Here is a 57402-nt window from a genome sequence, read left to right on the forward strand (position 1 = left end):
CGGGCCCCTTCCCCACGCATGCCGCGCAGCCACCAGTAGAACGACAGCGCCGCGACCAGGCCGGCCGCGTCGGCCGCGTCACCGGCCGCGGTGGCACGGCGCAGCGCGGCGTGGAGGTTGTCCCGTTCGGCGTCGAGCCGCCGCAACCAGTGCAGCTGCTCCGGACGCCGTAGGTTGTCGCTGGCGGTCCAGGCGAACTCCAGGAAGTACGCGGTGTGCGCGCGACGCAGGTCGTCGGCCTCACCCGCTTCGGCGAGACGCTCGGCGCAGAAGGCACGGACCGTCTCCAACATCCGGTACCGACCACCGGTCATCTCCACGAAGGACTTGTCGACGAGGCTCGTCAGCGCCTCCACGAAGTCCACGTTCGGCAGGTCGCAGACCCGCTCGGCGGCTTCCAGCGTCGTACCGCCGGCGAAGACGGTCAGCCGTCGGGCCAGTCTGCGTTCGGCGTCGCCGAGCAGGTCCCAACTCCACTCCACCACGGCCCGGAGGGTGCGGTGTCGCGGCGACGCGGCCCGGCTGCCCATCGACAGCAGCCGGAATCGATCGTCGAGGCGGGCGGCCACCTCGGTGACGGGCAACGCGCGCAGCCGTGCGGCGGCCAGCTCGATCGCCAACGGCAGACCGTCGAGGGTGCGGCAGATCCGCAGCACCGTGCCGAGGTTGGCCGGCGTGACGGCGAAGTCGGGCGCGACGTCCTCGGCCCGCTGGGCAAAGAGACGGACGGCGGCGTAGTCGTGGACATCCGGCTCCTGCGTGCCGGCCGGCGGCAGGGTGAGCCCGGACAGGGGGCACAACGCCTCGCCGGCCAACCCGAGCGGCTCACGGCTCGTGGCCAGGACACGCAGCCCCGGGCACGCGCCCAGCAACCGGGCGGCCAGCCGGGCGGCATCGGCGACGACGTGTTCGCAGTTGTCGAGGACCACCAGCAGCCGGCGCTCGGCGAGCGCCTCGACCAGCCGATCGGTAGGTTGCCGACCCGGCTCGGCCGGGGCGCGCAGGCCCGCGTCGCGGAGGCCGAGCGCGCTCAACACCGCCTGCGGTACGTCCGAACCGTCGGTCAACCCGGCCAGCTCGACGAAGCGGACCTCCCCGTCCAGACGGCCGGCCGCCTCGATCGCCAACCGGGTCTTGCCCGCTCCCCCGGGACCGATGAGGGTGACCAACCTGCGCTCGCCGAGCAGAGCGCCGACGCGGGTGAGTTCCTCGTCCCGCCCGACGAACGTGGTGAGCTGGCTCGGCAACGCCCGTCGGGTCGACCCGCTCTCCTCACCCCGCAGCACCGCGAGGTGAATCGCGGCCAGCTCCGCCGACGGGTCAGTGCCGAGTTGCTCGGCCAACGTGCTCCGGGCGTCCTCGAACTCGGCCAGCGCCTCCGCCGGTCGGCCCAGTGCGGACAGCGCACGCATGAGCAGCCCTCGGGACCGCTCCCGCAGCGGATGCGCGACGACGAACTCCCGCAGCTCCGCGACCAGCGCGGCCGACGCACCCAACGCCAGGTCCGCGTCGACCCGGTCCTCGATCGCGGCCAGCCGCAGCTCGTTCAGCCGGGCCGCCTGCGCGGGTGCGCCCGGCACATCGGCCAGGGCGGGGCCACGCCACAGCTCCAGCGCCGTACGCAACACGGCCGCCGCTCGGGCCCAGTCACCCACCGCGAGCGCGCGCCGCCCGGCCTCGGCCAGTCCCTCGAACTGGTACGCGTCGACATCCTCGCGATCCACGGCGAGGCGGTAGCCGGCCGGGTGGAACTCGACCGGGTTCTGCTCGGCGGGCAGAACCTGACGTAGCCGTGACACCTGGGACTGGAGCGCGTTGGCAGCACCTCGGGGCGGGTGTTCGCCGTACAGTCCGTCGATCAGCCGGTCGGCGGAGACGACGTGTCCCGCGTCGAGCAGAAGGAGCGCCAGCAGCGCGCGCAGGCGAGGGCCGCCCACGGGAATCTCGCGCCCGTCGGCCGCCAGCACCTGGGTCGGCCCCAGGACGCGGAAACGCATGCCATGGATTGTCACTCAGAGGCTGGACGATCAGCCTGGTCGCGTCGCGCGGGAGTCAGGTTCGTCCGGGACGCGAGCGTCGTCAGCCGGCTGGCCGGGCCACGTGTCGACGCTCCCACCCTGGGCCGGCGAAACGGCCCCGACGGTTGGCGGGCCGGACGGTGACACCGGGTGGGCCGCGCCGGGGGCGGCGGCCGCTATTTCCTGATCGCTCGGGCCGGCCGGCAAGGCGTGCTCGGCAGGGGCGGGCAGCGACCCGGCGGATCGGGCGGCACCCGGTGACGCGGGCACGGGTCGGGGCACCGATCCGATCTGACCGGGCGGCGTCAGCGTCCCGCCGGGGAGCGGCGGGGCGCACTGGCGCGTCAGCCAGTCCAACCCGCGTCGACGGGCGACGACCGTCAGCCGGTCGCCCGCGAAGATCACCTGGCGGGGGTCGAGGTCCTTCCACCAGATCGTCTTCGCCGCGCCGGCCGGGGTCCGGGCGATCAGCCGGACCTGCCCGTCCCGGTTGACGGTGTCCAGCGGCCGGCCGTCCAGCTCGGAACCGGCGGCCACCGGCACCTCGGCGACCGGCAGCGCGTGCCGGTCGACCGGGATGGTCGTGATGACCGCGCGTTCGGTGAGCGCGCCGATGAAGGCCGGGGCGGCCAGGTAGGAGACCGATCGGGACACTCCGAGCGCGAAGGTCTCCTCCACCCGCTCGGCGAAGTCACCGTCGAAGAGCCGCAGCACCACCCGCAGGTCGTCGCGGAGGTCGCGGGCGGCCAGCGCCGCCTCCAGGTTGGCGACGTCGTCGGTGGACGCCACCACCAGCGCCTGACAGGCCGCCACCGACGCGGCGGCCAGGGTCTCGGGCAGCGCGGCATCGCCGACGACCAGTGGCACCTCCAACTGGCGGGCCAGGGCCGCGCCACGTGGCGCCGGGTCCTTGTCGATCGCCACGACCTCGACGTCGTACTCCCGCAGTTGGGCCATCACCCGCGTGCCGACGTTGCCGAGGCCGATCACCACGACGTGCCCGGCGCGGACCGGTTGCAGCAGACCGGTGTGCAGGGCGAGGCGGGCGTTGACGATGCCGTCCACCACCACGGCGGTGATCAACGGGATCAGCGCCAGACCGGCCAGGTTGAGCACCACCTGCATGATCTGCGCGCCGGGCGGTTTGGCAGTGTCCGGGTCGGCGCCGCTGAGGGTGGTGACCAGGGTCAGGTACAGCGCCTCCAGTGGAGAGACGCCCTCGGTGCGGGAGATCAGCGCGCCCAGCACCGCGATCACGGCGAGCACCAGCATCACCGCGATGCCGATCTTGCGGGTCGCGAAGCCGCGTACCGCCCCCAGCAGCATCGTGACCGGCCGGCGTCGCCGACGGGCCCGGACCAGCCGCCGCGCGGCGACCTCGGTACCCGGCGGCTGACCGGTCACCTCGGCGAGCACCAGGTCCGCGCCGGCCTGCTCGGCCGGCAGCAACTCCATCCCCTGCCGCCCGTCGGGGTGGGCCAGCGCGCACACCACGTCCTGCGTCCGGACGTCGGCACGCCGCGCCACCCGCAACGTCTTGTCCCGGTGTTGGAAGGAGCTGGGGTCGACCTCGCCGAGCGCGGCGGCCACGAACGCCGGGGCGGCCATCTCGGCGTCGGAGAGCACCTCGACGGGCGCCCTGATCAGCTTGCGGACGCCGTCGGCGAGGGTGCCGTTGAACATTCGCAGCACCTGCCGGACGCGCTGGTCGACGGCCTGCGCGCAGAGCGCGGCGTGCAGGTTGCCCACGTCGTCCTGGTGCAGCAGGGCCAACCCGGTCGCCCCGGCCAGACCGGCGGCCTCGAAGGTCGCCACGTCCAGGCGTTCCGAGCGGATCACGCGGACGCCGCGCAGGCTCGCCACGTCGGGACCGGTGCTGCGGTAGCGCTCCGGCACCACGACGGTGACCCGTGCGCCGCCCACGGGCAGGTCGGATTCGAGCAGCGCGCGGGCCACGTAGTAGGCCAGGGCGTCCCGGCCACAGATCACGTAGTGCGGACGCGGGTCACCGGCGGAGCGGAGCCGCCAGTTCCACTCGACCGCCCGTCGCGCCCGGTCCCGCCACGGCTCCGCCATGCCCGGATCGTAACCAGCACGATCACCCTGGGCGACCCCACCCGGTTCGTCCCGGGCAGGCATGTCGACCCGGGCCGTGGGTAGAGCACCTGCCATGCAGACCTTCCTCCCGTACCCGGACTTTCTGGCCAGCGCCCGCGCGCTGGACCAGAAGCGGCTGGGCAAGCAGCGGGTGGAGGCCATCCAGGTGTTGCGCGGGCTCACCTGGCCGGGGTACGGGTGGCGCAACCACCCGGCCGTGAAGATGTGGGCCGGGTACGAGGAGGCGCTGACCCGGTACGGGCTGGACATGTGCGCCGTCTGGACCGAGCCGGGTCGGGCCGACACCTGCGCCACCACGCTGACCGTCGACCTCGCCGCCGCCTGCGGGGCAGGTGTCGTACGGACCCAGGACGAGCTGGCGCGTGCCGGTGACCTGCCGCCCTGGCTCGGCCGCGACGACCTGCACCTGAGCCACCGTTCCTCCCTGCTGCGCAAGGACCCGACGCACTACGCCCCGATCTTCGGCACCGAGACGCCCGACGACCTGGAGTACGTCTGGCCCGCGTCCGACCGGGCGCCGCGCTGCCTGCCGTAGGAGACTGGCGGCAGACGAGGAGGTGCCCGTGGCGCTGTCGCGTGTGGTGGGTCGGCTCATCGGCGTACGCCAGCATGAGGTGGACCCCGGCGGTGGTGGTGCCGCCCGCGTGCCGCGACCGGTCGCGGCGGTCGTGGTCGGCGCGGGCATCGCCGGCATGTCGGCGGCCGTGGTGCTCGCCGAACGCGGGGTGGACGTGACCGTGCTGGAGGCGGCGTCGACCATCGGTGGACGGCTGGGCGCCTGGCCGGAGGCCCTGCCCGACGGGGAGCAGCAGAACGAGCACGGCTTCCACGCGTTCTTCCGGCAGTACTACAACTGGCGGTCGATCCTCCGGCGCGTCGAGCCCGGCCTGGGCTTCCTCAAACCGATCCCGGGCTATCCGATCCTGAGCGCGCAGTGGCCGACCGAGGAGTTCGGCCGGCTGCCCCCCGCGCCTCCGGCGAACCTGCTCGCGCTGCTGCTGCGCAGTCCCAGCCTGCGCCTGGCGGACCTGCGGTCGATGGACCGGGACGCGGCGTTGCCGCTGCTCACCTACGATCCGGTCCGCACCTACGCCGAACTGGACGACACCACGGCCGACGAGTTGCTGGCGTCGCTGCGGCTGCCGGACCGGGCGCGCGCGATGCTGTTCGAGGTCTTCTCCCACTCCTTCTTCAACCACGAGGCGGAGATGTCGGCGGCCGAGATGGTCGCCCAGTTCCACTTCTACCTGCTGGGCAATCCGGAGGGGCTGGCCTTCGACTGCCCGGACGAGGACTACGCGACGGCGATCTGGCAGCCGCTGACCCGGCACGTGGAGAAGCACGGCGGTCGGGTGCTGACCCGCTCCGGCGCGACGGGGGTGCACCGCGACGGCGACGGCTGGCGGGTGACGACCACCGACGGCGGCGACCACCGGGCCGCGCACGTGGTGCTGGCCGTCGATCCGCCCGCGCTCGCCACGCTGGTGGCGGGCTCCCCCGATCTGGTCGCCGGCGCACCGGAGTTGGCGGAACGCATGGCCCGCTTCGGCCGGCCCGGCCCGCCGTACGCGGTGGCGCGGTACTGGTGCGACGGCGACGTCGCCGCCGACCGGGCGGTGTTCAGCGGTGTGTCCCGGCAGCCCACTCTGGACTCGGTGACGCTGTACCACCGGTTGGAGAACGAGTCGCGGCGCTGGGCGCACCGCACCGGTGGTTCGGTCGTCGAGTTGCACGCGTACGCCTGTGAGCCCGGCGTGCCGGCCGAGGAGTTGGCCGAGCGGATGCGCCGCGAGTTGGTGACGCTCTGGCCGGAGGCGGCCGACCTGCGGGTGCGGGAACTGCGCGCCCGGGTGGAGGCGCAGGCCCCGGCGTTCACCCCGGGCAGCCACGCCCGGCGTCCGGGGGTCCGCACCGAGGCCGCCGGCGTCTACCTGGCCGGCGACGGGATCGCGACGGACTTCCCGAGCGCGCTGATGGAACGCTCGGCGGCCACCGGGATCATCGCGGCGAACCACATCCTGCGGGCGCAGGGCGCCGCGACCGAGCCGGTGCGCTCGGTCCGCCCGCGCGGCCTGCTGGCCGGGCGAGCAGCCCCAAACCGATCAAAAGCGACATAAGCGACGGTACGCTGCCGTACGCTCGATTGATCATCCGTCGATCGACCGGGCGGGAGGGCAGCGGCGATGTCACCACTGCACCGCGCCGGCGCAGCGGACGGACGGCCGGCCGAGGAGGCCGTCCGCGACGACGCGTACCCACTCATCCGTGACGAGCGCGCCTGTGTCGTCACCGCCCTGCGGCTGGGCTGGTGGATGGCGGACGCCTACCACCACGGGCAACACGCCGAACCGGGACCGACCACGCCGGTCCACCCACCGGCCAAGCTCTCCAACCTGACCGAGATGTCACTGCCCCGCCGGATGCGGATGTACCTCGACGGCGTAGACGTCGCGCTGGCCCAGATCTCGGCGCTCACCCGGCACACCGGCTCGCTGCCCGACACGTCCGCCGCCCGCGCGCGACTGCCCGACCTGGACCGCCTGCCCGACCTGGACCGCCTTCCCGACCTGGACCGCCTTCCCGACCTGGACCGCCTTCCCGGTCGGGAACGGTCGGACCCGGTCGACACCGAGCCGCTGCTGCTCGCCCTCGACGACCTCAACGTGGACGTGCTGCGCTGGGCGATGGCCACCAATCTCCGGGTCGGACTGGCCTACCGGCTGGGCCGGTCCCTGGCCGACACGGTCCGGCCCGGCGACGCCGCCCAACTTCTGCGCCGCTTCGACGGCCGACAGATCCAGATCACCCGGTGGTTGGACGAGTTGGCCAGCGTGCTGCCGCCGTACTCGGCCGCGGTGGTTCGCCGCTCGCTGGCCGCCTGGGCGGTGGCCGTGGAGCGGGCCGGCCGGGGTGACCCGACCGAACCGGAGGCCGCCGAGCTGAGCAGCGAGCTGCGCAACCAGGGCGACCTGTGGCGCGGCGTCCTCACCGGCGGCCTGCACCCCCGTGACCTGCTCGACGAGGAGGACTACGCGGTGGTCGCCCGAAACCTGATCATCCGGGACCGCCGGCTGGTCGCCCAGGCCGCCCGGGGCATCTTCTGGCCCGTGCTGGTGCCGATGCTGGTGGTGCTCTTCGCGCTGGTCGGCGTGAGCGCGGCAGCGGCGGCCGGTTCACCGACCACGCGGGCCGCCGTGGCCCTGCTCGGTCTGGGCGCCGGGTTGGCCGCGATCTGGCGCTCCGTCTCGGGACCCGCGCTGGCGGTCGCCGGCGAGGTCAACCGGCCGCTGCTGGACAGCGAACTCACCGCGCGGATGGCGTTGCGGTTGGACAAGCCGCTGACGAACGCCCGCCGCACGGCCGGGAACACTACCCGCACCCGACGTCAGCGTGCTCCCGAGGAGCCGGGCAGCCGATCGAAATACGTTGCCCCTCTCTCCCGTGCGGACCTACCGTGATCGCGCAAGGTCAACCACCACCGCAGGAGCAGTTCATGACGAGGTCGCACGCCACCACCGTGCTGTCTTCACTGTTGTCCTGCGGCGGATGGCCGACGGAACACCCCCGGGCGGGCCGGCCCGACTGACGCGTACCCGTACGCGCCGAGCCGCCCGTCCGGTACGCCGGACCGGGCGGCTCTTCGCTGTCCGCCGCCACTGTAGAAAGGAGTCCCGGTGGATGCCGTACTCGTCGTCAACGCCGACCTCGGCCCGTTGCACCGGGTCACCGTTCAGCACGCCGTCCGGATGCTCTGCCGACGGGTGGCCGAGATCCACGAGGCGGAGCCCGATCGGCTGATCGGCGTCTTCCCGCTGCCCCGGGTGGTGCGGCTGGTCCGTTACGTGGTCACCCGGTGGCGGTTCAACTCCGGGCCAGCCTGGTCCCGGGCCGGGGTGCTGCGCCGCGACGACCGCTGCTGCGCGTACTGCGGTGGCCCGGCGTCGACCATCGACCACATCCTGCCGCGTTCCCGGGGTGGCCGGAACACGTGGCGAAACACCACCGCCGCCTGCTACGGCTGCAACCAGCGCAAGGGTGACCGGACCCCGGCGGAGGCGGGCATGCCGCTACGCCGCGAACCGGTGAACCCCGGCTGGGCATCGCTCGCCGGGCGGTGACCGACCGGCCGGCGGGAACGGGGGCCGCGCCCGGGGTACGCCTCCGGCGCGGCACCCGTCGGCCCCGGTCACGCGGCGCGCTCGGTGACCTTCGCCTTCGGCCGCCCGCCGGCGCAGTGCACCCGGATCTCGCTGCTGTGCTCGGGTGCGGTCAGTTCGACAATGATCTGCTTCGCCGGCCCCGCGTCGTACGGCCGCACCTGGTAACCCGACGCGGGGGTGACCGTGAGCAGTTCGGCCAGTCCCCCGACACAGCGGACGGTGACCGTTCCGCCCTGGGCGCGCACCGGGAGCCCCGGGGATTCGGCAGGCGGAGACGCGCCCGTGGGCGTGACCGTCGGCGCGACGGTCGGCGGCGGCTGACCCGGGGCCGACGGCCGGCCCGGGGCCTCTCCGGGACCTGGGCGGGGAGCGGCCGACGTGGGACCGGCCGACGGCTCGGCGGGCAGGCGCACAGTGGACGGTTCGGGCTGCGCCACGGTCTCCGGCAGGCCCACCGTGGTGGTGCCCCCGTCCCGATCCCGGTTCGTGGGGTGGTGCCGTCGTGCCGCCGCGCGCCGTAGTCGCCGAGCGACCCGGCCACCGCCACCGCTGCGATCACCGCGCCGCCGACGACCAGCGCCACCCGTCGCCGACGCCAGGACCCTCGCCGGGGCGCGTCCGGAGCAGCCCGGTTCACGCCGTCGGCCGCCTCCGCGTCCCCACCCGCTGCGGCCTTGCGCGCCTCGTTCGCCCCGGCGTCACCATCCTTGGCCGGGCGGGCAGCGGACGAGCCAGCGGCGACCGACCTGTCCGAGGCGGTCGACCTGTCCGCGCCGGCAGCCCTGTCCGAGTCGGTCGACCTGTCCGAGGCGACCGCCCTGTCCGCCGCAGCCGACCTGTCCGGGGCGGCCGACCTCTCCGAGGCGGCCGACCTGCTGGCTGTGGTCGACCTGTCCGCGTCGGCAGCCCTGTCCGCGCCGGCAGCCCTGTCCGCGCCGGCCGTCCCGGAAGCAGTGGCCGATCCGGAGGCGGCGGCCAACCCGGAGGCGGCGGCCAACCCGGAGGCGGCGGCCAACCCGGAGGCGGCGGCCAACCCGGAGGCGGCGTTTCCGCCGGCCAACCCGGAGACGACGGTGAGCAGGATGCGGGCCACCTCGGCTGCGGGGGGCCGGTCGTCGGGGTTGCGGGCGAGACACCAGTGGTAGAGCCGGTGGACCTCGGCGGGCACGCGGTCGATCTCGGGTAGCGGATCCGGATCGACGTGCACGTGGGCGCGGAGCATCCCGGTCTGCGTCTCGGCCGCCCACGGCAGCCGACCGGTGAGCGTCCGGTGCAGGAGCAGGCCGAGCGCGTACACGTCGGAGGCCGGCAGGACCTCGCCGGCTGCCAGCCGCTCCGGCGCGAGGTACGCGGGCGTACCGAGTAGCCGGCCATCGAAGTCGATCTCGGAGTCACCGGCGGCCGCCGCGATACCGAAGTCGAGCACCTTCGCGCCGGTGGGGGTGAGCATCACGTTGCCCGGCTTCACGTCCCGGTGCACCAAACCCTGGTCGTGCGCTGCCGAGATGGCCGACGCCACCTCGGCACAGACCCGCAGCGCGGCACGTGGTGGCAACGGCCCGGCGACCAGCCGTCTTTCGAGGGTGTCGCCGTTGAGCAGTTCCAGCACCACGAACGGCACCTGGACCCCGTCGAGACGCGACTCGCCGAAGTCGTAGACGTTGGTGACGTGCGGGTGTGACAACCGGGCCGCAGCCTTGGCCTCGGCCCGGATCCGCTGACGGGCGTTGGGATCCGAGGCGACGAGCACCTTCACCGCCACGTCCCGTTCGAGCACCTCGTCGTACGCCCGGTAGACCGCCGACATGCCGCCGCTGCCGAGACGCTCCAGGAGCCGGTAGCGGCCCGCAAGCAACTGATCACGCTGCACGACCGACAGACTGCCGTACGACTCACGTCCGGCACCACCCGGGATCGAGGTTTCGCAATGGGTGGAACCGGCGCGACTACACGTCCGGATGAGTTCGCAGAAACACCTCGGCCCGACGTGAGCCGTGGATCGCGAAGACGTACAGGCAGATGGCCAGCAAGGCCAGGAGCGCGAAGACCACGGTGAAGAACGGCGCGAAACTCAGGAACGCCTGCCCCATGCTCATAATCGTGATGCCGACCAGGATCATCGAGGACCGGCGCTGCTCGATCATCGCTCGCGCGGTTCGCCCGAGCAGAACGACGTCCTCATCCGGAGCCGGATCGTCTCGTCGCACCTGCCGGCTCAGACTCCAGCGTCGGGACCAGCTCAAGCGCCACAGCGTCGACGTACGGTCGGCGCGGGAACCGCCATGGCGCACCAGCCAGACGATGGAGACGATCTCGATCGCGAGCCCGGCGAGCAACAGGGATCCACCGAGGTTGGTCGCCCACGACGGCGGGTCACCGTCGAAGACACCCGTGTTTTCGTTGCCTACTGCCACGCCTACCGTCAGCGCCCCGCACAAGCCTCCCAGCAGCAGGAGCCACAGGACGCGGTGGCGCGGCTTCCGTCCCACCCAGTTCGAACGCGTCACCGATTTGTCCACGGTGGCCCCCTCGTCGCCGACACGCCGCGACGTACCCATCGACTGGCATGGCTGAAACGCGCCTAGCCGTGGTCCGGAGGCCGCCGATCGAAGCGAGGGGGTCGGGGTGGGTGGTCGCGGGAGCGACCCGGATTGCGGGACGGGTTCAGGGCTCGGTGGCGGGCGAAGCCCATGAACCGGTTGTACAGCTCGACGGGGTCGGGTGGGTCCGGCAGAAGGTGGGCCAGATCGACGCTCGCCTCAAACAGGCACGAGGCCATGTCGAGCGTGAGGAGCCTCGGCTCGTCGGCATACTCGGCCCGGGCCTGCTCGCACGGCCAGTTCCGGGCGCACGCAGCGCATCCCCACAGAGGCCGGATCGGGGCGTGACGTTGGCCGCTCACCGCCGCATCCCCCGGTACCGGACCGGCGACCGCCAGGTCACCCGACGCAGGGTGGACGGCTGACCGTAGATCACCGAGTTGACCATCCCGAAGATCACCCCGGCCCACAACGATCCCTCCAGACGGCACACCCGCTCACCCGGCTTCCCCGAACCACTCGCCCGGCTCATCGGCATGACCGTCTGGGATGCGGACGAGGTGGACGAGTGGGCGCGGCACAACCGCCCGCCCCGCCCGACCGACGGCGACGACGAGGCGTAGGCGACGCGACACCTCGGAGGCGGCAGGTAGCCGGGACGCAGGTGGCCTAGATCGACTCGGGTTGCATGACATCGGCGTGTCCCAGCGCACGGGATACCCCGCCTTCCTGGAACCCGAGTGGATCAAGCCACGAGCCTCAGCGGTCGGTCGGTGCTCGCCAGGCGAAGCGGGGCGTACGGCGTTCGGCCATGGCCGCCACGCCCTCGCGGGCCTCGCCACTGTCCGCGACCTTCCGGTGCCACCAGGCGATCCGGGCCGGCCCGGCGCGGTCGTCGACGATCTCCTTGGCGGCGGTGACGCTCAGCGGCGACCGTTGCGCGATCGTCGCGGTGAGGTCGTCCACCCGCTCGGCGAGGCGGTCGCCCGGCAGCACCTCGTCGACCAGGCCGATCCGCAGAGCCCGCTCGGCGTCGATCAACTCGGCGGTGAAGAGCAGGTGCTTCGCCGCCGACGGGCCGACCAGCCGGGCCAGCCGGCGCGTCGTCGGCGCCGGGTAGACCAGCCCGAGCCGGGCCGGAGGTACGCCGAACCGGGCGTCGTCCGAGGCGATCCGCAGGTCACAGGCGACCGCGAGCTGCGCGCCGCCACCGACGCAGGCGCCCCGGATCGCCGCGATCGTCGGCTTGGCGAAGCTTGCCAGCCGCTCCTCGGCGGCGACCGCGATGCTGGTGTCGCCGGCGTCCAGCAGCTCAGCCAGATCGCCCAGGTCGGCGCCCGCGCAGAAGGCGTCGCCCGCGCCGGTGAGCACCAGAGCCCGCACCTCGGGGTCGGGTTCCAGCCGGTCGAGCAGTTCGGGGAGCTGCCGCCACATGGCCGCCGTCATCGCGTTCCGGCGAGCCGGGTTGTGGATCACGACGGTTGCCACCGGTCCGGCCACCGCGACAGTCAACTCCGCGTCCGACACGCAAACCCCTCTTCCCACGCCACCCGAGCCGACCCAAGACTGCCAGAACGGCCCGGACGCGAACCCGGCGACCACCGTTGCGGTGGCCGCCGGGTCCGGGGTGTCGGTCAGGTCAGGAGACGTTGACCGCCGTGTCGTCGACCACGAAGGACGTCTGGAGCGAGGAGTCCTCGGTGCCGGTGAACTTCAGGGTGACGGTCTGGCCGGCGTACCCGGCCAGGGAGAAGGACTTCTGGCTGTAGCCGGAGGCCTTGTTCAGGTTGGAGTAGGTCGCCAGCGTGGCCAGCACCGTCCCGCCCGAGTTGAGCACCTGCACGTTGAGCTTGTCGTACGCCGTGCTGCTGGTGGTCTCGGCCGAGTCGATGTGCAGCCAGAAGCTCAGCGTGTACGACGAGCAACCCGTCGGGAGGGCCACCGACTGGGCGAGCGTGTCGGTGTGGGTGCTGCCGTACCCGTCCAGCCAGGCCTTGTACGACCCACCGTGGGCCGCCTGGCCGCTGGAGCTGGTGATCACCCCGGAGCTGGCCGTCCAGCCGGTCGAACCGGACTCGAAGCCCGGGTTGGCCAGCTTCTGGCCCGGCGAGGTGCAGCCGCCGCCGGAGCCGTTCACGGTCAGCGTGTAGGTGGCGCTGCGGGTGACCGACCCCGCCCCGTTCACGGTGACCGAGTAGGTGCCCGGCGAGGTGCCGGACGAGGTGCTGATGGTGAGGGTGGACGAGCCGCCCGAGGTCACCGACGCGGGGCTGAACGCGGCACTCGCGCCGCTGGGCAGGCCGGACGCGGAGAACGTGACGGTCTGCGCCGAACCGCTCGTGGTGGCGGTCGACACGGTGGTGGAGACCGCACTGCCCGGGTTCACCGAGCCGGCGGTCGGCGACAGCGACACGGAGAAGTCGTTGCCGGTGGAGCAGGTCGCGTCGTTGCCGGCGACGTTGACCGCCGTCCAGGCGGCCTGCACGGCCTTGTACTCGGTCGAGCAGCTGCCGTACAGGTCGGTGGCCGCCCGCAGGCTGTAGGCGCGGGCCGTGTTCGCCGGGTTGCTGGTGTTGACGTACGACGTGTTGGAAGTGAAGTAGACGTCCAGGGCCCGGTACCAGATCTTCTCCGCCTTGGTACGACCGATGCCGGTCACCGCCGGGGCGGAGCCGCAGACCGGCGAGGTGCCGTACGAGGTGGAGCCGGTGCCCTCGGCGAGGTTGAAGTAGAAGTGGTTGCCGACGCCGGAGGAGTAGTGCACGTCCTTGTTCTTCGTGCTGGTGGACCAGCAGGAGTCGGACGAGCCGTCCAGCGACGGGTTGTACATGTAGCGCAGCGGCGTGTTGTTGCCGTTGATGTTGATCTTCTCACCGACCTGGTAGTCACCCGGGTCGCTCGGCGCGGCGGCGTAGAACTCCACCATGTTGCCGAAGATGTCGCTGGTGGACTCGTTGAGGCCACCGGACTCACCGGAGTAGACCAGGCCGGCCAGCGCCTCGGTGACGCCGTGGCTCATCTCGTGCCCGGCCACGTCCAGCGCGACCAGCGGGCGGGAGTTGCTTGAGCCGTCGCCGTAGGTCATCTGGGCGCCGTCCCAGAAGGCGTTCACGTAGTTGTTGCCGTAGTGGACCCGGCTCGGCACACCACTGCCGTTGCCGAAGATGCCGTTGCGGCCGTGGACGTTCTTGAAGTAGTCGAACGTCTTGGCGGCGCCGAAGTGCGCGTCCACGCCGGCCGACTGCCGGTTCGAGTTGGCGCCGGTGCCCCACGCGTTGTCGGCGTCGGTGAACGTGGTGCAGGACGACGTGCCGTTGTTCATGTCGCAGGTACGGCCGTTACCGCGCACCGGGTCGATCATCTGGTACGTGCTGCCGGAGAGCGTCGTGTCGATGCTGACCGTGCCGGTGTAGATGCCCTGGCCGCTGCCGGTGACCGATTCGATCTCGTCGTACGACCCCACGGTCGCGCCGGAGGTCGCGTCGGTGATGACGTGCAGCCGCGACGGCGTCTGCCCGTCCGGCTGCCAGCCACTGACCACCGTCTCCCAGGCCAGTCGGCCCTTGCCCGAGCTGGCGTCGACGAACAGTTCCGGTGCGCCCACGGTCTCGGCCTTGCCGGTGAACCCGGCGCGGGCCGTCTTCTTCGCCGCGTCGGCGCTGACCTTGGCCGTGGTGAGGAGGGTCAGCGGTGCGGCGAGTCCGACCGAACTGCCGGCGTAGGTGCCGTTCGGCGCGGTGTGGATGACGAAGTCACCGCCGTACACCCGCAGCCCCTGGTAGGTGCGGGTGTAGCGGGTGTGCGCCGCGCCGGAGGCGTCCACCCGGGTGCTCTGCACCTGGTAGGACTCGGCGCTGGAACCCTGGACCGCGCCGGGGTTCGTTTGCAGGACGGTCGCCGCTCGGGCCGCGGCGGAGGCGTCCGGCGCGGGAGCGGGAGGTGCGGCAGCGTGCGCCGCGGTGGCGACGCAGGTCAACAGGCCGCTGGTGAGCAGCGCTGCGCTGACGGCCGCGAGGGGTCGTTTCACGTGCCCTCCTGGAAGGAGAATGGGTGTGACGGGGGTAGTCACGCATGTAGATATAGCTATGTGTTGAAGAAAAGAGAAGCCTTGGACCGCTCCCAGACATTGAGATTGGCCGAACGGATGAGGGCCTTGACAAGGGAACCAACGCGGGCATCGGCGCGTCCGACGGACATGAGACCCGCCTCCACGACCGGCGTCACGATCGCGCTCCTGGCCGCCCTGCTGGCCGGCTGCACCGGCACCGACCGGGCCGCCGACCCCACCGACCTGCCCCCGGTGACCGGCGCGACCGCAGGCCCGGACCTCACGAACATCCCCGCGCCGAGCGGCCTCGCCCCGAGCAGTGCCGTCCCGAACGACCCCGTCCCGAACGGCCCCGTCCCGGGCGGGCCGAAAGCGGACGACCGGGCTCGGGTCGCGCTGTTCCGCTCCGGTGGTTTCGCCGGGCGCGGCGACAACATCACCGTCGAGCCGGACGGACGGTGGACCGTGGTGGACCGGGCCGGCGGCCGTCGTACCGGCAAGCTCGGCACCGCCGACCTGGGCCGGCTGCGCGGACTGGCCGCCGACCCACGGCTGAGCGCCGAGGCCCGTCGCACGGCCACCACGTCGAGCTGCGCCGACGCGTTCAGCTACCGCCTCACCGTCGGGACCGTCGAGACCGGGTACGTCGACTGCCCCGCCGATCCCGCGCCGCCGCCCGTCACCCGGGACCTTGTCGAGCTGCTGCTGAAGGTCACCGCCTGACGGCGAGTCACACGAGGTAGTCCGGGGGAAGTCCGGTGCCGCGCAGCTCCAACGGCAGGTGCGCCACGTCGTTGACGGCGATCAGGTTCGGTGGCCCGGCCGGGCCGTACCGGATGACGGTCAACCCGGCGTTGTGGTGGTTCAAGCCCAGCCACCGCCGCTCCGGCGCGTCGAGGGCGTGCCGGACCAGCCAGGCGATCAGGAAGGTGTGCGTCACCACCAGCTCGCGGACCGGCTCCCCCACGGCCGCCGCCTCGTCGACCTCCGCCGGCCCCGTGAAGCGCCGCACGGCCTCCGCCGTCACGCGCGGCCCGTCGGCCCGCTCGGTCGCCGAGAATCCGGCCAGGAACTCGGCGTACGCCGACGGCAGGCCGGTCGGGTCCGTGTCGTGCGGGAGGTGGTCACCGGCCAACTCGGTGGCGTACACCGGAACCCCGGGCAGTGCGGCGGCGACCACCTCGGCGGTCTGCGCGGCGCGGCGCAGCGGCCCGTGGTGAACGGCGGCGAACGACCGGCCCCGCAGGCGCTCGGCGAGCAGCGCCACCTGCCGCCGGCCGCGCTCGGACAGGCCGGTGTCCGGTTCGGTCGAGCCCGTGTCGGCGTGCCCGGTGAGGTCCTGCTCGCCGTGTCGGGTCAGGTACAGCAGCCGCGTTCGCATGCCGTACACCCCAACACACCGGAGGGCGCGGTGCTGGCCCGCGCCCTCCGGTTTCTTGATCTTGCGGCTGCTACGCCCGGGGGAACATCTGGCCGATACGGATCTTGTTGCCGAACGGGTCCCGGATGCCGAAGTCGATCCCGTACGGGCGCTCGGTCGGCTCGTCGGTGATCTCGACGCCCTTCGCCACCAGGTCCTCGTGGGTCTTGTGGGCGTCGTCGGTGGTCATGAAGAGGTACCCGCCCAGGGCACCCTTGGTGAGCAGCTCCCGCACCTGCTCGGCCGTCGCCGGGTCCAGCGCCGGCGGGCCGGGCTTCTCCAGCAGGATCTCGCGCTCCGGGTCACCGGGCAGGTTGACCGTCAGCCAACGCATGAAGCCGAGATCCTGATCGGTGTTGACCTCCATGCCGAGCTTGTTCACGTAGAAATCGAGCGCCTCGTCCTGGTCGAGGACGTAGATCTGGGAGCGGCTGATCGCGTTCATCGTCATGCCACGACCGTAGAGGGTGGCCCTGACCTGCTGCTTATCCAAAACTGCTGGGACGCGTCCACGCCTTCGTGAAGCAGGACGGCACGTTGCCGGCGGCCGCGCGGCGACGCCGGAACTCCGAGGGCGGCTCACCGACGATCTGCCGGAACGTCCGACTGAACGTGCCCAGGCTGCCGAAGCCGACCGCGTAGCAGATGTCCGTCACGTCCCGGTTCGTCTCCACCAGCAGCGTCATGGCCCGCTCCACCCGGCGGCGTTGCAGGTAGCGGTGCGGCGTCTCACCGAAGGTCGCCCGGAACGTCCGGATGAAGTGCGCCTCGGAGACGTGCGCGATCCGCGCCAGCGCCGGGATGTCCAGCGGTTCGGCGTAGGACCGGTCCATCGCGTCGCGGGCGCGCAGCATCGCCCGGTTGGACTCCTCCACGGCCCGACTCACCGGGGGCCTCCCGGCGGCGAGAGCTGCGCCGTTGCCGTCGTACGCGTTGACCAGGCCCGCCACCGTACGCCGGTGAGCGTGACTCTCGGCCTCACGCGCGGCACGCTCTTGTTCGGCACGACGCTGTACCTGCGCGCACAAAGCGGCGACGATCGACCCGGCGGCACCGGACTGCCACCGCGTATCGGATCACGTCCTGGAGTTCCTGTAGCACGGACCGAGACCGCACCACGAGCCGAACCTTGGTTTTGGTTGACTCCAAAAAGCGATCCTCCAAGCACCACCGCAACGAGAGTCGCGACGGCGGTAGAAGCAGTGGCCGTAACATCCACACCCGCCTCGCCCCTAATTGGTCCAGCCGCTACGCAGTTCAAAGCTTTCTTTGCTCATGCGGCCACCCTTACGTCCAGGGATCTTTCTTTAGCTATGGAAAGGACGGCAGAGGCAACTGCCACACGCAACTGACGCAACTCCCTAGCAGACAGAGGACTCTTGGCGCGAGGGTCCGCCCAAGGCGGGTCATTGGGTCTCGGATCGGCCAAGTGCCTAGGAATTAGGTGTGCATGCACGTGGGGATCCCTATTGCCCAGGATTGCGAAGTTGACGCGGGACGCGTCGGTCGCGCGACGGAGGGCGATCATGCACAGCTTGGCGTCACGCATAAAGACACTTGCAAGGCCGTCGGGCACCTCCTCCAGCGACTCGAAATGCTCATTCAGCGCCAATATGCAGCGGCCAGGGAACCTGCTGTCGTCGTAGATGCCCAGCGAAGTGCGCCCCAGATCAAGAACCGGGACCCACAATGCGAATTCGCAAGTGGAGCACGGCTCATCAACGAGCGATGCGGACTTTCCCATCGAAGCAATCTCCGAACTTTCTATTTTCAGCACTTGTTCCCTCCCCTCAAAATACTAGATACTTCTCAGTAAAAGGTCGAATAGCCGAAGAGAAGAAGACGTCTTGCAGCGATCGCTGCATCGCCTTCCCTGCCAGACGAGCATCCCGATAACTAACCAAGGCCAATGTATCGTTACGTCGTGCAGCTTCTGCCACTTGCGCACGCCAGTCGTGGGAGGCAAGCATTTCGATGAAGCGTTCCGCGGTGTCTAGGCAATTCCTGAGCCCTTCGACCGCCGCCAGATCCCCCTCGATCATCGGCATCAAGCTCAGGAGCCGGGCAAGCGGCGGCTTGGCGAATTCATCGAACAGGAAGTCCTCCACATTATCGTGCTGGACGTCCCGGCAAAGGAACAGTGGAACGACAGAGCTTGCAAATACCAGCTTGCGGGTGATTATGAGCTTCAAGTACCTCAATGAATACATGCTCGCTCCGCCCACTTTCGCTTGATAATCCACAGCCAAAGTGCGCCAGTACCGCAAAATGTCGTTCAGGAGGAAGCGCGGCACCGAATCAGCGCCGACGACCCGATCCGCAAGATACCGGTTCAAAGTAAGCCTGATCAGCTTGTCATGCAAGTCTGGCCTAAAAAGCGACACCGACTCTTCGAGCAACAGCATTCGGCGGGTGTGGTTGTGGTTGTCGTCTTGCTGCAGGCCTATGTGACTGACCAGGGAGGGGATGGCGATAACTCGCCCGAACATCCCGGTTGCGCCCGGCCCTCTTAAGGCTCTCGCCCCGACCGCCCGTTCGACGGAGCCTAGCAGTTCGCGCAGCGGGTCAGCCGCCAGAAGCATCTTCTCCGCTACCTCAGGCGGGGTGCTGATGTCATAGGTAGCAACAAGGTAATCGAAGTCGGACTCTGCGGTTAGCTCCCGTCGCGCAAGAGAGCCGAAGGCAATCATATCTATCGAGTTCGTCCCATCGGGGAACTGTTCCCGGAGATACGTTCGAGCTTGGGCGATGGCCCGTTCACTTCTTTGCTCAGCTGCCAGCAGTTGGGGGTATTTCGAGGGCTCAAATCCTGCGCCGACCAGGGCATCGAGCAAAGAATGCTTCGCCACCATGCCTCCTAGTCTCGGCCACTAGCAGAGGGCGCCAGTGTCGCATGAAGGAGGAGCGCACGTAACCAACTGCTGGCCACGGGTCGAAGCTGGTCGGCCTATCGCAACAACCCACGGACCGCAACGCGCGGACGGAGCCCCGCGGCCCTCCGGGCTTCCCGCGTACCGTGCCAGCCGCCGGGTGTGCTGCCTGGCCGGAGCGGAGCGGCAGCGGAGTGAAGGCCTCGCGCCCTTGGCGGCGGCGCGTGCGGCCCGTTGCGGGCCGCCTTGAAGACGTACAGGAAGTTTGAACCACCTGGCCGGCAGCCGGCAGTCGGGTCGGCCGGGCCACCGGACCCGGGGGCGTCCGGCGACGAGCCCTCGCCGGCCGCCAGCCCGCCGCACGATGAAGACGGACGTCCCGCCGCATGTCGCCCAGGTCCTCGCCTGGCATGCAGACGTGAAGATCAAGCAAAGGTATACGACCAAGTCGATCTCGACGCGATGCATCAGGCGCTCGGCAAGCTGGACGGACGCTCTCTTGATTTGATGACCGAGAGTCTGCGCCCCATGGTGAAATACCACGCGGCCTACCAGCAGCGCGACCGACGTCGTGCGGTTGGCCGTGGGCCGGGGGACCGGCGCCCCCCAAGGTGTGTGATAGCTACGCTTGGCGGACTTGACTCACCACCTCGGTCGCGGACACCTTGAGGGAACCCGGTTGCTGTCAACCGGCTCGACGCCGGCGGAGCCGGTCGGGGAAGGCCCGGTGTGGATATGGAGCCCCCGGCCGGGATCGAACCGGCGACATCTCGCTTACAAGGCGAGTGCTCTGGCCAGCTGAGCTACAGGGGCGCGTGTGTCGACGCCAGCATAGCGACTGACGTCCGGATATCCCGCTCGCGAGTGCTCCCGAGCACGGGAAACGTCAACAACCCGACGCCCGACGCCGCACCGCGCCGTCGATTGATGCCTTGCCGTGCCCGACTGCCCGTAATGCGTAGGCATTGGGTCACTTCCGAGGGTCCCTCGCCTTGGCAGCGCGGGCAAAGCCAATTACGGTGCAGTGACACGGACGACGACCCGGCCGCCCCCGCGACCGACTGCCGTCCGCTGACCGGCACGGGCTCGCGCCGGTCGCTCCTTCACTCGGATCGTCCGGCACGTTCCTGCCGGTGAAAGGAAGCGCACCACCATGGCTACGGTCACCTATTCCAAGGCGTCCCGGATCTACCCGGGCACCGAGCGTCCCGCCGTCAACGAGCTGAACCTCGAGATCGGCGACGGCGAGTTCCTCGTTCTCGTCGGCCCGTCGGGTTGCGGCAAGTCCACCAGCCTGCGGATGCTCGCCGGGCTGGAGGACGTCGACGCCGGCTCGATCTACATCGACCAGCGCGACGTCACCCACCTTCCCCCGAAGGCCCGCGACATCGCGATGGTCTTCCAGAACTACGCCCTCTACCCGCACATGACGGTGTACGAGAACATGGCGTTCGCCCTGAAGCTGCGCAAGACCTCCAAGTCGGAGATCGACCGGCGGGTCAAGGAGGCGGCCGGGCTGCTCCAGCTCGAGGAGTACCTCAGCCGTAAGCCGAAGGCGCTCTCCGGTGGTCAGCGTCAGCGTGTGGCCATGGGCCGGGCGATCGTCCGCGAGCCGCAGGTCTTCCTCATGGACGAGCCGCTGTCGAACCTCGACGCCAAGCTGCGTGTGCAGACCCGTACGCAGATCGCGTCGCTCCAGGCCAAGCTGGGCGTCACCACCGTCTACGTGACGCACGACCAGGTCGAGGCCATGACCATGGGTCACCGGGTGGCCGTGCTGCTCGACGGTGTGCTCCAGCAGGTGGACACCCCGCGGGCGCTGTACGACACCCCGGCGAACGTGTTCGTCGCCGGTTTCATGGGCTCTCCCGCCATGAACATCAAGACCGTCCCGCTGCACGAGCAGGGCGCCGAGTTCGCCGAGCTGCGTATCCCGCTGACCCGCGAGCAGGTCGAGGCGGCCCGCGCCGAGGGTGGCGACGGCAAGGTCACCGTCGGCTTCCGTCCGGAGGACTGCGACCTGGTCAGCCCGACCGAGGGCGGTATGCCGGTCGTCGTCGAGCTGGTCGAGGACCTCGGCTCGGACGCGAACGTCTACGGCCACGCCGCCCTGGGTGGCAACTCGGAGCGCTTCGTCGTCCGTACCGACCGCCGCAGCATGCCGAACATGGGCGACACCGTGTTCGTCAAGCCGCGCGCCGGCCGCAGCCACGTCTTCCACGCCGCCACGGGCAGCCGGATCTGACGTAACGCCGTACCCGACAGGGGCGGTCCGCTGCGGCGGGCCGCCCCTTTCGTCGTACCCGGGAGGGGTCGTCATCCCCGGGAGCCAGCGCGAGCGTGGCTCCCCGGGGTGACGCGGCGGGGTGTGCCGTGTCCCTAGCGTTCGCGGCACACCGAGCCCGAGGAGACGCCGTGTCCGCCACCGCCACCGCCACCGCTCACCGGAACCAGATCATCCGCCGCGCCGGCCGCAGCCTCGCCTACTGCGCGACGCTGGTGCCGGTCGCCCTGTTCACGCTGGCTACCACCCCGGTGGGCGGGGCCGACGCCGCCGTCGCGCGGTGGCGGGGCCTGCGGACCGGCCTGCTCGGCGCACCGCCGACGGCCGTGCCCGGCCGGCGAGCCGGCACGCTCGCGGTGCTCGGGCACGCGCTGCTCAGCCTGCTGCTCGGCCTGGTGGCGCTGCTGCCGATCGGCGTCGAGGTGTTGATGGTGCTGCGCGGCGTCCTGTACGGGGTGGTCGATCCCGGCCCGTACGACCACTCCTGGGGCGGGCCGAGCAGGGCCGGCGCGTGGCTGGCGCACTTCCTCGTCGGCCTGCCACTGGCGGCCGGCGGGCTGGCCGCGCTGATCGGCATCGCCGCCGTGCACCAACGACTGACCCGACGCCTCGACGGGGAGCGGGGTCCGGCCTGGCTGCTGCCGAGCACGCTGTTGATCGCGGTGGCCGGTGCGGTCTTCTTCGTCGCCTGGCTCCACCAGATCTGACGGCGAGGCCCCCTACCGCTTTCGGGCGGTAGGGGGCCTCGCCGACGTCGTTACAGCTCGACCGAGCGGCGGCGGGCGACCTCGGCCAGGGTGACCGCGGCGGCCACGCTGGCGTTGAGCGACTCCACCTCGGAGATCATCGGGATGCTGACGGTCAGGTCGCAGGTCTCCCCGACCAGCCGGGACAACCCGCGCCCCTCGGAACCGACGACCACCACCAGCGGGCCGACGGCGGCCTCCAGGTCGTACAGGTCGGTGTCGCCGTCGGCGTCCAGGCCGACCACCATGAAGCCGGCGTCCCGGCACGCCTTCAGCGACCGGGTCAGGTTGGTGACCTGGGCCACCGGCACCCGCGCGGCCGCGCCGGCACTGGTCCGCCAGGCGGTCGCGGTGATCCCGGCGGCACGACGCTCGGGTACGAAGACACCCTGCGCGCCGAACGCGGCGGCCGACCGGATCACGGCACCCAGGTTGCGCGGGTCGGTGACCCCGTCCAGCGCGACCAGCAGCGGGGCCTGCTGCTCCAGCGACGCGGCGACCAGGTCCTCGAAGGGCTGGTACGCGAACGGCGGCACCTGCAAGCCAACGCCCTGGTGCAGCACCCCACCGGTCATCCGGTCCAGTTCGGCCCGGCTGATCTCCAGGTTGGCGATGCCCCGGTCGGCGGCGGTCCGGATGATCTCCTTGGTCCGCTCGTCCACGTCGATGCCCTGGGCCGTGTAGAGCGCCGTCGCCGGCACCTGGGCGCGCAGCGCCTCCAGCACCGGGTTGCGCCCGACCAACAGCTCCGGGGAGTCCTTCGACGGGTTGGACTTGCGCCCCGGGGAGACCCGGGGACCGGACCGCGAGGTGGGCTTGCCACCCCGACCGCCGGTCGCGCCACGACCGACCGGTACGCCCCGACCGCCACCCTTGCCCCAGGTGGTGTCCTTGCTGCCCGGCTGACCGATCTTCGGGGCACGCCCCTCCTCGGCCGCCACCCGGCGCTCCTTGTCCTGCTTCCAGGCGGTGCGCTGCGGCAGCTTCTCGGTGCCCGAGTAGCCCTTGTGCCACGGCCGCTCGTCAGCGGGCAGGGTGCGACCCCGCCCGGCGAGGGAGTCCTTGTTCTTGCCGCCGGAGCCCTTGGGGGCACCCGCCTTCGACGTCAGTCGCCGGCCACGGCGCTGCGAGTTGCCGGCCATCAGTCCTGCTCTCCAATAGTCCAACGGGGGCCCTGGGGGGTGTCCTCGACCACCACGCCGGCCAGCTTGAGCTGGTCACGTACCGCGTCGGCGGCAGCCCAGTCCTTGCGGCCCCGGGCCTGCGCGCGCTGCTCCAGGGCCAGCGCGATCAGGGAGTCCACCACGGCGCGCAGATCATCGGATCGGCCGCCACCGGTCCAGGCCGGGTCGAGGGGGTCGATCCCGAGGATATCCAGCATTGCCCGTACCACGGCCAGGGTGGTGCGGACAGTCACATCGTCCCCCGCGCTCAGCGCGGTGTTGCCGTCCCGGAGGTGCTGTTGCAGCACGGCCAGCGCGGCGGACGTGTTGAGGTCGTCGTCCATCGCCGCCACGAAACCGGCCGGCAGGTCGCCCAACTGCCCGGCACCGACCCGCTCGGTCGCCCGCTGGACGAAACCCTCGATCCGGCGGTACGCGGTGGCCGCCTCGCGCAGCGAGTCCTCCGAGTAGTCGATCACCGAGCGGTAGTGCGCGGCGGCGTAGTAGTAACGCAGCTCCACCGGCCGCACGCCGAGCGAGTCGACGTACGCCAGGCCCAGGGCGTTACCCGCCGACTTGCCCATCTTGGCCCCGCCGATGTTGAGCAGGCCGTGGTGCACCCAGTAACGGGCGAACGGCAGCCCGGCCGCCTGGGACTGGGCGATCTCGTTCTCGTGGTGCGGGAACGTCAGGTCCAGACCACCGCCGTGGATGTCGAACTCCGGGCCCAGGTAGCGCCAGCACATCGCCGAGCACTCGATGTGCCAGCCCGGGCGGCCCAGCCCCCACGGGGACGGCCAGTACGCGTCCGCCGGCTCGTCCGGCTTGGCACCCTTCCAGAGGGCGAAGTCGCGCGGATCCCGCTTGCCCCGGTCCGGCGCGTCGCCGGCCGACTGCATCGCGTCCGGCGACTGACCCGACAGCGACCCGTACGCCGGCCAGGACGCCACATCGAAGTAGACGTCGCCGGAGCCGTCGGTGGCCGGGTACGCGTGCCCGTCCGTGATCAGCTTGGTGATCAGCTCGTGCATCTCCGGGATGTGCCCGGTGGCGCGCGGCTCGTAGGTGGGCGACAGCACGTTCAACGCCCGGTACGACTCGGCGAGGATCAACTCGTTGGCGTACGCGATCGACCAGAACGGCCGACCCTGCTCACCCGCCTTGACGAGGATCTTGTCGTCGATGTCGGTCACGTTGCGGATGAACGTGACCTCGTAGCCGGCGGCCAGCAACCAGCGGCGCAGCACGTCGTAGTTGACGCCGGAGCGAAGGTGGCCGATGTGCGGCGGCGCCTGGAGGGTGAGACCACACAGGTAGACCCCCACCTTGCCGGCTTCCCGCGGGACGAAGTCCCGCACCGATCGGGTGGCGGTGTCATACAGGCGTAGCGTCACCGTACAAGGGTAGCCGTCCGTGCCTGTCCGGGTCCGCCGGTGCCGGGTCGTACGCTGCGTGCTGTGGATGCGACGGCAGGGTCCAACCGGACCGGGGAGACGTCCCAGACGCTCGACCGGGGTCTACGGCTTCTGCACCTGGTCGCCGATACGCCGACCGGGCTGACGGTCAGCGAGGCGGCGAACCGACTCGGCGTCGGCCGGGCGGCCGTCTACCGGCTGGTCGGCCCGCTGACCGCGCACGGCATGCTGCGCCGGGGCAGCGATGGCCGACTCCGGATCGGCGCGGGCGTGCTGCACCTGGCCCGACGCGCCCAGCCGCTGCTCGCCGAGGGAGCGTTGCCGGCGCTGCGCCGACTCGCCGAACAGGCCGGCGCGACCGCCCACCTGACCGTGGTGGACGGCGGTGAGGGCGTCGCCCTGGCGGTGGTCGAGCCGAGTTGGACGTCGTTCCACGTCGCGTACCGGACGGGAGCGCGACACCCCTGGACCGGGGCGCGGCGGGTCGGGCCATCCTGGCCGGCCGGAGCGGCACGGCCGACCCGGTGAGCAGCAGCGGGGAGTTGGAGTCCGGGGCGTACGGGGTGGCCGCGCCGGTGCTCGGCGTACCGGGCCTGGAGGCCAGCGTCGGCGTGGTCGCGCTCGCCCCGTTGGACGTCGCCCTGGTCGGCCCTCAGGTGCAGGCCGCCGCGACGGCGGTGGCAGCCATTCTCTGCTGACCCCTCGGGTTCGCCGATGTGGCGCCATCAGAGGCCCTTCGATAGCACCACTACCCCGGCCTGGTGATGATCTCGCCGTATAGCACGTCCCTCGGCTTCTCGGTGGTTGTCCACAGGCGCGTGCGGTGCCCGCCTCTGGCAGTGTCCACAGGGGTATCCGCCGCCAGTTCGGAAGTCACAGGCTGGCCGCATGCCCCCACACCCGCACCGGCCTCCCGCCCTCGCCTGGCAGGTCTTCCGTGGCTCCGTAGTGACCCAACAGGGCCTGATCACCAGGCACCAACTACGCGGCTCGTCGTGGGTTCGCCTCCGCCATGACGTGTACGCGGACGCCCGCCTCGAACGCAATCACGAACTGGCCTGCCGCGCTGCGGCCCTACGGTTGCCACCGCAGGCGCTGATCGCCGGCCCGTCGTCGGCTTACCTACACGGCGTCGAGCATGCCGCTGGGTTCGACGACGACGTGCACGTGCTGGTGCCGAAGGCTGCCCGCGTCGATTCTCGACCCGGCCTGCACGTACACACGGCCGACGCCGATGCCGCCACGAAGCCGTCGCCCGCGCCGACCACCCGCCCGCAGCCACCCGTGTCAGTGCGCCCCCTACCCGGCAGCGCCACCCTCCGCAGGACCGATCCCGCATCAGCGGCGTGGGAGACGGCGGTCTGGTTGGATCCGTTTCGCGCGGTCGGAATCGTGGACTCGCTACTCGCATCCGGCCTGACCACCCGCACCGCGCTGACCGCTGTCGCCACCGCCAATGCCGGTCGGCCCGGCGGGCGGCGCGCGTGCTGGACCTTCGAGCTCGCCGATCCTGGGGCGCAGTCCCCACCCGAGTCGCAACTGCGGGTGCGTCTGGTTATGGGCGGGCTTCCCCGACCGGTCACCCAGCACCCGATCCGGCTGCCGAGCGGGTTGGTGGTCCATCCCGACCTGGCCTGGCCCGAGTTCCGCGTGGCGGTGGAGTACGACGGCCGGTGGCACGCCGACCCGGAGCAACTGCACCTCGACCGTCGGCGGCTCAATCTCCTTGTCGGGGCGGGCTGGTTGGTGCTGCACGTGACCAGCAGGAGGCTCCACAGGGATTTCCCGGCCGTGCTCAACGAGGTGCGGTCGGCTCTGATCTCGCGCGGCTGGCGACGCTGACCACGCCGGCCGTGATCGACCCCCAGCTCGCCGATGTGGGGGTATCTCCTCCACCTGACACCGCCACATCGGCGAGCTGGGGGTCGATCATCGCCCCGCCCGTGCCAAGCGGCAGGGCCCGGCCGACGAGTGTCGACCGGGCCCCGCAGGCGGTGCGTTACGGGCGTGCGTTGAGCTTGAGCGGGGTCTTCACCGCGGCGTACGCGTCGACGATCCCGTACCCGTAGAAGCCGTTGAAGTTGAGCCCACCGGCGCAGTACGCGTCGTAGGTCTCGTCACGGCCCTCGTTGCGGTACTGCTGAAGGCGCGGCTCCGGGCAGGCGTGCTCGGCCGCCGTGCGGTAGAGGTGCTGCTCCACCTGGTCCGGGGACATGCCGAAGCCACCCCGACCCTGCGGCTTGCCGTACCGGCTGACGATCAGCGCGGCCACACCGGCGGCGTGCGGGGACGCCATCGAGGTGCCCTGGAGGTAGGTGTAGTAGCCGCACTCACCGTTGGTCTTGCACTGCTTGAAGACGGACTCCTCGAACCCGGCGACGATGTTGCCGTCGGCGTCGACCGAGCCCTCCTCCTGGAGCACGTGCTTCGGGTAGGACGACAGGATCATGTTGGCGTCGGTGCGGAAGGTGTCCGTGCCGAAGCCGTCGCGGAACCAGCCGCCCGGCGCGGCGACCGAGATCTGCTCGGTGCCGTAGTTGGAGAAGTCCGACTTCTTGCCGGACGGGCCGATCGACGACACACCGATGACGTGCGGGCCCTCGGTGGGCAGGTCCCAGCAGCTGTTGTTGTCGATCGGGCGCGGGTACGGGTCGGCGCCGTAGTCCGGGCTGGACGTGTCGGTACGGGGAGCGCCCAGGTCCTCGTTGTTGTTGCCGAGCGCGCCGACCAGGGTGACGCCCTTGTTGTGGGCGAATTCCAGCGCCCGCTTCATGGCCTTGATGATGGCCCGCTGCTCGGCCTGCGCTTCGGGGGAGTCGGCCGGGTTGGCGGTGCAGTTGTAGAGCCACGGGTCGACGTAGAACGACATGTTGACCACGTCGATCCCGTTGCGGCCGGCGTAGACCAGGGCGTTGACGACCGGGTCGAGGAAGAAGTAGCCGGAGTCCTGGCCACCCTTGAGCTCGACCAGCGACACGTTCGGGGCGACACCGGAGAGGCCGAAGCCGTTGGCGGCGGCGCCGATGGTGCCGGCCACGTGGGTGCCGTGCCCGCCGTCGTCGGTGCCCACCGCGTCGAGGCAGCTCGGCACCTCGCAGGGGCCGTCCACGTCGATCCGGTCGGGTGCGAAGTTGCGCGACAACGCCCAGTTGAAGTTGGGCGCGATGTCCGGGTTGCTGGCGTCGACGCCGGTGTCCAGTACGCCGACGGTCACCCGACGGTCACCGGGCTCGATCTTGCGGGCCTTGTCGGCCCGGATCATCTCCAGGCCCCAGAGCTTGTCGTCGAGCGGGTCCATCTTGGCCCCGCGCCGGGCGGCAGCGCCGGCGGCGGCCTTGGTGGCGGCCGTCAGGTGCTCCTGCTCGACCCGGTCCAGCTTCGGCTTGCGGCCGATGGCCTTCTGCTCGGCGGCGCCGACCAGGGTCGGCGCGGCGGCGGCCCGGGACGCGAAGTCGGCCCGGTCACTGGTGACCTGGAACATGCCGACCTCGTCGGACGAGGACACCACCGTGCCGCCGGCGGCCCGGATGGCGGCGACCGCCGTGTCGACGGCGACCCCGTCCTCGGCGACCACCGTGAAGGTGCGGGACGTGCTCGGCGCGGCGCTGGCCGGTACCCCCAGGCCCGCTGCCGTAAGTGCCAGTACCGCCGCGGTCGCGACGGCACCGACGGTGAAGCGCTTGCTCACCACATCGAATCCTCTCGTTGAGGGACGTGGCGTCATCACACAACACCCGGCGGGTTCCCGCCAGATGAACGTCCGTTATGCCGGTGAATCTGTCCTTCATCCGCCCTGGCCGACGCCCAGATCCACCCGGTCGGACGATGCCGCCGGCAGATCCGACAGGACCGTGGGCAGCTCGGCCAGGGTGGACACCTCCGCGTCGGGGATCAGACCGGCCGGACGGGGCAGCCCGTGCCGGTTCAGCCACACCGACCGCAGGCCGGCCCGTCGGGGCGCCACCACGTCGTGCTCCCACGAGTCGCCGACGTACACGATCTGCTCGGCGGGCACCCCGGCGACCTCGACCACCGCCGCGTAGAACTCCGGGGCGGGCTTCTTGGGCAGGCCGTTCTCGTGCGCGTACACCTCGAAGGCGAACTCACCGGCGAGCCCGCAGCGTTCGGCGCGGCTGTTGCCGTTCGTCGCGAAGCCCAGCGTGTATTGGCGACGCAGCGCCACCAGTGCCGGCGGAACGTCCGGGAACGGCCGGGTGAGGGCGAACCGGCGGGCGAAGAAGAGGTCGGCGATCTCGTCGAGGTGATCGCCGAGGCCGGCGCGGGCCAGCGACCGGGCCAGCGCGGCGCGGCGAATCTCCAGAACCGGGGCGGCGCTCAGCTCACCGAAGACCGCTCCCCAGTCGGACTCCAACTCGGCGAGCGTCACGCCGGCCGCGTCGGGTGTGCGACGCCGCATCTCGTCGAGGACGGCCGCCAGCCCGCCGGTGACCGCGGGCCGCAGGTCGAGCAGGGTCTCGTCGGCGTCGAACACCACAGTGGTCAGCACGGCACCCACTCTCCCACCACGCGACGACCGCACCACACGACGACCGCACGGGACAGCGACCTCACCGGGTGCCGGCCGCCAGCGCGGGCTCGGGCGCGGTGGGCGCGGGCACGCCGCGCAGCTCGTCGAGGCGTACCAGGGCGACCCCGGCGACGATCAGCAGGCCGCCGAGGAGTTGCCAGGCGGTGGGCAGTTCGTCCAGGAACAGCCAGGCGATGAGTACGGCGAACAGCACCTCGGTCAGCCCGACGAACGACGACAGCCGGGGGCCGAGGATCCGGTTGCCGGCGATGCCGGCCAGGTACGCGATCACGGCGGCGACGAGGGTGAGCCCGACGATGGGCAGCAGCCAGGTGGTGCGCTGCCCGGCGAAGGTGACCTCGCCGAACGTGGCACGCAGCGGCAGCAGCCCGGTCACCCCGATGAGCAGCAGCACGGCCGCGCCGACGGCCATCCCGCCGCTGGCCATGGCGACCGAGGGCAGGCGGGGGTCGACCCGGCCGGCGAGTACGAAGTAGCCGGCCAGGCCGAACGCGGCGCCCAGCCCCCAGAGCACGCCGACCGGGTCGAAGGCGGCGTTGCCGGTGAGGTCCAGGACGAACACCAACCCGCACAGCGCGGCGGCGGAGCCGGCCACGGTGAGCCGCCGGGGGCGCTGGCCGTGCCGCAGCCACATCCAGCCCACGACGAGGATGATGCCCAGATATTCCAGCAGGAGCGCGATGCCGACCGGCAGGTAGCGCACGGCGTTGAAGAAGCACACCTGCGCCAGGGCGACCCCGAGCAGGCCGAACATCACGACCGCGGAGCTGTTGTCGCGCAGCACGTGCCACCTGCCGCGCAGCGCCAGCAGGGCGGGGATCGCGAGCACCAGGGCGGCCACCCCGACCCGGGCGACGACAGCGGCCTCGGCCGACCACCCGGCCTCGATGAGTGAGCGCGCGAAGGTGCCCGAGGTGGCGAACGTGACGGCGGAGAGGAGCGCCAACGCGGCGCCGACGGCGGGTCGTTGCGGCATCTCGCGCTCCTCGCTGCGGCACGTGCGTCATGGGCAAACTATCCTTGTGCCCATGACGCTAGGCGGCCATCGTGACAGGAGTCAAGTTGCTATTCGCTCATGACACCGAATGCTCGCTGATCGCCGCCACCGCGCTGGTCAACACCGGAGGTCGCGACGGTGAGCTGCTACCCGACATCGCCGCGCTGGACGCGTTCTTTCTCCGGCACACCTACAGCGGGCGGCACGAGCACACCGACGCGGAACTACGCGCCGTACGACAGTTGCGCCCCCGCCTGCGCCGCATCTGGGACGCCGAACCGCCCGAGGTCGTCGACATCATCAACGGCCTGCTCCGCGAACACCGGGCGCTGCCGCAGCTCATCGAGCACGACGACGAGCCCTACCACCTGCACGCCGTGCCCCGCGACGCGCCGCTGGCCACCCGCATGGCGGTGGAGGCGGCCATGGCCATCGCCGACCTGGTCCGGACCGGCGAGCTGAGCCGGCTGCGCATCTGCGAGCACCCGGACTGCGACAACGTCGTCGTCGACCTGTCCCGCAACCGGTCGCGGCGGTTCTGCGAGGCCGGCTGCGGCAACCGCGCCGCCGTGACCGCCTACCGGGCGCGCAAGGCCGCCGGCCGGTCCTGAGCGACGTCGGCGGCCAGCAGCTCGTACTCCACCTCGCCCTGCTCGGTCCCCGGGATCGGGTCGTCGAAGTCCAGGTGGAACGTCCGCACGTAACGCAGCCCCGCCTTCTCCATCACCCGGCGGGACCGCTCGTTCACCGCCATCGTCTGCGCCCACACCCGGCGCACGCCCACGACGTCGAGCGCGTACCGGACCAGCGCCCGGGACCCCTCCGGCGCCAGGCCACGCCCCCACGCCGCGCGGCGCAGCCGGTAGCCCAACTCGGCCTCGGTGCCGTCCTCCGACGGGTCGAGCGCGAACCACCCCAGGAACTCACCGGACGCCCGGTCGAGCGCCGCCCACCGACCCAGGCCGGGATGCCGCTCGTACTGGGCGAGCAGCCTCGGCAACTGCTCGTCCCGGATCGTCCCCATCGGGGTCGCTACGCCGCCGGTGAGGAACCGCATCACCTCGGGATCGCCGTCCAGCTCGACGAACGCGTCCACGTCGGCCATCGTCAACCGGCGCATCCGCAGCCGCTCGGTCGACGGAGGTTCTCCACCCATAGACCCGATCATCCCGCCGCTGCGGGACACCGTCGACCCGATTACCCGCAGGCCGCCGCCGGCCGCCGCAAGATCCGCGCGGGAAACCCCGCGACCACCGTCGCGGGCAGGGCGGTCGCTTCAGCGCGGGGGTGCGACCACGAAGAGCCGCCAGGAGTACGCGTCGACCACCAACACGGGTCCGTCCGGGTCCTTACTGTCCCGCACCCCGACCACGCCCCCCAGATCCGTAGCCACCTCGACGCACTGGTCGTTGGAACCACTGCGGCTACTCTTCCGCCATTGGGCTCGGGTCAGCTCCACGACTCCGCCACTTCTCTCAGCAACTCGATCGACTCCTGCGGAGGTAACGCCTGCCCGAGGGTCGCTTCCCAGGTCCACTGTAGGCGGAGCAGATCTGCCGGCAGATCGAGTTCCTGGCCGCCGATCTGACCACCAAGGTAGGCAAGGTCGCTGTGGTCGGCAAGCGTGGCGAGTATGAACGGGCCGTTCAGGCCGGGATATTCCTCCGCGCTGCGCGGCACCACATGTAGCTGAACCCGGGGATGCTCGGTCCCCAGTCGAGCCAGGTGCAGAGCCTGCTCACACATCACCTTCCGGCCGCCAACGCGCCGCCGCAGCACCGCCTCATCGACTACCGCGACCAGGTGCGGCGGCCGGTCCTGGTAAAGAACCTGCTGGCTGTCCAGTCTGTCGGCCAGCCGGCGCTCCACCTCTTCGGCATCGAGCAGCCGATCGGACTCGAAGATCGCCCGGGCATAGCCCTCGGTTTGCAGCAGTCCCGGAATGTGCAGCGGGTCGAACCAGCGCAGCGCCCGTGCTTCCGCGAGGATCGCACGCCAACCCCGCAGCCAGACCTGAGCCTTGTCCAGGCTGACCAGTTCGGTGGACATGCGGCTGAAGAGGCCGCCGGTGTCCAGGGCGCGGTCGAGGAGTTCCAGGTACTTCGCGGTGGGCGGCTGCTGGCCCAACTCGACCGCGCTGACCATCGACGGCGAGTAGTTGACCGCCTTGGCCAGCTCGTCCTGGCTCCAGCCTCGGCGAGCCCGCGCCCGGCGCAGCTCCGCGACCAGGAACGCCGCCGCCGTCATCTGCCCATCGGCCATGCCCGACCACTCTCCAACCCGCCGGCGATCAATTCCAGACGGCCAACAGAGCCGGCACCGACCGAAAACAGGGCAGCCACGACAGGTCGGCCGAACCCTTCCGACCGTAGTCGTCCGATCACCAGACTGTGAAGTGCGACGCCGCTCCCCGTCCCCCGGGCCAGCGGCATCGCCCGGGACCGCCCGAACCCCCGTGCCGGGCGGTCCCACCCCGCAAGATCGTGCTCGATCGTGGAAACAGTGGCCTCCGCACGTGCCGAGGCCACTACATCCAGGATCGAGCACGATCTTGATCGGGTGCGGGGGTGATGTCGCCAGCGATCCAGCTCGAAAGGACTCCCACACCATGTCCCGGACCGTCTCGGACGACCGCGCGGCCGTACCCCGTCGACCGCACCTGCCGTTGCGGCCGTTGTGGCTCTGCCGGGTCTGCGCCGCGCCGTGGCCGTGCGCGCTGGCCCGACTCGCCCTCCGCCAGGAGTACGCCCACGACCGGATCGCCCTGAGCATCTACCTGTGCACGGTCCTGCACGACGCGGCCAGCGACCTGTACCGGCTCAACCCGCACGACGGCCCGGCTCCGGCGGCGCTCTACGTCCGGTTCCTCGGCTGGGCGGCACTGCCCGAACCCTGACGTTCGTCGACGGCGGCCCTGCCGTCGACGGGAGCGTCTAACGCATGGCGAGCCGTTCCAGCAGGGCGGCGCTGCGTGCCAGCAGTGCCCGCTCCTCATCCGTGAGTTCCGCCTCGATGGCCTGGGCGAGCCAACCGGCTCTGCGGCTGCGCTCCGCCTCCAGGGCGGCCCGACCCGCGTCCGACAGCTCGACGAGCGACTTGCGGCCGTCCGTGGGGTGCGCCCGTCGCGTGATCAGCTTCTGTTCCATGAGCAGCCCCACCGCCCGCGCCATCGACTGGGGGCGTACGCGCTGGTCGGCGGCGAGGTCGCTGGTGGTCATGGCACCGTCGCGGTCCAGCGCGCCCAGCACGGCGATCTGACCCAGCGGAATGCGGTCCTCGTGCTTGACGCGCCGGGTGAGCTTGCCCATCGCGGTACGCAGTTCGGCGGCGATGGCGGCGGCTTCCGAGGTGGGCACAGGGCACTTTACCCCGCTCGTCAGCGCTGTTGGGCAGCTGACCTGCACAGCAATACTGTTCAGCGGGGCTGTTCAGCATAACTGGTCAGCATTGCTGTAGGGTTTGCCGCTGTCGGGCCCAGCGCCAGCGTTGTCGCAGCTGGGGCCACGGCAGGCGACAACGAAAGGGACCTCCCATGTCCGCACCGGCAGCCAGAACCGTCACCACCACCATCGAGACCGTCACCGCCCGCCGCATCATCGACAGCCGGGGCAACCCCACGGTCGAGGTCGACGTCACGCTGGCGGACGGCTCGTTCGGCCGGGCCGCCGTCCCCTCCGGCGCCTCCACCGGGGCCCGGGAGGCCGTGGAGCTGCGCGACGGAGACCCGACGCGCTGGCACGGCAAGGGCGTCGACCGCGCGGTGGCCAACGTCAACGGGGAGATCGCGGCGGCCGTGCGCGGCAGCGACGCGGCAGACCAGGCGGGTCTGGACGCCGCACTGATCGCCCTCGACGGCACCGCCACGAAGTCCCGGCTCGGCGCCAACGCGATTCTCGGCGTCTCCCTCGCCGTCGCCAAGGCCGCCGCGGCGGCCCACCGCCAGCCCCTCTACCGCTACCTGGGCGGCGCCGACGCCCACCTCCTGCCGCTGCCGATGATGAACATCGTCAACGGCGGCGCCCACGCCGACAACCCACTCGATTTCCAGGAGTTCATGATCGTGCCCGTGGGCGCGGACACCTTCGCCGAAGCCGTCCGCATGGGCAGCGAGGTCTTCCACACCCTGCGCCGCGATCTGCTGGCCGCCGGGCACTCCACGGGTGTGGGCGACGAGGGTGGCTTCGCGCCCGAGCTGCGTACGGCCGAGGAGGCGCTCGACTTTGTGCTGGCCGCCATCGAGGGTGCCGGCTACCGCCCCGGCACGGACATCGGCCTCGTCATGGACCCGGCGTCATCCGAGTTCTTCCGCGACGGCGTGTACGACTACGTAGGCGAGGGAGTGCGCCGCACCCCCGCCGAGCACGCCGACTACCTGGCGACGCTCATCGACGCATACCCGATCGTCTCGATCGAGGACCCGATGGCGGAGGACGACCTGGACGGCTGGCGCGAGCTGACCGCCCGCGTCGGTGACCGCTGCCAGCTCACCGGTGACGACGTGTTCTGCACCAACGAGACGCTGCTGAGCGAGGGCATCCGCACCGGCGTCGGCAACTCCGTCCTGGTCAAGGTCAATCAGGTCGGCACCCTGACCGAGGCGCTGGCCACGGTGACGACGGCCCAGCGGGCGGGTTGGACCGTCGTCATGTCGCACCGCTCTGGCGAGACGGAGGACACCACGATCGCGGATCTGGCGGTGGCCACCGGCTGTGGCCAGCTCAAGACCGGCTCACTCTCCCGCTCCGACCGGACGGCGAAGTACAACCAACTGATCCGGATCGAAGAGGAGCTGGGCGACTCGGCACGCTTCGCGGGTCGCGCCGCCTTGCGCCGGGCGTGAGCAGGACACGCCGCGGGTCAGGGGTGGGTCATCCGGAGCAGGTCCAGCGTCTCGTCCAACTGGGTCTCGGTGAGCTTGCCGGAGTCGACGTGCCCTCGGGAGATGACGACCTCACGGATCGACGCCTGCTTCGCCAGCGCCTCCTTGGCGATGGAGGCGGCCTCGTCGTACCCCAGGTAGCGGTTCAGCGGGGTGACGATCGACGGCGAGCCCTCGGCGTACGCCAGACAGACCTCGGCATCCGCGACCAGGCCGGCCACCAGACGGTCGGCGAACAGCCGACTCGCGGCGGCCAGCAGCCGGATCGACTCCAGCAGGTTGCGGCCCATCACCGGGAGCATGACGTTCAGCTCGAAGTCGCCCTGGGAGCCGGCGAACCCGACTGTCGCGTCGTTGCCGATGACCTGGGCGCAGACCTGCCGCATCGCCTCGGCGACCACGGGGTTGACCTTGCCCGGCATGATCGACGACCCGGGCTGGAGGTCGGGGATGCGCAGCTCCCGCAGGCCGGCCCGGGGGCCGGAGCCCATCCAGCGGATGTCGTTCGCGACCTTGTAGAGGCCCACCGCGATGGTGCGGAGCTGCCCGGAGGTCTCCACCAGGGCGTCGCGGGCACCCTGCGCCTCGAAGTGGTTACGGGCCTCCGACAGTGGCAGCCCGGTCGACTCGCGCAGCTTGCCGATCACGGCGGCGGCGAAGCCCAGCGGCGTGTTGATCCCGGTGCCCACGGCGGTGCCACCCAGCGGCAGTTCGGCCAGCCGGGGCAGCGAACCCTCCAACCGCTCGATGCCGTAGCGGACCTGGGCGGCGTACCCGCCGAACTCCTGCCCGAGGGTGACCGGCGTGGCGTCCATCAGATGCGTACGCCCCGCCTTCACCACCGTCTCGAACTCGGCCGCCTTGCCCTCCAGCGCCTCGGCGAGGTGGGTCAGCGACGGCAGCAGGTCCTCGGCGATGAACTGGGTGGCGGCCAGGTGGATCGAGGACGGGAACACGTCGTTGCTGGACTGGGACGCGTTGACGTGGTCGTTCGGGTGCACCGGCGAGCCCAGCTCCCGGCTCGCCAGGGTCGCGATGACCTCGTTGGCGTTCATGTTGGACGACGTTCCGGATCCGGTCTGGAAGACGTCGACCGGGAACTGGTCGTCGTACCCTCCGTCGGCCACGTGCGCGGCAGCGGCGGCGATCGCGGCGGCCACGTTGGCGTCGATCACGCCAAGCTCGCCGTTGACCTCGGCCGCCGCACCCTTGATCTGGGCCAGGGCCTTGATCTGGGCGGGTTCGATGCCCCGGCCGGAGATCGGAAAGTTCTGCACCGCGCGCTGGGTCTGCGCCCGCCACAGCGCCTCGGCGGGCACCTCCACCTCGCCCATCGAGTCGCGTTCGATCCGGTAACCGGTCGCCTCTGGAGTCGTCACGCGTACCATCCTGCCGCGCCCACGGCCGAACCGCAGATGATCCGTCAGCCCAGCTCGGCGAGCAGCCGCTCCACCTCGTGCTGCTCCGGTGAGTCGATCTGGGTGAACACTGCCAGCGCTCGGAGCCAGTGTGACCGGGCGCCGGCCGGGTCGGAGTCCCGCAGGCAGCGGGCGATACCGTCCAGCGCCCCGGCCTGTTCGTGCCGGGCGTCCAACCGGATGGCGTCGGCGAGCACCCGCCGGTGCAGGTCCAATGCGCTGGTGACGTCACCCTGGTCGAGGAGCGCACGGGCCAGCAGGTTGCGCGACAGGCAGGCCGCGAGGCGGTCTCCCGACTTGGTCACCGCGGCGAGCGCCTCGCGGTGCAACATCGCGGCCGCCTCCGGCCGGCCCAGGATCCGTTCGATGGTGCCGAGCTCGTTGAGGACCTCACCCTCGCCGAAGCGGTTGTCCTGACGGCGCTTGAAATGCAAGGCCAGCCGCAGAAACCGGTGCGCACCCGGATAGTCGCCGAGCCGGGCCCGCACCGCGCCGAGGTGACCGAGGGCGTAGCACAGGCCGTTCATGTCGCCGATCTCGCGGGCCAGGCGCATCTGACGCCGCGCGGCCACCCGCGCCTCCGGATAGCGGCCCGAGGCCAGCAGCAGGAGCGTCTGGTTGTTGAGCATCGCGATGACCTCCGCCGGTTGGTCACCGCCGGAGACCAGCGCCAGCGCCGCGGCGGAGTGGGTCATGGCGGGAGCCAGTTGCCAGTTGGCGCCGTACGCGATGGCCAGATTACGACGGACGGTGGCCTCACCACGGCGGTCACCGAGCCGTTGACGCAACCGGAGCGCGACCTCCATCAGCTCGATGGCCTCCGGAAACCGACCGAGCCGGAAGTAGCCCGAGGACAGGTAGTTCTGCACGGTGGCGACGGCCCCCGCGTCGCCGAGCTGCTCGGCGGCGCGCAGTGCGACGGTGTGCGTGTCCACCAACTCGTCCAGGTGGCCGTGCGAGAACAGGTAGAACCAGGACGTACGCGCCAGCTGCCAGCACCGTTCGAGATGCCCCTCGGTGGCCGCCAGCCGCACCAGCGCCGGCAGTGCGGCCCGATTGACGTCGAACCAGCCGACGCCATCCGACGCCGCTGCTCGCACCAGATCAGCTCGGGGAGGCTCCGGCAGTACCAGAGCGGATCGGCTGGCTACCGGCTCGATCCGGCTGGTGACGGCGTGAGCCACATGTAGGTGATGATCAAGGAGCCGGACCAGGGCGGCCTTCCGTTGTGCTGCGGTCTCACCCGTTTCCAGCAACTGTCGGGCGTACTCGCGCATCAGGTCGTGGTAACGGAAGCGTCCGAGTTCCGGCTCGTCGACGAGGTGCGCGTCGACGAGACCGTCAAGCACGTCCTGGGCGGCCGGCAGCGGCAGGTCCACGACCGCCGCCGCCAACCGGTCGTCGAAGAGACCCCCGGGATGCAGCGCCAGCAGCCGGAACATCCGCTGCTGTTCGAGGTCGAGCTGTGCGTACGACAGGGCGAAGGCCTGCCCGACGGAGCGTTCGCCCGCCGACAGTTCGGTCAGGGTGTCGCGTCCGGTGCCGAGCCGGTCCGCCAGGTCGCGGACCCGCCACCGGGGCCGGTGGGCGAGCCGGGCTCCGGCCAGTCGGATCGCCAGGGGCAGGTATCCGCAACGGCCGGTGACCTCGGCCGCCGCCTCCGGCTCTGCGGCAACCCGCTCGACGCCCGCCACCCGGCCGAGCAACTCCACGGCCTCGTCGGGGTCCAGCACCGCCAGCGACGACGGCTTGCCGCCGTCCAAGCCGGCGAGCCGGCGGCGGCTCGTGATCAAGGTCAGGGTGTCCCGGCCATTGGGTAGTAGTGGGGCGACCTGGGCGGCGCTGGCAGCGTTGTCGAGCACCACGATCGCCCGTCGTCCGGACAGCTCACTTCGCCAGAGGGCCGCGCGTTCGTCGGTGTCGGCCGGTATGCGGTCCCCACGGACACCGAGCTGGCGCAGCAGTGCGGCCAGGGCCGCGGCCGGCGGCGCCGGTTCACGTTCGCTGTGCCCGTGCAGGTCGATGAAGAGGTGCGCGTCCGGATAGCGGTCCGCGAGCGCGTTGGCGACGTGCACGGCCAGCGTGGTCTTGCCGCTGCCCGCCATGCCGTCGACGAGCTGGATCCGGGCGTCGTCCTCCTCGATCTCCTTCACCAGCCGTGCGACCGTCTCCTGCCGTCCGGTGAAATCGCTGATGGCCCGGGGTAGCGCTCGGACCGGGGTGAAGGACCGCTCCTCCGGGCCGGTAAGCGCCAGGTCACCGGCGAGTATTCGCTGGTGCACCTCGTGCAATGCGGCACCGGGCTCGATGCCCAGCTCGTCGGCATGAATCCGCCGACCCTCCCGGTAGACGGCGAGCGCGTCAGCCTGCCGGCCCACCGAGGACAGCGCGAGCATCAGTTGGCCGCGCAGACGCTCCCGCAGCGGATGCCGGTCGACGCTCTCGCTGAGTTCGTCGAGCAGATCGGCGGCCTGCCCGAGGCGCAACTCGACCTCGACGCACTCCTCCAGCACGGTGAGGCGTTGCTCGTCCAGCGTCTGCGCGCGCCGACGGACGCTGCGGCTCGGTATTCCACTGAGGGCCATTCCCCGCCAGAGCGCCAGCGCGGCGCGGAACCGCTCACGCGCCTCACTCGGCCGGCCGGCGGCGACGGCCGACCGGGCCTCATCGACCGCCCGAGCGAAGACCTCGGCGTCGAGGTCGGTCGGCAGGATTCGCACGCCGTACCCGACCGGGTCGGTCACGATGATCTCGGGAGACAGCCCGAGGTCGACAAAGCGGCGCCGCAGCCGCGACACACACGTCTGCAACTGTGCTCGCGCGGTAGATGGAGGCTTCTCCTCCCAGACCGCGTCGATCAGCTCGTCGACCGGCACCAGCCGACCGGCACGCAGCAGCAGCATCGCGAGCACGACCCGGTCCCGGCCCGCGGTGACGGTGGACTCGCCACCGCCGACGCGCAGAGGCCCCAGGATTCCGAACCGCATCTGCTCCCCCGTGTTCACAACATCCAGCAGCGTAGTCCGGCGGTCACAGGTCGGCGCGGTCCGGTGATAGTGATCTGAGAGCGGATCGAGTGGGGTGCACCGCAGACTTGGTCCAAGGTTGCCGGTGACGACATCCGACGGGGGCGGTGCGACCGTCCCACCCCCCAGCGGGCGGGCGTACCGATGTCGGTGGAGGTGCTACCGACGGGGCGAGGCGTCAGGCGGAAGCCTGGCGCCTCGCCGCATAATCGACCGGTCAGCGAAGGTCGGCGAGCAGTTGCTCCACCTCGTGCCGGTCCGGCACGTCGATCTGCCGATAAAGGGACAGCGCCCGGGTCAGGTGTGCGCGGGCCGCCACCGGATCGGTCGTCAGCAGACAGCGGCCGATGCCCTCCAGGGCTCGACCCTGCTCGTATCGGACACCCAACTGGGCCGCGTCGGCGAGCACCCGGCGATACAGGTCCAGGGCGCTCGTCACGTCTCCCTGGGCCAGGATGGCTCGGGCCAACAGGTTGCGCGTGCCGCACTGGGCGGTCCGGTCCCCCACGTCGGTCATCGCGACGAGCGCCGAACGGTGCAGGTCGGCGGCCCGCTCCGGACGGCCGGCCTCCCGCTCCATCATTCCGATCTCGTTCAGCACCTCGCCTTCGCCGAACCGGGCGCCCACCTGTCGTTTCAAGCGCAGCGAGGCGCGCAGCAGCCGGTCAGCCGGTGCCAGGTCGCCCATCCGGTGCCGAGCCATCCCCAGGTGCCCGAGGGCATTTGCGATCCGGCGCGGGTCGCCGAGCTCGCGGGCGATGCCCAGGTGCCTGCGGGCCGTGCGCACCGCCTCGTCGAGCCAGCCCCAGAACAGCAGGGTCATCGACAGGTTGTTGAGTTCGTTCGCCAACGCCTCGTTGTCGCGCATCCGTGTCGCCAACTCCCGGGCGGCGTCGTAGGCCTCGGTTGCCCGCTGGAACTCAAAGTTGGCGGCATACGAGATGCCCAGGTTGCCGAGGGTGTTGCGGTACTGGCGACGCAGACCGAGCCGGCGGAAGATCTCGAGCGATCTCTCCATCACCCGGATCGCCTCCGGGAAGTTACTCAGCCGGTAGTGGGCCGAGGCGACGTAGTTGAGCAACGTCGCCACTGCCTTCTCGTCGCCCAGATCCTCCGCGGCCCGCAGTCCCGTGGAGTGCGTTTCGATCAACTCGTCCAGACGACCGCTCTCGAACTGGGCGTACCAGCCCGCCCTGGCCAACTGCCAGCAGTAGCTGAGGAACCTCTCCGTCTCGGCCAGGCGGACCAGCGCGGGCCACAGGGCCATGTTCTCGTCGAGCCAGGCCCTGCCCTGTTCGGCGACGGTCGCGGCCAGGTCGGGGCGGAGCGGCTCCGCCACCACGAGCAGCGGACGAGCGGCGGAGAGTTCCCGCCTGCGAGCGATTGCCGTGGCGACCTGGAGATGGTGATCGAGCAGCCGCTCGATGCCTTCCCGCCGCTCCGCTGCCCTCTCGGGATCAGCCACCAACGTCCGGGCGTACTCGCGGACGAGGTCGTGCAACCGGTACCGACCCGGCTCAGCCTCCTCGACCAGGTGCGCGTCGACCAGCTCGTCCAGCAGATCCTGCGCGTCGGGTAGGGACAGCTCGGCGAGCACGGCGGCGACCGGGGTGTCGAACCGTACCCCCGGGTGCAGGCCCAGCAGCCGGAACGCACGCTGCGCCGACGGCGGCACCTGGGCGTACGACAGAGCGAAGGCCCGGCCCACCGACCGGTCGCCCGCCTCGAGCTCGGCCAGCGGGTCGGGTCGACTCGACAGCCGCTCCGCGAGGTCGGCGATGCGCCAGCGGGGCCGATGCGCCAGGCGAGCGCCGGCCAGCCGGATCGCCAGTGGCAGGTGACCGCAGCGCCGCACCATCTCGGCTGCCGCCTCCGGCTCGGCGGCAACCCGGTCGGAGCCGACCACATGCCCGAGCAGTTCGACCGCCTCGTCCCGGTCGAGCACCGGCAGTGACACGGGCCGTCCCTCGTCCACGCCGACCAGCCGGCGACGGCTGGTGACCAGGACCAGGCAGTGCGAGCCGTTGGGCAGCAGCGGTGTCACCTGGCCAGCCGTGGCGGCGTTGTCCAGCACCAGCAGGGCCCGCCGACCGGCCAGCTCGGTGCGCCAGAGCGCCAACCGGTCGTCCTGGCTCGTCGGCACCCGGTCGGCGGGAACACCGAGCTGCCGTAGCAGGGTCGCCACCGCCGCCGACGGCGTCAACGGGGTGCGCTCGCTGTGCCCGTGCAGGTCGATGTAGAGCTGAGCGTCCGGATAGCTCTCCGCGAGGACAGTCGCGACGTGCACCGCCAGCGTGGTCTTGCCGCTGCCCGCCATGCCGTCGATGAGCTGGATCCGTGCGCCGGCCTCCACGTCCTTCAGCAGGCGCGTCAGCGTCTGCTGCCGGCCGGTGAAGTCGCCGATCGCCCGGGGCAGCGAGCGCACCGGGGCCGCCGACCGGACCTCCCGGCCGGCCAGCGCGAGGTCACCGGCCAGCACCCGCTGGTGCAACTCCTGCAGAGCGCCGCCCGGTTCGAGGCCCAACTCGTCGGCGTAGAACCGACGGCCCTCCCGGTAGACCGCCAGCGCGGCGGCCTGCCGACCCACCGACGAGAGCGCGAGCATCAGTTGCCCCCGCAGCCGATCCCGCGAGGGGTACACCTCGACGCTCTCGGTCAACTCCTCGATCAGCTCGGCGGCCCGCCCGAGGCGCAGCTCGACGTCGACGCACTCCTCCAGCACCGTGAGGCGCTGCTCGTCGAGCGTCTGCGCCCGACGACGGACACTACGGCTGGCGATGCCCGCCAGCGCCGGACCCCGCCACAGAGCCAGCGCCGCCCGGTAGTGCGTACGGGCGTCGACCAGACGACCGGCCGCGCCCGCCGCCCGCGCCACCTCCACCCCCCGGGTGAACAGGTTCGCGTCCAGGTCGGCGGGATCGATGCGTACGCCGTAACCGGCAGGATCGGTGACGATGGTCCCCGAGGCGAATCCCAGCTCGGTGAGGCGACGCCGCAGCCGCGACACACACGTCTGCAACTGGGCACGGGCGGTAGCCGGAGGGCTCTCCTCCCAGACCGCGTCGACCAACTCGTCGACCGGCACCAGCCGGCCGGCACGCAGCAGCAGCATCGCGAGCACGACCCGGTCCCGACCTGCCGTGACGGTGGACCCACCACCGACACGCAGAGTCCCCAGGATCCCGAACCGCATCTACTCTCCCGCGTCGATCACACACCGACCAGCAGCGTAGTCCGACGGTCACAGCTCGACGCAGTCCGACCACCGACGCGAGAGGCGCCGCTGCGCGGGACGGAGAGGTCAGCGGCGGCCGATGGTGAGCACCGGCTTGGTGACCTCGGCGAAGAAGTCGTTGCCCTTGTCGTCGACCACGATGAAGGCGGGAAAGTCCTCCACCTCGATCTTCCAGACGGCCTCCATGCCCAGCTCGGGGTATTCGAGCACCTCGACGTGCTTGATGCAGTCCTGGGCGAGGCGGGCCGCCGGACCGCCGATCGAGCCGAGGTAGAAGCCGCCGTACTGCTGGCAGGCGCGGGTCACCTGACCCGACCGGTTGCCCTTGGCCAGCATCACCTGCGAGCCGCCGGCGGCCTGGAATTTCTCCACGTACGCGTCCATCCGGCCGGCCGTGGTCGGGCCGAACGAGCCCGAGGCGTACCCCTCGGGCGTCTTCGCCGGGCCGGCGTAGTAGACGGCGTGGTCGCGCAGGTACTGCGGCATCGGTTCACCGGCGTCCAGCCGCTCGGCGATCTTGGCGTGGGCGATGTCCCGGGCCACGACGAGCGGGCCGGACAACGACAGGCGGGTCTTTACCGGGTACTTGGACAGCTCGGCCCGGATCTCGTCCATCGGCCGGTTGAGGTCGACCCGGACGACCATCTCGGCCTCGAGCGCATCCTCCGTGACGTCCGGCAGGAACCGCGCCGGGTCGGTCTCCAGGCGCTCCAGCCACACGCCCGACGGGGTGATCTTGGCAACCGCCTGTCGGTCCGCCGAGCAGGAGACCGCGATCGCCACCGGGCACGACGCGCCGTGCCGGGGCAGCCGCACCACCCGTACGTCGTGGCAGAAGTAGCGCCCACCGAACTGCGCGCCGATGCCGAAGTTGCGGGTCAGCTCCAGCACCTGCGCCTCCAGCTCCAGGTCGCGGAAGCCGTGGGCGCTCATCGAGCCCTGCGTCGGAAGGGCGTCCAGGTACTTCGCGGAGGCGTACTTCGCGGTCTTCAACGCGTACTCGGCGGAGGTGCCGCCGATGACGATGGCCAGGTGGTACGGCGGGCAGGCGGCGGTGCCGATCAACCGCAGCTTCTCCTCCAGGAACTGCATCATCCGCGTCGGATTGAGCAGCGCCTTCGTCTCCTGGTAGAGGTACGACTTGTTGGCCGAGCCGCCACCCTTGGCCATGAAGAGAAACTTGTACGCGTCCGGGTGTCCGTCCGGGTCCTCGGCGTACAGCTCCACCTGGGCCGGCAGGTTGCTGCCGGTGTTCCGCTCGTCCCACATGGTCAGCGGGGCGAGCTGGGAGTAGCGCAGGTTGAGCCTCGTGTACGCCTGGTAGACGCCCCGGGAGATGGCCTCGGCGTCCGCGCCGTCGGTCAGCACGTGCCGGCCACGCTTGCCCATCACGATCGCCGTGCCGGTGTCCTGGCACATCGGCAGCACCCCGCCGGCGGCGATGTTGGCGTTGCGCAGCAGGTCCAGCGCGACGAACCGGTCGTTCGACGACGCGGCCGGGTCGTCGATGATCGCCCGGAGCTGCGCCAGGTGCGCGGGGCGCAGGAAGTGCGCGATGTCGTGCATCGCCTCGGCGGTCAGCGCGGTCAGCGCGGCCGGCTCCACGGTGAGGAAACGACGGCCCCCCGGGCCGTGCACGACGTCCACGCCCTCGTCGGTGACCAGGCGATATTCCGTCTGGTCGGGGCCGGTCGGCAGCAGGGGGGCGTACGAGAATGCGGCGGCACTGCTCATGAGCGGCAAGCCTAGGGCAGACCGGTCGATCATTCCCACCCGCCGGGCTGGGTCTGGGACGCCGCTCTCATCCGCCGAGGTCGTCAGCGCTCAGCGCCCCGAAGTCGCGCCCGCTCAGCCGTCCTTGCCGCCGTCCGGTTCGGTGCACAACTCACCCTTGGGCCCGCAGTCGCCGTTGCCGTCACCCGACCCCGGGCGGGTGCCGCCCGGGCCAGGGTTGCCGCCGTCGCCCGGCTGCGGGACGGGGCGCCGGGCGTGGCGCCGAAGCGGACGTACCCGATCTCCCGACCCTCGCCGATGATCATGCCCTGCGAGCCGACGGCGAGGGCGTTCGCCGAGGTCCGCAGCACGGCCAACTCCCGCCCGGTGCGCGGGTCGAGGGCGACCAGCCGCGACGGCTTCTCGTCGGCGAGCACCGCCGCGTACGGGGTGAGCGCCGCGCCCGCCTTGGCGCTGGCCGGCCTGGTCCACCGCACCTTGTCGGCACCGAGTTCACGGGACACCACCGAGCGCTTGTCGGCGGAGCGGAACACCGCGTAGCGGTCGTCGACGGCGACGAGCTTGGTGCTGGCCTCGCCGACCCAGAGCAGCCGTCCGTCGTACCCGTCGATGACCGCCTCGCGGCCGTCCGGGCCGACGCCGATCAGCACGTTCCGCGCGCCCTGCGGGTCCTCGCGCTGGACGCAGCCGGCGGTGTCGGCGGTGCGCAGGTTGACCCCGGCCCGCTGCCACGCCTCCTGCCCGGTCGCCGGGTCCCGCGCGGAGATGGCGAAGTAGCAGGTGCCGTCCTGGGAGCGGGCGGCGATCCGCAGCATCCGGCCGCCCACCACCGACAGCCGCTCGTCCCGGCCGGGCTCGACGTTCTGCAGCACGCGCCCGGTGGCGGTGTCGACGACGTGCACCCGGCCGTCGACCGGGAAGCCCAGCAGCGGAGGTGCCGTTTCGGCCCCGGCCACTCCGTCGTCGATGCGGGTGGCCGTGAGCCGGCGGGTGCCGCGCAGGCCGGGGTTGTCGGCGAGCAGGCCGCTGTGCACCCCGGGCAGGAAGGCCGTCCACAGTGGCTTGGTGCCGCGCGGGTCCCACGCGCTCAGCGTGCAGTCGGTGGCGTCCGTGCAGCGGGCGTCCAGCAGCAGGTTCCGGTACGTCCACACGGCCACGGCGTCGTCGTCGCGCCGTCGGACCGCACCGGTGGTGGGGTCGAGCAGCTCGTACCCCTTGACCAGGAGCTTGCCCACGGCGACGACCGGATCGCGGTCGCCACCCGCGACCGCCGACCAGTCCGCCTTGCGTTCCCAGAGCTGAGCCCCGGTGGCCAGGCTGCGGGCCTCCACCCGGGTGCGCTGCTCGACCACGACGGTGTCGCCGGCGATGGTCACACTGCGCGGGGTGCCGCCGACCCGCTGCTGCCAGACCACGTCCGGCTCGGAGATGGGTTCGCTGCGGTCCACCCAGTCCCAGATGCCGGGGAACGGATTCCAGACGCCGGTGGCGGCGAGGGCGACGACCACGGCGAGGCCGGCCAGCAGCCCGACGCGCACGCTCCCCTTCGCCACCCGCACACCGTAGCCACGATCACGGATCTTCCGTACGCCCGCGCCGCCGTGTCGCCGCGCTTTCTGCGCCGGAAGGTGTTACGGCGCTGCGGATCAGCGGCAGCGTGCGGTAGGGGATCTGCTCCGCCAGCGCGATGATCGTCGAGGCGCGGGTGATGCCGGCGAACGAGACGATCTGGTCGATCACCCGTTGCAGGTCCGTGTTGGAGCGGGCCACGATCCGGCAGAGCAGGTCGCTGGAGCCGGTGATGGTGTGCGCCTCCAGCACCTCGGGGATCGCCGCCAGGTGGGCGGTGACCGGGTCGTGGCCCTGCCGTTGGCTGATCTCCAACGTGACGAAGCTGGTCACCCCGAAGCCGATCGCGGCCGGCGAGATCTCCGGACCGAAGCCCCGGATGACACCCCGCTCGACGAGCTTGTCCAGCCGGGCCTGCACGGTGCCCCGGGCCACGCCGAGCCGCCGGGAGCACTCCAGCACCCCGATCCGCGGCTCCTCGGCGAGCAGTTCGACCAACCGGACGTCGAGCGCGTCGAGCTGTACAGCCTGCCCACCATTCATGGGTCCAGACCATACCGAATGCGCAACCTGACCAGCATTTATGCCGACAGTTGCCCACTCGGTGCCCGCACCGCGATCCTTCGGTCAAGAACCGGCCCACGAGGCCGGCCGGTACGCGAGGGAGGCCACCATGACCCAGGCGATCGACCGACCCCAGTCGACCGAGGACGTCGACATCGACCGGCTCGTCGGCGCAGTCGACCACGACATCAGCCACGACCCGTTCCCCGTCCGTGGGCTCGACCACGTGCACTTCCTGGTCGGCAACGCCAAGCAGGCGGCGCACTACTACTCCACCGCGTTCGGGATGACCTGCGTGGCGTACCGGGGCCCGGAGCAGGGCTACCGCGACCACGCCCAGTACGTGCTGACCAGCGGCTCGGCCCGGTTCGTGCTGACCGGCGCGGTGCGCCCGGACGCCGACGGCGCGGAGCACGTGGCGAAGCACAGCGACGGCATCAGCGACATCGCGCTCGAGGTGCCGAACGTCGACGCCGCGTACGCGCACGCAATCGGTCAGGGCGCCACCGGCGTCGTCGAGCCGCACGACGTGACCGACGAGAACGGCACCGTCCGGATGGCCTCCATCGCCGCGTACGGCGACACCCGGCACACGCTCGTCGACCGGTCCCGCTACCGCGGCCCGTTCCTGCCCGGCTTCGTGGCCCGCGGCCCGATCGTCGACCGGCAGCCCATGATCGACGCCGGCATCCAGCCGAAGCGGTTCTTCCAGGCCGTCGACCACGTGGTCGGCAACGTCGAGCTGGGCCGCATGGACGAGTGGGTGGAGTTCTACAAGCGGGTGATGGGCTTCTCCAACATGGCGGAGTTCGTCGGCGACGACATCGCCACCGACTACTCGGCGCTGATGAGCAAGGTCGTCGCGAACGGGACCCGCAAGGTGAAGTTCCCGCTCAACGAGCCGGCCATCGCCCGCAAGAAGTCGCAGATCGACGAGTACCTGGAGTTCTACCAGGGCCCGGGTGCCCAGCACATCGCCGTCGCCACCAACGACATCGTGGCCAGCGTCGACGCGATGCGCGCCGCCGGTGTCGAGTTCCTGGACACCCCCGACTCGTACTACGACGACCCGGAGCTGCGGGAGCGGATCGGCAACGTGCGGGTGCCGATCGAGCAGCTCAAGGAGCGCAAGATCCTGGTCGACCGGGACGAGGACGGCTACCTGCTCCAGATCTTCACCAAGCCGGTGCAGGACCGCCCGACCGTCTTCTTCGAGCTGATCGAGCGGCACGGCTCGCTGGGCTTCGGCAAGGGCAACTTCAAGGCGCTCTTCCAGGCCATCGAGCGGGAGCAGGAAGCGCGCGGCAACCTGTAACACTGTCGAGCGTGACGCAGCCTCCGTCGTACCCGATGCCGCCGGCCGGTGGGCCTCCGCCCGCCGCCGGCGGCGTCGCGCCATCGTCCGGCCCACACCCCCAGGGGTACGGCGTGCCGCCGCACCAGCCCCCACCGGGGTACGGCGTGCCGCCGCACCAGGCCCCTCCGGGGTACGGCGTGCCGCCGCAGTACGCCCCACCCGGGTACCCTCCGCCGCACTGGCCGGTCGCCCAGCCCGCGCTCAGTCCGGCCGGCCAGCCGCTGGCCAGCTTCGGTGACCGGCTGCTGGCCTGGCTCATCGACGGGGCACTGGCGAGTGTCGTGTCGATGGTGCTGTTCCTGCCGGTCTTCCTGGTCCTGTGGTGGCAGATGTTCAGCGAGATGACCCGGACCAACCCGGACGGCACGCTCGTGGAGCCCGACCCGGCCACCGTCTTCACCGACTTCTTCCTGCCGCTGCTGCTGGCGGAGCTCGGCTTCTTCGTGGTGCTGCTCGGGCTCTACTGGCTCTACCACGTGGAGTACCTCAAGCGTGGCGGCCAGACGCTCGGCAAGAAGATCATGAAGCTGCGCGTGGTGCCGATCGATCCGAACCGCACGCTGGACCGGCGGATGGCCGGCCGCCGGTGGCTCGTGCAGTACCTGGCCTGCTCGCTGGTCCCCGGCCTGAGCTACGTCGACGGCTTCTGGCAGCTCTGGGACAAGCCCTGGCAGCAGTGCCTCCACGACAAGTTCGCCGCGACGGTCGTCGTTAAGGTTGCCTCGTGAGCGAGCGAACCAGCAGGTACGGCAGCGGAGCGTCGGCGTGAGTGTGGAGCCCGGCTGGTACGTCGACCCCGCCGACCGCGAGACCCGTCGTTACTGGGACGGCGAGGGTTGGCTCGGCGCGGCCATCCCCGTCGACGCGACCCCGCCCGACGGACCGCCCCCGCCCGAGCCGCCGCCCGTACCGGTCACCCCGGCCGGCTCTCCGTCGGCGGAGACCGCGCCGGGCTGGCCGCCGCAATCCGGCCAGCCAGCGCACCCGGGACCCGGCCCGCAATCCGTCCCGCCTCCGGGTTGGGGTCCGCAGGGCACCCCGCCTCCCGGCTGGGGTCCGCAGGGCGGCCCGCCTCCGGGCTGGGGCCCACAGGGCGGTCCCGCCGGTTGGAGCCCGCAGGGCACCCCGCCCGGTTGGAGCCCGCAGGGCGTGCCGCCCGGCTGGGGACCCGGCTGGGGACCCGGCTGGCCCGGCCGCCCGCCGGAGCCGCGCCCGCACGGACTCAGGCTGGCCGGTTACGGTCGGCGACTCGTCGCCCGGCTGATCGACATCGTCCTGGTCCTCGCGCTGAACGTGCTCGTCAACGGCTGGTTCGTCTGGCGGTGGCTGGAAGAGCTGACGCCGTACTGGCGGGAGGCGTTCCGGCGCGGGATGGAGGGCAACACCTCCCGCGAGGGACTGCCGCCGATCAGCGAGCAGGCCGGGCTGCTCCAGGTGGCGATCGTGGTGATCGCCACCGCGCTGTGGCTGGCGTACGAGGTGCCCGCCATGGCCGCCAACGGGCAGACCATCGGCAAGCGGGTGATGCGTATCCGCGCCGTCCCCATCGAGGCCGACCAGCCGTTGGGCTTCGGCCGGGCGCTGCGCCGTTGGACGACGCTGGGCATGTCCACCCTGTTCTGGCCCTGCTTCGGGATCGGCCTGCTGGTCCAGCTCATCGACTCCGTGTCCCCGCTCGTCGACCACCCGCTGCGCCGCGCGCTGCACGACCGGGGCGCGCTGACGGTGGTCGTCGAGGTCCCCGCCACCACCGGTTCCCCCGCCACCGACGATCACCCTCAGCCCTCGGGAGACACCCCATGACCGACTCCGGACGTCACCAGCCGGCGGTGCGACTGACCCGCGCCGACCTGGACGCGCTGCCCAGCTACGTGCCCGGGCGCAGCCCCGCCGACCTGGCCCGCGAACTGGGTCTGCCGGAGGCAATCAAGCTCGCCAGCAACGAGGTGCCGTACGGGCCACTGCCGGGCGTGGTCGAGGCGGTCACCGAGGCGGTCAGCGGCTCGCACCGGTACCCGGACATGGGCGTGGTCGCGCTGCGCGACGCGTTGGCCCAGCGGTACGGCGTGGACGCCGACCGGATCGCCACGGGCTGCGGGTCGGTGGCGCTCGCCGAGCACCTCGTACGGGCCACCTGCCTGCCGGGTGACGAGGTGCTGTACGCGTGGCGGTCGTTCGAGGCGTACCCGATCATCGCGGCGACCAGCGGCGCGACAAGCGTGCGGGTCGCCAACGACGCCGGGCACGGGCACGACCTGGCGGCCATGGCGGCGGCCGTGACCGACCGGACCCGGATGATCCTGGTCTGCAACCCGAACAACCCGACCGGCACGGCCGTCCGCCGGGCCGAGCTGGACCGGTTCCTCGACTCGGTGCCGGACGACGTGCTGGTGGTCATCGACGAGGCGTACCGGGAGTTCGTCACGGACCCCGAGGTGCCGGACGGCCTGGACTACCTCGGTCGGCCGAACGTGGCGGTGCTGCGCACCCTGTCCAAGGCGTGGGGCCTCGCCGGGCTGCGGATCGGCTGGCTGGTCGCGCAGCCAGCGGTGGCGGCGGCGGTCCGCAAGGTGGTCACGCCGTTCTCCACGAGTACGGCCGCCCAGGCCGGCGCGCTCGCGGCGCTGGCACAGGCCGACGAGATGGAGCGCCGGTGCGCGCTCGTCGTCGCCGAGCGGGACCGGGTCACCGAGGCGCTGCGCAAGTTCGTGCCCGACGTGCCGACCAGCCAGGCGAACTTCGTCTGGCTGCCGCTGGGCGACCGGGCCGTGGCGTTCGGCAAGGCGTGCGAGTCGCGCGGGGTGATCGTGCGGCCGTTCGCCGGGGACGGCGTCCGGGTCACCATCGGCACCCCGGCCGAGAACGACGCGTTCCTGGCCGCCGCGGAGGCGGCGCTGACCTGAGCGGACGCCGCATGACCAACCGGTGACATAAGAACCGTTTGTCTGGTTTTGCACGGTATTTGCCCTATCTTCCGAAGTAGCCGACGCGACGCGGACCCGCGCCGGCTCACTTCGAGAAAACGGGGTAACGAACAGTGCGTACTGCCAAGATCTGTCTCGCCGGAGCAGCCGCCGTGGCGGCGGTCGGCTTCCTCGCGGCACCCGCCGCCGCGGCACCCACCGACACCACGACCACCACCTTCGAGGTGCTCGCCGGCACCCTCGACATCGACGCGCCGGCCACCGCCGACCTGGGCACCGGCGCACCCGGTGGCACCATCACCGGCCAGCTCGGCACGGTGACCGTCACCGACTCCCGGGGCTCCGCCGACGCCTCCTGGGTCGCCTCGGTGACGGCGACGGTGTTCCAGACCGGCGGCGGCTCGCCGCCCGAGACGGTCCTGCCGTCCGAGATCGACTACTGGTCCGGTCCGGCGACCGCGACCACCGGCGACGGCACCTTCACGCCGGGGCAGGCCACGGCCGGCGACGCGGCTCCACTGGACAGCACCACGCCGCTCACCGCGTTCACCCACTCCGGCGGCACCGGCGGCAACACCGCCGCCTGGAACCCCACCCTGGTGGTCAACGTCCCGCTGGACAGCATCGCGGGCGTCTACACCGGCACGGTGACACATTCGGTGGCGTGACCGCCGGGGGCGGTCGACCATCGCGGCCGCGCTCGCCCTGTTCTGCCTCGCCGGTCCGGGTCTGTCGACCCGGGCCGGCGCGGCCGAGCCGGATGCGGGATCCGACGAGGGCAGCATCGGGATCCGGTTGCTGGAGGCCCCGACCGACCGCCGCGACGACCCGCGGGCACTGCGCTACATCGTCGACCACCTACCGCCGGGCACCACCATCAACCGGCAACTGCTGATCGTCAACCGGACCGGCGAGCCGCGCCGCGTCGACGTGTACCCGGCGGCAGCGACCCTGGAAGGTTCGGCCTTCAGATTCGGAGAGGGCAGGGCGGCCAGCGAGCTGACGTCCTGGACCACGGTCGACCGCGACACCGTGGAGTTGGAGCCGTGGGGCGAGGCACGAGTCCGGGCGACCGTCACCGTGCCGACGGCCGCCCCCCGGGGCGAGCGGTACGGCGTCATCTGGGCGTCCACCACCTCGAAGCCGCGGGCGAACGGCCAAGTCACACAGATCCACCGGGTCGGTGTTCGGATGTACCTCGACATCGGCCCGGGTGGCGAACCGGCCTCGGACTTCACGATCGGCGACGTGCGCCCGGCCCGCGGTCCCGAGGGCGTGCCCACGGTGACGGTCCAGGTCACCAACACCGGCGGTCGGGCCATCGACCTGACCGGCACGGTCAGCCTGAGCGACGGGCCGGCCGGCAGTCGAGCCGGGCCGTTCCCGGTCGGGAAGGGCGTCACGCTGCCCCCGGGCGGCTCGGGACTGGTCGTCGCCCAGTTCCCCACCGAGCTGCCCAACGGCCGCTGGAAGGCCGAGGTGAACCTGGAGAGCGGGTTGGTGAAGCGGAGCCTGACCGCGCAGATCGAGTTCCCCGACCCCGGTGCGGCCGGCCGCAAGGGCAGCATCGTGTCCCGCCTGCGCTCTCCCTGGGCGGTGGGAGTTGTCGTCGCGGCGCTGCTGCTGACGACCGGTCTCGCCGTGCTCGTGCGCCGCCGCTCCCACCGGACCGCTGCCGCCGCGCACCGCGAACACGTTCCGGCCGACCGGCAGGCGGGTCACGTCAGCTCGGTCGGCGGCGACGCGCGGCCAGCCAACCGATGACCACCAGCGTCATCCCCACGGCGACGAGGAGCAGAACCGAGCCGTTCGGGCCGGTGACCGGCAGGTTCCCACCGTGGCTGGGCGTCGGGGTGGGCTGCCGGGTCGGCGGGGGCGTGGTCGGGGTGATGGTCGGCGATGCCGGCACCACCTCGAAGGTGACACCGGTGCCGTCCGACGGCGCCACCCGCACCGCGGCAACCGCGCCTGCCGGCGGCCCGCCCGGCAGGAGCACCGATGGCACCGTGCTCACGAGTCCGGTGGTAGCGGCGAGCACGCCACCGACCAACCACCTGGTTGCCCTGCTGGCCATGTCGACCCCTCCCACCCAGAAACCTGAACCGTGAGAAAAGTACCTTTTCCGGCCAGACGTGGTGAAAGATTCGGAACCCGGTGCCCCGATCAGGTGGCGGCCAGGATCACCGCCTCCGAGGTGAGGTAGTAGCGCTGGTCGTCGCCGTTCGGGTCGACCGGCTCGCGCAGCCGCTCCATCGCGACGTAGCCGGCCTCGGCCCAGACCGCCCCGGGCGTCCAGCCCGTGCCGTCCGAGCCGACGTTGAGCGTGCTGCGGGACAGCAGACGCCCGGTCGCCGGGTCGAGCGTCACCAGGTCGTTCCCCTCGGTCAGCAGGTGCACCCGGCCGGGCTGGGCGGCGAGCACCCGCGCCGGGCCCAGGCCGGCATCACGCCACAGCTCGGCACCCGTACGCGCCGACCGACCCACCGCTACCCCGTCGGCGACACCGACAGCCTGCTCGCCGACCAAGACGACGCCGGCCGGGTCCAACGTGGGCGCGGCCACCGGCTCGCCACCACCCAACACCCAACCCCGGCCACCGGCGTCACCCGGGCCCGCCGTGCGCAGGGCCCGGCACCCCGACCGGCCGGTACGACATCCGAGCGGGGTGACCACCAGGTCGTCCGGGTCGCCCGGCGGTCGCCAGCGCTCGCCCACCAGGCCCGTCGCGGCGTCCCGGAACTCGATCGTGGCCGGTCCGGAACAGGTGTCCAGTCCGATCACCTGCCCGGTCGCCGTGGTGCCGACATCGCTGCGGCAGTCGCCGGGCAGGTCGGTCCGCCACAGCTCCCGACCGCTGGACACCTCCACGCCGCTCGCCCGGCCGCTGCCGGTGACCGTCAGTACGGTCCGACCGTCCGGGAGGTCGGCGAGAAGGAGCCCACTCGGGTTCCAGACGGTGGCGGCACCGGTGCGCCGGACCACCGCCGTGCTCGCAACAGGCACCGGCCCGTCGGCCCGCCAGCGGACCCGCCCGGTGGACGCGTCGAGCGCGACCAACCGGCCGTCCGACCAGCGGCTGACCACGATGGTGCCGCTCGCCACCACCCCGGTCAGCTCCGCCGGCCACCGCCGGTACGACCAGTAGGGCGTGGTGCGGTGCCGCCAGTCGACCGGCCGGTCGGCGTAGACCTGGCGGTGGGCGGCGTACACCCGCAGCCGCCCGTCCACGATCAACGGGGCGACCGGGAGACGGCCGATCACACCGGCCGCGGGTTGGGGCGCCGCCGGATAGTCCGCTCGGGCCGGCGTACTCACCTCGGCCGGCGCGAGCACCCGGTGGACGACGACCGCGACGGCCGCCACGGCGAGTAGCACCGCCACCGCCAGCACGAGCCGTCGCCGGCCCCTCGGGAACCCCATGCCGCACCTCCGCCCGGCACCCTACCCAGCGCAGCGGGTCGGATCCCGGTCAGGTTGTACGGGTCAAGCTTCGGGCAGGTGCGCTCAGGCCGCTTCAAGCGAGCCGGCGGCGCGAGCAGCGACGGCCAGGTCGGCGAGGTCACGCCGGAGCGCCACCTCGACCGCCCGGGCGGCGAGGCCACCGAGCAGCAGGGCCACCACCCGACCGTACGGATCGGTCGGCACCGCCTCCTGGGTGACGGTGACCGCGGTGCGCGGGCCGCGACGTCGCCGGGCCGGACGCAGACGCCAGGTGATCCGGTAGTCCGCACCGGCACCGGAGGAGCAGAGCACCAGCCGCTGGGGCGCGAGCGCCTCCACGACCAGGAACTCCTCGGTGAGGGTGCCGCCGCCCGGCTGGGCGCGCTCCGCACGCCAGGCGGTGCCCGGCCCGAACGGGCCCGGAGTCAGCACCTCGACCGGACCGGCCCCGGTCAGTCGGGCGGCCCGGTCGGACAGGTCGGTCAGCAGGCACCAGACATCGACGGCGTCCGCCTCGATGAAACCGGTAACCGCGACCGTCGACATGCCACCCTCCCGTGCCACCGACGGTACGCGCGGTACGGGCCGGACGAGGCCCCCGGACGGAATTTCCACCACCCGGAGGCCACGTTGTCCGTTCCGCCTGCGCGACACCGCTCAGCGTTCGAAGCGACCAGACCTGATCGCCCCGACGAACGCTGTCCATCCCGGCGGGCTCACGGCCAGTGTGGGGCCGCTCTGGTCCTTGGAGTCGCGGACCGCGACCAGGCCGATCACATCGACCAGATTGTCCGCCACCTCCACGCAGAGTCCCTGGTCGTTGGACCGGCTGCTGGTGCGCCAGAGCGCTCCGGTGAGATCGTGCATCGTTGTTACCTCCGTGTGCGTCGGGACGCCCCACCACTCCACAGGGCGTGGCGGGGCGACTGATCCGCGTGATCAACGGGGTAACCGGGGTGTGGTTATCGCACAGACGGTGCGACCAAGAGTCTCGTCGATGAGACGGTCCGGCGGCGGGTGCCTCAGCGGGCCGGCTGGACCGTTCCGGTGACCTCACCGAGGGCGATGGTGGTGCCGTCCGGCCCGGGCGCGGTGGCGGTGATGGTGACGGTGTCGCCGTCGACGAGGAAGGTACGGCTCTCGGCGCCGACCTTCGCCGGCTCGGCCCCGCCCCAGGTCAGTTCCAGGAACGAGCCGACCTGGGAGCGCTCGGGGCCGGAGACGGTGCCCGAGGCGTACAGGTCGCCGGTACGCAGGGACGCGCCGTTGACCGTCAGGTGCGCCAACTGCTGCGCCGGCGTCCAGTACATGCCGGCGAACGGCGGCTCACTGACCCGTTCGCCGTTCCACTCGACCGACAGCCGCAGGTCGAGCCCCAGGTGCGGCACGTCACGCAGGTAGTCGACGACCGGCGGGTCCTGATCCGGAGCCGGCACGAAGGCGTCGGCCAACGCTTCCAACGGCGTCACCCAGGCCGAGACCGAGGTGGCGAAGGACTTGCCGAGGAACGGGCCGAGCGGCTGGTACTCCCAGGCCTGGATGTCGCGGGCCGACCAGTCGTTGACCAGCACCACCCCGAAGACGTGATCGGCGAAGTCGTCCACCGCGACCCGGTCGCCCAACGCGCTGGGCACACCGACCACGAAGCCGACCTCGGCCTCGATGTCGAGACGTACCGACGGGCCGGTCACCGGACCCTCGGCGGACGCCCGCTGCCCGGTGGGCCGGACCACCGGCGTGCCGGAGACCACGACGGTCCCGGCGCGGCCGTGGTAGCCGATCGGCAGGTGCTTCCAGTTGGGCAACAGTGGCGGCTGACCCGGGCGGAAGATCTGCCCGACGTTCGACGCGTGGTGCTCCGAGGAGTAGAAGTCGACGTAGTCGGCCACCTCGAACGGGAGCAGCATCTCCACGTCGGCCAGGGGCACCAGCAGCGGCTCGACCGCCGGTCGGTGCGCCGGGTCGGTGAGCAGCTCCACGATCCGCTGGCGGACCGCCGTCCACTGCGGACGCCCGAGCGCCATGAAGTCGTTGAGGGTGGGCCGGCCCAGCGCGCCGGCGGCCAGCACCAGCCCGGCGGCCTCCGCCCCGGCCAGGTCGAACACCCACGAGGAGATACGTACGCCGATCCGCGGCTCGTCCCCGCCGGAGGAGAACACTCCGTACGGCAGGTTCGTCACGCCGTACGGCGAACCGTCAACGCCGCTCACCCAGGTCATGCGTCGTAGCCCCCGTTCACCAGCCCCAGCCGGATCAGATCGGTAAGTGGTTCCAGGATGCTGCACGAGCCGAAGCCGACCCAGAGTGGGCGCGGCGCGTCCAGCCGTCCGTTGACGCGTTCGAGCAGCGGACGTGGGTCGAGGGCGGCCAGCAGTTCGGCGACCACCCGCGCGCTCTCCCCGTCTGCGGCGGCGAGCGTCGCGGCCAGCACGTTGGCGTAGCCGTGGTGGGTGAACCCGGTCTCCGGGTCGAGGTGCCGCACCGCCTGGTGCAGTCCGGCGGTGAGCTTGAACGGCAGCGCGCGGTCGCGGCAGGCGCAGAGCACCGCCGCCAGCTCGGCCGGGGTGGGGAACAGCTCGGCGGCGAGACCGCCGGTGCGGAACTTGGCGGTGATCGGCACGCCGTCGGCCCGGGCGGCGGCGAGCGCGTCCAGGGCGCTCATCAGCCCGAAGGTCAGCGGCAGCTCGGCGTAGACGGATTCGACGCCCGGCAGGGTCCCGGTCAGCCGTAGCAGCTCGGCGACGCCGGGTAGCGGGTCCTCGCCCCGCTTGGCGACGGCCACCTCGACCTGACGGGCCGTGACGCCGTCGGGTGGCAGGAACGAGAACGCGAAGGGCAGGCGGGCGATCCCGGTGTCACCGATCAGCCCGATCACCAGGCCCTCACGCTGGTCGACGAGACCGCTCAGGTCTCCGGTCACGACGGTC

General features: G+C 71.6%; 48 protein-coding genes, 1 tRNA gene and 2 pseudogenes (2 of these 51 cut by a window edge). 19 read left to right on the forward strand and 32 right to left on the reverse strand.

Going from position 1 to position 57402, the window contains the following annotated elements; translation table 11 throughout:
- Positions 1-1997, reverse strand: partial view of a BTAD domain-containing putative transcriptional regulator gene (locus ACQP0N_RS30760; RefSeq protein ID WP_433115977.1) — the 5' portion only. Its footprint begins 853 nt before the window's first position; the window shows 1997 of its 2850 coding nt (coding positions 1-1997); the start codon lies at positions 1995-1997; the stop codon falls past the left edge of the window.
- Positions 1998-2027: 30 nt separating this feature from the next.
- Positions 2028-4094 (reverse strand): NAD-binding protein, encoded by a 2067-nt coding sequence (locus ACQP0N_RS30765; RefSeq protein WP_433115979.1) that lies wholly within the window; start codon positions 4092-4094, stop codon positions 2028-2030.
- 94 nt (positions 4095-4188) lie between these two features.
- On the opposite strand from ACQP0N_RS30765, the gene ACQP0N_RS30770 reads away from it, so the two are divergent.
- The 4 genes from ACQP0N_RS30770 (at position 4189) to ACQP0N_RS30785 (ending at position 8254) form a co-directional block, all read left to right on the forward strand.
- On the forward strand, positions 4189-4671 hold the full coding sequence (locus ACQP0N_RS30770) for an MSMEG_6728 family protein (protein ID WP_433115981.1): 483 nt from the start codon (positions 4189-4191) through the stop codon (positions 4669-4671).
- Between the two features lie 28 nt (positions 4672-4699).
- Entirely contained in the window at positions 4700-6253 is a 1554-nt protein-coding gene (locus tag ACQP0N_RS30775) for an FAD-dependent oxidoreductase (RefSeq protein WP_433115983.1), read from the forward strand.
- A gap of 66 nt (positions 6254-6319) precedes the next feature.
- On the forward strand, positions 6320-7594 hold the full coding sequence (locus ACQP0N_RS30780) for a hypothetical protein (RefSeq protein ID WP_433115985.1): 1275 nt from the start codon (positions 6320-6322) through the stop codon (positions 7592-7594).
- 216 nt (positions 7595-7810) lie between these two features.
- Entirely contained in the window at positions 7811-8254 is a 444-nt protein-coding gene (locus ACQP0N_RS30785; protein WP_433115986.1) for an HNH endonuclease, read from the forward strand.
- Between the two features lie 151 nt (positions 8255-8405).
- Here the strand turns inward: ACQP0N_RS30785 and ACQP0N_RS30790 are convergent, their stop codons facing one another.
- The gene (locus tag ACQP0N_RS30790) at positions 8406-10166 is read right to left on the reverse strand and encodes a protein kinase domain-containing protein (RefSeq protein WP_433115988.1); all 1761 of its coding nucleotides are present in this window, start codon (positions 10164-10166) and stop codon (positions 8406-8408) included.
- A gap of 76 nt (positions 10167-10242) precedes the next feature.
- Positions 10243-10815, reverse strand: a complete 573-nt coding sequence (locus ACQP0N_RS30795; RefSeq protein ID WP_433115990.1) for a hypothetical protein — start codon at positions 10813-10815, stop codon at positions 10243-10245.
- A gap of 461 nt (positions 10816-11276) precedes the next feature.
- Between ACQP0N_RS30795 and ACQP0N_RS30800 the strand changes: the two genes are divergently transcribed.
- Entirely contained in the window at positions 11277-11459 is a 183-nt protein-coding gene (locus ACQP0N_RS30800) for a hypothetical protein (RefSeq protein WP_433115992.1), read from the forward strand.
- Positions 11460-11595: 136 nt separating this feature from the next.
- Here the strand turns inward: ACQP0N_RS30800 and ACQP0N_RS30805 are convergent, their stop codons facing one another.
- Positions 11596-12363, reverse strand: a complete 768-nt coding sequence (locus tag ACQP0N_RS30805; RefSeq protein WP_433115994.1) for an enoyl-CoA hydratase/isomerase family protein — start codon at positions 12361-12363, stop codon at positions 11596-11598.
- A 112-nt stretch (positions 12364-12475) separates the two neighbouring features.
- The gene (locus tag ACQP0N_RS30810; RefSeq protein ID WP_433115996.1) at positions 12476-14863 is read right to left on the reverse strand and encodes a M4 family metallopeptidase; all 2388 of its coding nucleotides are present in this window, start codon (positions 14861-14863) and stop codon (positions 12476-12478) included.
- A 168-nt stretch (positions 14864-15031) separates the two neighbouring features.
- On the opposite strand from ACQP0N_RS30810, the gene ACQP0N_RS30815 reads away from it, so the two are divergent.
- On the forward strand, positions 15032-15607 hold the full coding sequence (locus ACQP0N_RS30815) for a hypothetical protein (protein WP_433115998.1): 576 nt from the start codon (positions 15032-15034) through the stop codon (positions 15605-15607).
- Positions 15608-15614: 7 nt separating this feature from the next.
- Here the strand turns inward: ACQP0N_RS30815 and ACQP0N_RS30820 are convergent, their stop codons facing one another.
- The 5 genes from ACQP0N_RS30820 to ACQP0N_RS30840 form a co-directional block, all read right to left on the reverse strand.
- Entirely contained in the window at positions 15615-16265 is a 651-nt protein-coding gene (locus tag ACQP0N_RS30820; RefSeq protein ID WP_433116000.1) for a histidine phosphatase family protein, read from the reverse strand.
- Positions 16266-16335: 70 nt separating this feature from the next.
- Positions 16336-16755, reverse strand: a complete 420-nt coding sequence (locus ACQP0N_RS30825; protein ID WP_355050955.1) for a VOC family protein — start codon at positions 16753-16755, stop codon at positions 16336-16338.
- A gap of 34 nt (positions 16756-16789) precedes the next feature.
- Positions 16790-17191: a helix-turn-helix domain-containing protein gene (locus tag ACQP0N_RS30830; protein ID WP_396800074.1), complete on the reverse strand. Its 402-nt coding sequence runs from the start codon at positions 17189-17191 to the stop codon at positions 16790-16792.
- Positions 17192-18094: 903 nt separating this feature from the next.
- Positions 18095-19156, reverse strand: coding sequence for a hypothetical protein (locus tag ACQP0N_RS30835; RefSeq protein WP_433116002.1), 1062 nt, complete (start codon positions 19154-19156; stop codon positions 18095-18097).
- A 754-nt stretch (positions 19157-19910) separates the two neighbouring features.
- Positions 19911-19987, reverse strand: a tRNA-Thr gene (locus ACQP0N_RS30840).
- A gap of 340 nt (positions 19988-20327) precedes the next feature.
- Here ACQP0N_RS30840 and ACQP0N_RS30845 point away from each other — a divergent pair.
- Positions 20328-21419 (forward strand): ABC transporter ATP-binding protein, encoded by a 1092-nt coding sequence (locus tag ACQP0N_RS30845; RefSeq protein ID WP_355050957.1) that lies wholly within the window; start codon positions 20328-20330, stop codon positions 21417-21419.
- A 170-nt stretch (positions 21420-21589) separates the two neighbouring features.
- Entirely contained in the window at positions 21590-22165 is a 576-nt protein-coding gene (locus tag ACQP0N_RS30850; RefSeq protein ID WP_433116004.1) for a hypothetical protein, read from the forward strand.
- A 50-nt stretch (positions 22166-22215) separates the two neighbouring features.
- Here ACQP0N_RS30850 and rlmB read toward each other — a convergent pair whose 3' ends face one another.
- Both rlmB and cysS read right to left on the reverse strand, forming a co-directional pair.
- On the reverse strand, positions 22216-23346 hold the full coding sequence (rlmB, locus tag ACQP0N_RS30855; RefSeq protein ID WP_433116006.1) for a 23S rRNA (guanosine(2251)-2'-O)-methyltransferase RlmB: 1131 nt from the start codon (positions 23344-23346) through the stop codon (positions 22216-22218).
- Positions 23346-24761, reverse strand: a complete 1416-nt coding sequence (cysS, locus tag ACQP0N_RS30860) for a cysteine--tRNA ligase (RefSeq protein ID WP_433116008.1) — start codon at positions 24759-24761, stop codon at positions 23346-23348. The genes rlmB and cysS overlap by 1 nt, the downstream gene beginning before the upstream one ends.
- Positions 24762-24815: 54 nt before the next feature.
- On the opposite strand from cysS, the pseudogene ACQP0N_RS30865 reads away from it, so the two are divergent.
- Together ACQP0N_RS30865 and ACQP0N_RS30870 are read left to right on the forward strand one after the other, a co-directional pair.
- Positions 24816-25480: pseudogene (locus tag ACQP0N_RS30865) on the forward strand (IclR family transcriptional regulator).
- A gap of 190 nt (positions 25481-25670) precedes the next feature.
- Positions 25671-26624, forward strand: coding sequence for a hypothetical protein (locus ACQP0N_RS30870; RefSeq protein ID WP_433116010.1), 954 nt, complete (start codon positions 25671-25673; stop codon positions 26622-26624).
- Positions 26625-26781: 157 nt separating this feature from the next.
- Here ACQP0N_RS30870 and ACQP0N_RS30875 read toward each other — a convergent pair whose 3' ends face one another.
- The 3 genes from ACQP0N_RS30875 to ACQP0N_RS30885 form a co-directional block, all read right to left on the reverse strand.
- Positions 26782-28470 carry a S8 family serine peptidase gene (locus ACQP0N_RS30875; protein WP_433116011.1) on the reverse strand — a complete coding sequence of 563 codons (1689 nt, stop codon included), beginning with the start codon at positions 28468-28470 and terminating at the stop codon, positions 26782-26784.
- 96 nt (positions 28471-28566) lie between these two features.
- Positions 28567-29289 carry an HAD family hydrolase gene (locus tag ACQP0N_RS30880; RefSeq protein WP_433116013.1) on the reverse strand — a complete coding sequence of 241 codons (723 nt, stop codon included), beginning with the start codon at positions 29287-29289 and terminating at the stop codon, positions 28567-28569.
- A gap of 61 nt (positions 29290-29350) precedes the next feature.
- Positions 29351-30307 (reverse strand): EamA family transporter, encoded by a 957-nt coding sequence (locus ACQP0N_RS30885; protein WP_355050965.1) that lies wholly within the window; start codon positions 30305-30307, stop codon positions 29351-29353.
- Positions 30308-30393: 86 nt separating this feature from the next.
- Here ACQP0N_RS30885 and ACQP0N_RS30890 point away from each other — a divergent pair, with 86 nt between their 5' ends.
- Positions 30394-30939 carry a CGNR zinc finger domain-containing protein gene (locus tag ACQP0N_RS30890; protein ID WP_433116016.1) on the forward strand — a complete coding sequence of 182 codons (546 nt, stop codon included), beginning with the start codon at positions 30394-30396 and terminating at the stop codon, positions 30937-30939.
- Here the strand turns inward: ACQP0N_RS30890 and ACQP0N_RS30895 are convergent.
- The 3 genes from ACQP0N_RS30895 to ACQP0N_RS30905 form a co-directional block, all read right to left on the reverse strand.
- A complete protein-coding gene (locus tag ACQP0N_RS30895) occupies positions 30906-31484 on the reverse strand; it encodes a GNAT family N-acetyltransferase (protein ID WP_433116018.1) in 579 nt (192 codons plus the stop codon). The genes ACQP0N_RS30890 and ACQP0N_RS30895 overlap by 34 nt on opposite strands.
- 120 nt (positions 31485-31604) lie before the next feature.
- Positions 31605-31787 (reverse strand): DUF397 domain-containing protein, encoded by a 183-nt coding sequence (locus ACQP0N_RS30900; protein WP_396800089.1) that lies wholly within the window; start codon positions 31785-31787, stop codon positions 31605-31607.
- A complete protein-coding gene (locus ACQP0N_RS30905) occupies positions 31778-32590 on the reverse strand; it encodes a helix-turn-helix domain-containing protein (protein WP_433116020.1) in 813 nt (270 codons plus the stop codon). The genes ACQP0N_RS30900 and ACQP0N_RS30905 overlap by 10 nt, the downstream gene beginning before the upstream one ends.
- 346 nt (positions 32591-32936) lie before the next feature.
- Here ACQP0N_RS30905 and ACQP0N_RS30910 point away from each other — a divergent pair, with 346 nt between their 5' ends.
- Entirely contained in the window at positions 32937-33224 is a 288-nt protein-coding gene (locus tag ACQP0N_RS30910; protein WP_433116022.1) for a hypothetical protein, read from the forward strand.
- A 37-nt stretch (positions 33225-33261) separates the two neighbouring features.
- Here ACQP0N_RS30910 and ACQP0N_RS30915 read toward each other — a convergent pair whose 3' ends face one another.
- Positions 33262-33684 (reverse strand): MarR family winged helix-turn-helix transcriptional regulator, encoded by a 423-nt coding sequence (locus ACQP0N_RS30915; protein WP_234583379.1) that lies wholly within the window; start codon positions 33682-33684, stop codon positions 33262-33264.
- Positions 33685-33860: 176 nt separating this feature from the next.
- Here ACQP0N_RS30915 and eno point away from each other — a divergent pair, with 176 nt between their 5' ends.
- On the forward strand, positions 33861-35168 hold the full coding sequence (gene eno, locus ACQP0N_RS30920; RefSeq protein ID WP_433116024.1) for a phosphopyruvate hydratase: 1308 nt from the start codon (positions 33861-33863) through the stop codon (positions 35166-35168).
- A 17-nt stretch (positions 35169-35185) separates the two neighbouring features.
- Here eno and ACQP0N_RS30925 read toward each other — a convergent pair whose 3' ends face one another.
- The 6 genes and pseudogenes from ACQP0N_RS30925 to ACQP0N_RS30950 form a co-directional block, all read right to left on the reverse strand.
- Positions 35186-36595 (reverse strand): class II fumarate hydratase, encoded by a 1410-nt coding sequence (locus ACQP0N_RS30925; protein WP_433116026.1) that lies wholly within the window; start codon positions 36593-36595, stop codon positions 35186-35188.
- Between the two features lie 35 nt (positions 36596-36630).
- Positions 36631-39612 (reverse strand): BTAD domain-containing putative transcriptional regulator, encoded by a 2982-nt coding sequence (locus tag ACQP0N_RS30930; RefSeq protein WP_433116028.1) that lies wholly within the window; start codon positions 39610-39612, stop codon positions 36631-36633.
- A gap of 256 nt (positions 39613-39868) precedes the next feature.
- Positions 39869-42844: a BTAD domain-containing putative transcriptional regulator gene (locus ACQP0N_RS30935; protein WP_433116030.1), complete on the reverse strand. Its 2976-nt coding sequence runs from the start codon at positions 42842-42844 to the stop codon at positions 39869-39871.
- 108 nt (positions 42845-42952) lie between these two features.
- On the reverse strand, positions 42953-44620 hold the full coding sequence (locus ACQP0N_RS30940; protein ID WP_433116032.1) for a fumarate hydratase: 1668 nt from the start codon (positions 44618-44620) through the stop codon (positions 42953-42955).
- 114 nt (positions 44621-44734) lie between these two features.
- Positions 44735-46146, reverse strand: a pseudogene (locus ACQP0N_RS30945) (PQQ-binding-like beta-propeller repeat protein).
- Between the two features lie 46 nt (positions 46147-46192).
- Positions 46193-46732 (reverse strand): Lrp/AsnC family transcriptional regulator, encoded by a 540-nt coding sequence (locus ACQP0N_RS30950; RefSeq protein WP_433116034.1) that lies wholly within the window; start codon positions 46730-46732, stop codon positions 46193-46195.
- 130 nt (positions 46733-46862) lie between these two features.
- On the opposite strand from ACQP0N_RS30950, the gene hppD reads away from it, so the two are divergent.
- From hppD to ACQP0N_RS30980, 6 genes are all read left to right on the forward strand, one after another.
- Positions 46863-48068: a 4-hydroxyphenylpyruvate dioxygenase gene (gene hppD / locus ACQP0N_RS30955; RefSeq protein ID WP_357172543.1), complete on the forward strand. Its 1206-nt coding sequence runs from the start codon at positions 46863-46865 to the stop codon at positions 48066-48068.
- An 11-nt stretch (positions 48069-48079) separates the two neighbouring features.
- A complete protein-coding gene (locus tag ACQP0N_RS30960) occupies positions 48080-48838 on the forward strand; it encodes an RDD family protein (RefSeq protein WP_433116037.1) in 759 nt (252 codons plus the stop codon).
- 37 nt (positions 48839-48875) lie between these two features.
- Positions 48876-49913, forward strand: coding sequence for an RDD family protein (locus ACQP0N_RS30965; RefSeq protein WP_433116039.1), 1038 nt, complete (start codon positions 48876-48878; stop codon positions 49911-49913).
- The gene (gene hisC, locus ACQP0N_RS30970) at positions 49910-51013 is read left to right on the forward strand and encodes a histidinol-phosphate transaminase (protein ID WP_433116041.1); all 1104 of its coding nucleotides are present in this window, start codon (positions 49910-49912) and stop codon (positions 51011-51013) included. The genes ACQP0N_RS30965 and hisC overlap by 4 nt, the downstream gene beginning before the upstream one ends.
- Positions 51014-51147: 134 nt before the next feature.
- Positions 51148-51702: a hypothetical protein gene (locus tag ACQP0N_RS30975; RefSeq protein WP_357128720.1), complete on the forward strand. Its 555-nt coding sequence runs from the start codon at positions 51148-51150 to the stop codon at positions 51700-51702.
- Positions 51703-51829: 127 nt separating this feature from the next.
- Positions 51830-52798 (forward strand): hypothetical protein, encoded by a 969-nt coding sequence (locus ACQP0N_RS30980; RefSeq protein ID WP_433116043.1) that lies wholly within the window; start codon positions 51830-51832, stop codon positions 52796-52798.
- Here ACQP0N_RS30980 and ACQP0N_RS30985 read toward each other — a convergent pair.
- The 6 genes from ACQP0N_RS30985 to ACQP0N_RS31010 all read right to left on the reverse strand — a co-directional run.
- Positions 52758-53108 carry an LPXTG cell wall anchor domain-containing protein gene (locus tag ACQP0N_RS30985; protein WP_433116045.1) on the reverse strand — a complete coding sequence of 117 codons (351 nt, stop codon included), beginning with the start codon at positions 53106-53108 and terminating at the stop codon, positions 52758-52760. The two genes, ACQP0N_RS30980 and ACQP0N_RS30985, sit on opposite strands and share 41 nt — an antisense overlap.
- A gap of 89 nt (positions 53109-53197) precedes the next feature.
- Positions 53198-54454, reverse strand: a complete 1257-nt coding sequence (locus ACQP0N_RS30990) for a PQQ-binding-like beta-propeller repeat protein (protein ID WP_433116047.1) — start codon at positions 54452-54454, stop codon at positions 53198-53200.
- Positions 54455-54538: 84 nt separating this feature from the next.
- Complete coding sequence (locus tag ACQP0N_RS30995) at positions 54539-55021, reverse strand: SRPBCC family protein (protein ID WP_357392304.1); 483 nt, start codon at positions 55019-55021, stop codon at positions 54539-54541.
- A gap of 111 nt (positions 55022-55132) precedes the next feature.
- Positions 55133-55342, reverse strand: a complete 210-nt coding sequence (locus ACQP0N_RS31000; protein ID WP_355050986.1) for a DUF397 domain-containing protein — start codon at positions 55340-55342, stop codon at positions 55133-55135.
- A gap of 155 nt (positions 55343-55497) precedes the next feature.
- The gene (gene fahA, locus ACQP0N_RS31005; RefSeq protein ID WP_433116050.1) at positions 55498-56694 is read right to left on the reverse strand and encodes a fumarylacetoacetase; all 1197 of its coding nucleotides are present in this window, start codon (positions 56692-56694) and stop codon (positions 55498-55500) included.
- Positions 56691-57402 carry the 3' portion of a hypothetical protein gene (locus tag ACQP0N_RS31010; protein ID WP_433116052.1) on the reverse strand. The gene runs 158 nt beyond the window's last position, so only the last 712 of its 870 coding nucleotides appear in the window; its start codon lies beyond the right edge, outside the window; the stop codon is at positions 56691-56693. The genes fahA and ACQP0N_RS31010 overlap by 4 nt, the downstream gene beginning before the upstream one ends.

The sequence above is a fragment of the Micromonospora sp. CA-246542 genome (assembly GCF_050942905.1).
GTDB lineage: Bacteria > Actinomycetota > Actinomycetes > Mycobacteriales > Micromonosporaceae > Micromonospora.

Excerpts from the sequence above, each read along its gene's own strand:
- ACQP0N_RS30935 (WP_433116030.1), bottom strand. The coding sequence starts at position 42,844 with ATGCGGTTCGGGATCCTGGGGACTCTGCGTGTCGGTGGTGGGTCCACC.
- ACQP0N_RS30985 (WP_433116045.1), bottom strand. The coding sequence starts at position 53,108 with ATGGCCAGCAGGGCAACCAGGTGGTTGGTCGGTGGCGTGCTCGCCGCT.
- ACQP0N_RS30990 (WP_433116047.1), bottom strand. The coding sequence starts at position 54,454 with ATGGGGTTCCCGAGGGGCCGGCGACGGCTCGTGCTGGCGGTGGCGGTG.
- ACQP0N_RS30925 (WP_433116026.1), bottom strand. The coding sequence starts at position 36,595 with ATGGTACGCGTGACGACTCCAGAGGCGACCGGTTACCGGATCGAACGC.
- ACQP0N_RS30930 (WP_433116028.1), bottom strand. The coding sequence starts at position 39,612 with ATGCGGTTCGGAATCCTGGGGCCTCTGCGCGTCGGCGGTGGCGAGTCC.
- ACQP0N_RS30950 (WP_433116034.1), bottom strand. The coding sequence starts at position 46,732 with ATGAATGGTGGGCAGGCTGTACAGCTCGACGCGCTCGACGTCCGGTTG.
- ACQP0N_RS30895 (WP_433116018.1), bottom strand. The coding sequence starts at position 31,484 with ATGGGTGGAGAACCTCCGTCGACCGAGCGGCTGCGGATGCGCCGGTTG.
- ACQP0N_RS30765 (WP_433115979.1), bottom strand. The coding sequence starts at position 4,094 with ATGGCGGAGCCGTGGCGGGACCGGGCGCGACGGGCGGTCGAGTGGAAC.
- hisC (WP_433116041.1), top strand. The coding sequence starts at position 49,910 with ATGACCGACTCCGGACGTCACCAGCCGGCGGTGCGACTGACCCGCGCC.
- ACQP0N_RS30770 (WP_433115981.1), top strand. The coding sequence starts at position 4,189 with ATGCAGACCTTCCTCCCGTACCCGGACTTTCTGGCCAGCGCCCGCGCG.
- ACQP0N_RS30870 (WP_433116010.1), top strand. The coding sequence starts at position 25,671 with ATGCCCCCACACCCGCACCGGCCTCCCGCCCTCGCCTGGCAGGTCTTC.
- ACQP0N_RS30995 (WP_357392304.1), bottom strand. The coding sequence starts at position 55,021 with ATGTCGACGGTCGCGGTTACCGGTTTCATCGAGGCGGACGCCGTCGAT.
- ACQP0N_RS30780 (WP_433115985.1), top strand. The coding sequence starts at position 6,320 with ATGTCACCACTGCACCGCGCCGGCGCAGCGGACGGACGGCCGGCCGAG.
- eno (WP_433116024.1), top strand. The coding sequence starts at position 33,861 with ATGTCCGCACCGGCAGCCAGAACCGTCACCACCACCATCGAGACCGTC.
- ACQP0N_RS30845 (WP_355050957.1), top strand. The coding sequence starts at position 20,328 with ATGGCTACGGTCACCTATTCCAAGGCGTCCCGGATCTACCCGGGCACC.
- fahA (WP_433116050.1), bottom strand. The coding sequence starts at position 56,694 with ATGACCTGGGTGAGCGGCGTTGACGGTTCGCCGTACGGCGTGACGAAC.
- ACQP0N_RS30825 (WP_355050955.1), bottom strand. The coding sequence starts at position 16,755 with ATGACGATGAACGCGATCAGCCGCTCCCAGATCTACGTCCTCGACCAG.
- ACQP0N_RS30910 (WP_433116022.1), top strand. The coding sequence starts at position 32,937 with ATGTCCCGGACCGTCTCGGACGACCGCGCGGCCGTACCCCGTCGACCG.
- ACQP0N_RS30940 (WP_433116032.1), bottom strand. The coding sequence starts at position 44,620 with ATGAGCAGTGCCGCCGCATTCTCGTACGCCCCCCTGCTGCCGACCGGC.
- ACQP0N_RS31000 (WP_355050986.1), bottom strand. The coding sequence starts at position 55,342 with ATGCACGATCTCACCGGAGCGCTCTGGCGCACCAGCAGCCGGTCCAAC.
- ACQP0N_RS30820 (WP_433116000.1), bottom strand. The coding sequence starts at position 16,265 with ATGCGAACGCGGCTGCTGTACCTGACCCGACACGGCGAGCAGGACCTC.
- ACQP0N_RS30815 (WP_433115998.1), top strand. The coding sequence starts at position 15,032 with ATGAGACCCGCCTCCACGACCGGCGTCACGATCGCGCTCCTGGCCGCC.
- hppD (WP_357172543.1), top strand. The coding sequence starts at position 46,863 with ATGACCCAGGCGATCGACCGACCCCAGTCGACCGAGGACGTCGACATC.
- ACQP0N_RS30835 (WP_433116002.1), bottom strand. The coding sequence starts at position 19,156 with ATGGTGGCGAAGCATTCTTTGCTCGATGCCCTGGTCGGCGCAGGATTT.
- ACQP0N_RS30885 (WP_355050965.1), bottom strand. The coding sequence starts at position 30,307 with ATGCCGCAACGACCCGCCGTCGGCGCCGCGTTGGCGCTCCTCTCCGCC.
- ACQP0N_RS30905 (WP_433116020.1), bottom strand. The coding sequence starts at position 32,590 with ATGGCCGATGGGCAGATGACGGCGGCGGCGTTCCTGGTCGCGGAGCTG.
- rlmB (WP_433116006.1), bottom strand. The coding sequence starts at position 23,346 with ATGGCCGGCAACTCGCAGCGCCGTGGCCGGCGACTGACGTCGAAGGCG.